Consider the following 57,671-nt stretch of genomic DNA (forward strand, 5'->3'; position numbering starts at 1 on the left):
CGCATCCTTAGTGGTCACTTCTTTCGCCAGGTCCATGCCTTTCAGGCCCGGGAACGCTTTGGCTTTTTCCAGTGCTACAGCGGCATCCAGCGCATCGCCCGCGATGATACAGCCATTCTGTGCCCCTTTTTCGCGAAGCAGACGGGTCAGTTTACGCGTATCGATATCGGCAATAGCGACAATGTTGTGGCGAGTCAGGTAATCAGACAGGCCTTCTTCATTACGGTAGTTGCTGGCAATCAGCGGTAAATCACGGATAACCAGGCCCGATGCATGTACCTGAGAAGATTCTGCGTCAGCGGAGTTGGTGCCGACATTGCCGATATGGGGATAAGTAAGAGTGACGATCTGGCGGGAATAGGAAGGATCAGTGAGGATTTCTTGATAACCGGTCATTGACGTGTTGAAAACAACTTCTCCCACTGCCGACCCGGTTGCCCCGATGGCCCGACCGTGGAATTGGGTTCCGTCTTCCAGAACCAATAGCGCTGACTTAATCAAAACATCCTCCAGGGAATAAACAGTCACAATATATGCATATTAATTCAGGAATGACCCCAAAATCAATGCAAAAACTGCCTGACTGCTCAGTTTTTGGCAAATTGGGCGCATTCTAATGATCGCCCTCTCTATTGTCTACCCTGCGAGGATGTTTTTCTGCGTTTTTTAACTAACTGAGCGTAAATCCGGAAGATTTACCCTGAAAGCATGACACATCCTGGTCATAAAATCGGTTGCCTGAGCGCTTGTGCATAATTTCAGGGGGTGATGAGTAAAAAAGTGGACCAAATGGTCAAAAACAGCGCTTACGGAGGGTGAAAAACAGAGATGAGATCAACTTATAAGTGGAACATATAAAAAAATAACTTAAATAGCTATTTATACAAAATAAAAAGGGCAATAAAATTATTGCCCATCCAATCAAAAAGTTATGATTGAAATAACCACATCACGATGGTACACAACACTTATAAATCATCAAGATTCAGGACGCTGCGCATATCATGAAGCCCTGTTTTATGCGCTTTCAACCATATTGCTGCACGAACTGCGCCATTAGCGAAGGTCATACGGCTTGAAGCCTTGTGGGTTATCTCTACCCGCTCGCCAACATCTGCAAACATCGCTGTATGCTCACCGACGATATCTCCGGCACGTACAGTGGCAAAACCGATGGTCTGTGCTTCACGCTCACCGGTGTAACCTTCACGGCTATAGACCGCATGCTCATTCAGGTTCCAGTTCATCGCATCAGCAATCGCTTCCCCCATCGCCAGCGCGGTACCCGATGGTGCATCAACTTTATGACGGTGATGCGCTTCGATGATCTCGATATCCGCGTAGTCACCCATCACTTTGGCGGCTTTCTCCAGCAGTTTCAGCACCAGGTTAACGCCCACACTAAAGTTGGCGGCAAACACGATGCCGATATCAGCAGAAGCGGCTTTGATGGCAGCTTTACCGTCCTCATCGAATCCGGTGGTACCAATAACCATCGCTTTTTTATGCTGACGACAAAATTCCAGATAATGTAGCGTGCCTTCCGGACGGGTGAAGTCGATCAACACATCGAAATCATTCACCACCGCATCAAGGTTATCCGTCACTTTAATGCCCAGTGCACCACAACCGGCCAGCTCTCCTGCATCTGCACCCGTCAGCGACGAACCTGAACGCACCAGCGCTGCGCCCAAACGCGCACCTTCAGACTGAACCGTTGCCTGAATTAGCTGACGCCCCATACGCCCTGCGGCTCCCGCAATGGCGATACGGACTTCTGTATTACTCATATTTATTCATTCCTGACAGATTTCTATTCATTCAAGCCGCATACAGATTAACCAGCGGTTAACGTCTGCGCCACAATTAAAACCAGATAATAAGAATTTTACGCCAGCGCGTGAGGATTATCAGTAAAACAGATTTTGTAAGGATTGGGGAAGGGAAAATGGGATGGCCGTTGAGTGGATAAACTACGAAAACTGGCAGGCATCCTTGCTCAAGCAGAACTGGCTATATAACCTACAAAAGCTGATTGTTAATCAAACCAAGGATGAACCATGCTGTATATCGATGCCAATGGCTATATCGATGCGATCAGGATTACCAAAAAGATTTTTCACTCCCTTCATCACGGTGACATGGGCCATGTTAACGGCATTGTCGTTCATCAGACCGGGGCCGCAACGTTACAAAGTACCTTTAACAGCTACCAGCACGCCAATGCCAACGGGGCCCATTTTATCATTGATAAAGATGGCACCATTTATCAGACGGCCTCGCTGTTCAAAATGACTTACCATGTTGGCAGGATGAAATCGCGCTGCCTGATCACGCAAAAATGTGAACCCGCTGAACTCAAAAAGCCACTCAACTGGAAAACGCCTGGCGCACCAAAGAAATATCAGACAGGGAGAGGCAAAAGCCCTGGCCCGACCGCTTTCCGGCAAACACGGATGCAATTGGTATTGAAATGGTAGGACTGGCGGTAGAAGACCCAATAAATAAAAAGTCTAAAGACCTTATCTATAATCCTGTTACTGAACAGCAGAATGAATCACTTAAATGGCTGATCAGTCAGTTAAAAGAGTCGTTGGGCATCAGCACAAATGAAATTTATCGGCATCCGGAGATTGCAAGGAAAACGCCAACAGAGGCGAGTACCGCCAAATGGTAAGAATAAAAGGTATAATTAAAAAATTAATATTAATCAATATATTACTAATCCCCACTTACAGTCAGGCTCGATCGGTAACCTCGCTTAACATCACAAGCATCGGGAAAACGTTAAAACAAGTCACCAATGTCTATGAGATTAATGCCTGCAAAAAATTCGTGCCCACGCAGCAGCAGGCGATCAACTTTTTTAATCACGCGTATCCTGTTGAAGCTTATGTCGTCATGGATGCACGATATTCATCATGCTACGCCGAGGGGGATTTAAATTTTAGTGATGGATCTTTCGGTACATGGCGGTTGTATTCAAGTGGCACGGCCACCTTCGTTTTTGACCGTGGTGACGTTGTAAACCTCTTTTATGAACACAACACATGGTACGATCCGAATGAGGGTGGATATGATGATAAGTAATTGAAATAACTGAAATTGCACAGCTTAAGGGAATAAGGCGACCGGAAAAAAGGTCGCCCAAGACAGGAGAAAATGCGCCCTAATCGACCTGACGAACTTCCACGCGCAGCTCTTTCGGTACTTCAAACACAATGTTCTCTTCGCGACCAATCAGCTCGATGGCATCGACGCCACCCAGTGAGTTCAGCCGTTCGATCACCTGTTGCACCAGGATATCCGGTGCCGAAGCACCTGCGGTGACGCCAACACATCCCACACCTCTGACCCACTCTTCCTGAATATCATCAGCGGAGTCGATCAGACGTGCCAGCTTGCCGGCACGCTGTGCAAGCTCTGCCAGACGGTTTGAGTTCGAAGAGTTTTTCGAACCGACCACCAGCACTACATCAGCGTCACGGGCCAGCGTACGCACCGCTTCCTGCCGGTTAGTGGTGGCGTAACAGATGTCGTCTTTACGCGGACCAACAATTTTGGGGAAACGGGCACGCAGCGCATCGATCACTTCATAGGTGTCATCGACGGACAGCGTGGTTTGCGTCATAAAGCACAGATTGTCTTCATCTTTAACCTGAAGTTTCCACACATCTGCTGGCGCTTCCACCAGATACATCCCCCCTTTCGGGTTGTTGTACTGGCCCATTGTCCCTTCCACTTCCGGGTGGCCCGCATGACCAATCAGGATCGCTTCCGTTCCTTTTCGACTGGCACGCGCCACTTCCATATGCACCTTGGTGACCAGCGGACAGGTGGCATCAAACAGCATGGTCAGCTCGCGCGCTTTGGCTTCAGCACGAACAGCCTGCGACACGCCATGTGCAGAGAAGATCAGGATAGAACCATCCGGCACTTCAGCAATCTCTTCAATAAAGATCGCCCCGCGCTCGCGCAGGCTGTTGACCACATAACGGTTATGCACCACTTCATGCCGCACGTAGATAGGTGCGCCATACATCTCCAGCGCACGCTCCACAATGCTGATAGCGCGATCAACGCCTGCGCAGAAACCGCGCGGGTTAGCCAACAGGATCTGCATTGCTCGTCTCCCGTACCGGATCAATCTCCAGCACTTCTACGTCAAAGTGAATAGTCTGCCCGGCCAGTGGGTGATTGAAATCAACGGTGATCGAATCACCAGAGATTTCACGGATCACACCAGGCATCTCGTTACCATCCATGCCGCTGAACAGCATGATGGCACCAATTTCAGGTTCTCCTGCCTGCACAAAGTCACGGCGCGAAAAATACTGGATCAGGTCCGGGCTGATACCGCCGAACGCATCGTCTGCGTCCAGCGAAAAAGCACACGCTTCACCCGTTTTTAGTCCGAGAAGATGACTTTCCAGCCCTTCTGACAGGCTACCATCGCCGAGGCAAAACAACGCCGGTTTACCGTGACTGCGCGTGGATTCCGCTGTGGAACCATCCGCCAGTTTTAAGGTGAAATGCACCAGCACTTCGCTGTCACGCTGTACAGAATCGGTCATGCCTTACCCTTTATTCTTAGCCTGTTTGCCGTTCGGGCTCAGGAACCCTTCCAGCACGATCAGCGCGGCACCAATACAGATACCGCAGTCGGCAATATTAAACGTGGCAAAGTGCCAGTCACCGACATAGAAATCGATGAAGTCCACCACAAAGCCATGATATGACCGGTCAAACAGGTTGCCCACTGCGCCACCCACAATCAGCGCATAGGCGATGTTATTCAGTTTATTGCTCGCGCTGGTGCGGTACATCATCACCAGCAGCACCACGACAATGGCAATGGCAATACCGGCAAAGAACCAGCGCTGCCAGCCACCTTTATCGGCGAGGAAGCTGAACGCCGCGCCGTAGTTGTGAGCATAAAAGAAGTTAAAGTACGGCATCACTGGCATCGATTCGTGCAGCATCAGATTATTCATAATCCACTGCTTGCTGCCGAAATCAATGACAATCACCACCAGCACCAGCCACAGCCAGCGCAATCCGGTTGAGAGAACAGGTCTGCTCATCATGCAAACTTACGCTGTTCGCCGCTGCCCGCGACGTTAGAGACACAACGACCGCAGACATCAGCGTGTTCGGCGTTCTGGCCGATATCGCTAGTGTAATGCCAGCAGCGTGGGCATTTCTCACCTTCTGCTTTCTGCAGAGCAATTTTCAGACCTTTCACCACATCACTCTGCTGCGCATCGTCGGTTGCCTGTGCATAGTCAGCGACCTTAGCCCCTGAGGTCAGCAGCACAAAGCGCAGTTCCTCACCCAGGCTGGTCAGCTTGGTTGCCAGGTCAGCATCAGCGTACAGCGTTACGCTGGCTTCCAGAGAACCACCGATACGCTTATCAGCACGCGCCTGCTCGATCACCTTATTGACTTCACCGCGTACTTTCAGCAGTTCAGCCCAGTAGCTGTCATTCATTGGCTGGTTGTCTTCCAGGCTGAACAACCCGTCGAACCACTCCTCGGTAAACACGTACTGGCTGCGTTTGCCCGGCAGATAGCCCCAGATTTCATCGGCGGTAAAGGACATGATTGGTGCCATCCAACGCACCAGCGCTTCCACGATGTACCACAGCGCGGTCTGGCAGCTACGACGCGCCAGGCCATCTGACTTCGCGGTGTACTGACGATCTTTGATGATATCCAGATAGAATGAACCCATCTCAACCGAGCAGAACTGCATCAGACGCTGTACCACTTCATGGAAATCGTAGGCTTCGTAAGAAGCGACGATATCATTCTGTGCGGCCAGTGCGCGGCCCACAGCCCAACGGTCAACGATGACCATCTCTTCCGGTTTCACCAGATCGGTTTCCGGGTTGAAACCGGCGAGGTTCGCCAGCAGGAAACGCGCGGTGTTACGGATGCGACGATAGCTGTCGGCAGAACGCTTAAGGATTTCGTCAGAGACAGCAATTTCACCGGAGTAATCGGTCGATGCCACCCACAGACGCAGGATATCGGCACCCAACTTGTTCATCACGTCCTGTGGGCTGACGGTGTTGCCCAAGGATTTGGACATCTTGCGGCCCTGACCATCGACGGTGAAGCCGTGCGTCAGTACCTGGCGGTATGGCGCTTTGCCTTTCATCGCAGTGGAGATCATCAGCGAGGACATAAACCAGCCACGGTGCTGATCCGAACCTTCCAGATATAAATCAGGTTCGTTACCGCCAAACTCAGGGCGCGCATCAACCACCGAGTAACTGGTCGATCCTGAATCGAACCATACGTCCAGGGTATCCGGCACTTTAACGTAGTTGTCAGCATCAGCACCCATCAGATCGTGGGCATCGAGATCCCACCATGCCTGGATACCGTCCTGCTCAACCCGCTTCGCTACCTTCTCCATCAGTTCCAGAGAATCCGGGTGCAGCTGCTCAGTGTCTTTGTGGACGAACAGCGCCATCGGCACGCCCCAGGTACGCTGACGGGAGATACACCAGTCAGGGCGGTTAGCCACCATCGACTCAATACGCGCCTGGCCCCAGTCCGGGATCCACTGCACGCCTTTGATCTCTTTTAGCGACTGCGCACGCAGGCCTTTCTGATCCATGCTGATAAACCACTGCGGAGTTGCACGGAAGATGATCGGCGTTTTGTGACGCCAGCAGTGTGGGTAGCTGTGATGCAGTTTCTCAACATGCAGCAGAGCGCCCTTCTCGCGCAGCAACTCAACGATCATATCGTTGGCTTTAAATACGTTAACGCCGTCCAGCGTCGGGTATGTGCCTGGCAGGAAGCTGCCGTCCGGGCCGACCGGGTTAGCGACTTCAATACCGTACTTCTGGCCAATCACATAGTCGTCCGGGCCGTGGCCAGGCGCAGTGTGAACGGCACCGGTACCGGCTTCCAGCGTCACGTGCTCACCCAGCACCACCGGAGAGGTGTGGCTGAGGAAAGGATGCTGGAAGCCCATCAGTTCGAGGTCAGCGCCTTTCGCTTCACCCAGCACGGTCCATGCAGCCACGCCAACACGCTTCATCACACTCTCGACCATGTCTTTAGCGAGGATCAGGGCACGGCCCTCAATCTGCACTAGCTGGTAGTCAAATTCAGGATGCAGAGAGATGGCGCGGTTAGCCGGCATCGTCCACGGCGTGGTAGTCCAGATCACCAGGGCAATCGGGCCATCAACGTGGCCTGCGCCAAATTTCGCCTGCACCGCGTCTTTATCGACGGCATTGAACATCACATCGATAGACGGGGAGGTTTTGTCGTAATACTCCACTTCCGCTTCAGCCAGCGCAGAGCGGCAGTCCAGGCACCAGTGCACCGGCTTTGCGCCCTTGTGCAGGTGACCGTTGCCGATGATCTTACCCAGGGCACGGATGATGTTGGCTTCGGTTTGGAAGTTCATCGTCAGATACGGACGATCCCAGTCACCCAGCACTCCGAGGCGGATAAAGTCGGCTTTCTGCCCTTCCACCTGCTCGGCGGCATATTTACGGCAGGCAGCACGGAATTCGGATGCGCTGACTTTCTCGCCCGGCTTACCGATCATCTGCTCAACTTTATGCTCGATAGGCAGACCGTGACAGTCCCAGCCTGGAACGTACGGCGAATCATAGCCCGCCATGCCTTTCGACTTAACGATAATGTCTTTCAGAATCTTGTTAACGGAGTGACCAATATGAATGCTGCCGTTCGCGTAGGGAGGGCCATCATGCAGAATAAAGGTTTTTTTCCCTTTCTTGGCTTCGCGAATGATGCCGTACAGCTTGTCATCATACCAACGTTGCAGCATGCCCGGTTCGCGTTTGGCCAGATCGCCACGCATCGGGAACCCCGTTTCCGGCAAATTCAGGGTAGATTTATAGTCACTCATCAGATTCTCGGTTCCGTATGTCGGTTCTATGTAAACTTAAACCGATGTCTTCAGCCCAAAAAAAGTTCGGGCAGTCACCACATCGTTTGCAATTTGTTCTTTCAGTGCGTCGAGCGAGGCAAAGCGCTGCTCGTTACGTATTTTATCACGCAGTACCACTTCAATATGGCGCCCGTAAAGGTCAATAGAGACATCCAGCAGATGTACTTCCAGCTGCTGACGCAGCCCTGCAACGGTAGGTCGGGTGCCGATATTTGCCACACCGGCTAACGGATGTGAACCCAGCCCCAAAACCTCCACGGCATACACCCCTTTGACCGGGGAGACGGTGCGCCGCAGCGGCAGGTTAGCCGTAGGGAAACCAATGGTGCGGCCCAGCGCATCGCCATGCACTACACGGCCAGAAATGCTGAAAGGACGCCCCAGCAGGGCATTGGCCATCGACAGGTTATCTTCTGCCAGCGCCTGGCGAATCGCCGTGCTGCTGATGCGTTTTCCGTCATCGCAGAATGTCTGGGTACTGATGACATCAAAGCCATATTCGACACCCGCATTCTGTAATAACAGGAAATCGCCCTGGCGACCAGCGCCAAAGCGGAAATCATCCCCAACAGCCAGGAACTCAACGCCCAGCTTATCGACCAGAAGATCGGCGACAAAACTCTGTGCCGTCCTGGCCGCAAAACGGCGATCAAAACGCACGCACAGCACGGCATCGACGCCGGCCTGTTCGAGGTAACGCACTTTCTCCCGCAAGCGTGTCAGCCGCGCAGGGGCTTTTTCCGCCGCAAACAGTTCCAGCGGCTGAGGTTCAAACAGCATGACCATCACTGGCAAATTGCGCTGACGCCCTTCTTTGCACAGTTGCGCCAGCAGCGCCTGATGACCGCGATGTACGCCATCGAAATTCCCGATAGTCAGTACGCAGCCGCGATGCTGCTCTCTAAGGTTATGTATGCCGCGGATAAACTTCATGGCTGGCTCAAATTTGTGGAAATCGGCGGATTATACCTTGTACAGCCGTGAAGGTTAACCCACGAATTCGGGCTTTCATGCTTTCTTCTCCCCATTTCGCTCTGTAGGGTGCTGATCCAGCGTGGTATGATATTTTTCTTGTGAATAAGCTGTATTCGCCTGGATGAAGCTGGTAGAATCTTGCGCCATCGAAACGTAATCAAGTGCCACTGTTTGACCGGCGCTTATTTGCACAAATCCATTGACAACCGAAGGCGAAAAGGGCATATTCCTCGGCCTTTGAATTGTCCTCATAGAACTATTTGGGAGTTGGACCTTGGCTAATATCAAATCAGCTAAGAAACGCGCCGTAACATCTGAGAACCGTCGCAAGCACAACGCTAGCCGTCGCTCAATGTTGCGTACTTTCATCAAGAAAGTTTACGCGGCTATCGCTACTGGCGATAAAGCAGCTGCGCAGAATGCATTTAATGACATGCAACCAATTGTGGACCGTCAGGCAGCTAAAGGCCTGATCCACAAAAACAAAGCTGCACGTCATAAAGCAAATCTGGCTGCACAGATCAGCAAACTGGCTTAATGTCAGCGTGTTAATCGAGCTTTGATAAAGAAACCGCTCCGGCGGTTTTTTTATGTCTTTTTTTTGAGAGTACACCCCGCAAGCAGGTGCGACCTGAAAAAGGCCGCCCCTACCGTTCCATCAATCACTACGTCATTAATGCGATGATTGTGCAGGCAATTTAACCCGCAGAAGACTATATCCCACCACAGCAGACAGTACAGATCCGGTGAGAATCCCCAGCTTGGCCAGCGTGACCATCTCCTCATGCGCGGCGTCAAATGCCAGTGAAGCGATAAAGATAGACATGGTAAAGCCGATGCCACACAGCACACCCACAGCGGCAATATCCACCATCTTGGTGTTTTCCGGCAACACGGCAATCTTCAGCTTCACCGACAGCCAGCAAATCAGCGTGATCCCCAACGGTTTACCCACCAGCAGACCCAGAATAATCCCCAGCGGTACCATCGAGAACAATCCTTCAACTGAGACACCCGTCAGGGAAACACCGGCATTGGCAAAGGCAAACAGCGGCAGGATAAGCCAGCTCACCCAGGGGTGCAGACCATGCGCCAGTTCAATCGACGGCGAGTGTCCATCCTGTTTTTTCAGCGGAATAAACAGACCGACAATCACCCCCGCCAACGTGGCATGCACGCCCGACTTCAGCACTGCCACCCACAGCACCATTCCGACCAGCAGATAGACTGAGGTTTTACGCACACCACACAGGTTCAACAGGGCCAGAGCAACGATAGACGCTGCAGCAACCCCCAGTGAGACTAATGACAGATCGCTGGTGTAGAAGAAAGCGATAATGACAATGGCACCCAAATCATCGATGACGGCCAATGCCATCAGGAACATTTTCAACGCCGGTGGCACGCGGCTACCCAGTAGCGCCAGAATACCCAGCGCAAAAGCAATATCGGTGGCAGCAGGTATCGCCCAGCCGTGGATCGCCAGCGCGTCATTATGATTCAGAGCCGCATAGATCAGTCCCGGGGCCAACATACCGCCTAAGGCGGCAATCAACGGGAACATCGCGCGCTCCCGGCCCTTCAGCGACCCCATCATCAGTTCGCGTTTCACTTCCAGGCCAATCATCAGGAAAAACAGTGCCATTAATGCATCATTGATCCATAACAGCAGATCTTTATTGATATCCAGGGCACCGAAACGGAACTGCACCGGCATTGCCAGAACGGCCTGATAAGCCTGCTGAGTACTGGCATTATTGGCGAGGAACATAGCGACGGCAGCGGCGATAATCAGCACCACACCGCCCGTGGCATCGTTTTTTAAGAGTTTTTTGAAAAAGAGGTTCATGACAGACTCCGCTGTTAATCTCAGTAAATAAGTTTCAGATGACCGATAGCATACGTGTTTAAACCGCTGGAAAAAAACTGTTTATGCCCTCACGACACCTCGATATTGACGAGTTATTGAGATGAAATGAAAAATAAGGAGCAGGAAAATGCGAATATCAGGCAGGCTAAGGACGTAAAAAAAGCCGCACGAAGCGGCTTTCTTGGCACATTGATAACAACTTACAGTGCGCAGTAAACGCGTGCTTCACGTGGGGTATAAATACCGAAAGTCACTACAGCCAGCAGGCCGTTGACGAAAGTCTGCTGAACTTCAACGCGATCGACTTTATCCTCACCACCACAAATTGCCGCAGCATCCAGTGTTTTTTTCTGGCCGATACCCGACACGAAGAAGTGGTGAGTGGTCACCTGCTTAGGCGCAGCAACCTGATTATGTTTCAGTTGGAAAGTTTGTTGAGCACAACCAGAAAGCAGAACAGCGAAGGCGGCAATTGCCAGAATCTTTTTCATGAACCCAATTCCATTAGATAAATTGAAGCGACATCTAATAACAATCAGATACTCAATGCAATATTAAGAAACAACATTGATACTTTCAAAGAGATTCCACCAAAAATTTTCCTGAAAGAGAGATAAAAGAGCTAAAAAGTGGAAAAATACAGGGGATTTATTGATGTTTCGGCTCCCTGAATGACCAGGGAGCCGTTGCGATTAACGGGTCAGATCGTCAAAGAACTTCTTCACGCCATCGAAGAAGCTTTTAGAACGCGGGCTGTTCTTCTCACCGGATGGGCCGCCGAAGCTCTCTTCCAGTTCGCGTAACAGCGATTTCTGCTTCTCACTCAGGCTGACTGGCGTTTCCACCACCACGCGGCATAACAGGTCACCCTGCGCACCACCACGTACTGATTTCACACCCTTACCGCGCATACGGAACAGTTTGCCCGTCTGCGTTTCCGCAGGGACTTTCAACTTCACGCGGCCGTCCAGCGTCGGTACTTCAATCTCTCCACCCAGCGCAGCCATCACAAAGTTGATCGGGACTTCGCAGTACAGATTGTTCTCTTCACGCTCAAAGATATTGTGCTTACGCACCTGAACCTGAACATACAAATCGCCTGATGGCGCGCCGTGCTCACCGGCCTCCCCTTCGCCGGTCAGACGAATGCGGTCACCGGTATCCACACCCGCCGGAATTTTCACCGACAGGGTTTTCGAACGCTCAACCCGGCCATGACCGCGGCAGGCGTTACACGGATCTTTAATCACCGAGCCACGACCATGACAGGTCGGACAAGCTTGCTGTACGGTGAAGAAGCCCTGACGCATCTGTACCTGGCCAGCACCGTGACAGGTTGAACAGGTTTGCGGTTTGGTACCGACTTTCGCGCCACTACCGTGGCAAACATCACACTCTTCCAGCGTTGGAATGCGGATCTCTTTGGTCACGCCGCGTACCGCTTCTTCCAGCGACAGCTCCATGTTGTAGCGTAAATCTGCGCCGCGTGCAGCACGCTGTTGACGGCGGCCTCCGCCAAAGATATCGCCGAATACGTCGCCAAAGATATCACTGAAGTCAGCACCGCCACCGCCGCCGAAGCCGCCATGACCGCCACCGCCCATACCGCCCTGTTCAAAGGCTGCATGGCCGTACTGATCGTAAGCCGCACGTTTCTGCGCATCGGTCAGAATTTCGTAGGCTTCTTTGACCTCTTTAAATTGTTCTTCGGCACCCTCACCCTGGTTACGATCGGGGTGAAACTTCATTGCCAGGCGTTTATAAGCCTTTTTGATTTCACGCTCTTCCGCTGATTTGGAAACGCCTAAAACCTCGTAATAGTCTCTCTTCGCCATTGTTATTGATCCTGCCCTTAACATGCATGCACGGGCGTAGGATTTCTCCGACGCCCGTGCTGGTAATCAATGGCGCATGACGCGCCACCTTGCCCGCTCAAGGGCGATTATTTTTTGTTGTCTTTCACTTCTTCAAATTCAGCGTCGACAACATCATCGTCTTTCTTCGCACCATCGGTCGCATCTGCTGCGCCGCCAGCGGCCTGCTGCTGTTGAGCAAACTCCATCAGCTTGCTGGACACTTCCATCAGAGCCTGGATCTTGGCTTCGATATCCGCTTTATCTTCGCCTTTCAGCGCCGCGTTCAGTTCGGTCAATGCGGCTTCGATAGGCGCTTTGTCATCCGCTGGCAGTTTGTCGCCCGCTTCGTCCAGCTGCTTACGTGTGCTGTGTGACAGCTGATCGCCCTGGTTGCGTACCTGAACCAGTTCTTCGAACTTACGGTCAGATTCAGCATTTGCTTCCGCATCACGCACCATTTTTTCGATCTCTTCGTCGTTCAGACCGGAAGAGGCCTTGATGGTGATTTTCTGCTCTTTACCGCTGTTCTTGTCTTTCGCTGACACATGCAGGATACCATCGGCATCGATGTCGAAAGTCACTTCGATCTGAGGCATACCACGTGGTGCGCTCTGGATACCGTCCAGGTTGAACTGACCCAGAGATTTGTTATCCGCTGCACGTTTACGCTCACCCTGCACAACATGGATGGTCACGGCAGACTGGTTGTCTTCAGCTGTTGAGAACACCTGGCTGTGCTTGGTTGGGATAGTGGTGTTCTTAGTGATCAGCGACGTCATCACACCGCCCATGGTTTCGATACCCAGCGACAGCGGGGTAACGTCCAGCAGCAGAACGTCTTTTACTTCACCCGCCAATACGCCACCCTGAACCGCTGCACCAACAGCAACAGCTTCGTCCGGGTTCACGTCTTTACGTGGCTCTTTACCGAAGAACTCGGTCACTTTCGCCTGAACCATTGGCATACGTGTCTGGCCACCAACGAGGATCACATCGTTGATCTCAGAGACGGACAGACCTGCATCTTGCAGAGCAACTTTCAACGGCTCGATAGAACGAGCAACCAGATCTTCTACCAGTGATTCCAGCTTCGCACGGGTCACTTTGATGTTCAGGTGTTTAGGACCTGTCGCATCAGCAGTGATGTACGGCAGGTTTACGTCAGTTTGCTGGGCAGAAGACAGCTCGATCTTCGCTTTTTCTGCCGCTTCTTTCAGACGCTGCATCGCCAGTGGATCGTTGTGCAGATCGATGCCCTGATCTTTCTTAAACTCAGCCACCAGGTAGTTGATCATACGGCTGTCGAAGTCTTCACCACCCAGGTGGGTATCACCGTTGGTTGCCAGAACTTCGAAGGTTTTTTCGCCATCAACTTCATCGATTTCGATGATAGAGATATCGAAAGTACCACCACCCAGGTCATATACCGCGATAGTGCGGTTACCCTGACCTTTATCCAGACCGTAGGCCAGAGCCGCTGCGGTTGGTTCGTTGATGATACGTTTTACTTCCAGACCAGCGATACGACCGGCATCTTTAGTTGCCTGACGCTGTGCATCGTTGAAGTATGCCGGTACAGTGATAACCGCTTCAGTCACTGGTTCACCCAGATAGTCTTCAGCCGTTTTCTTCATTTTTTTCAGCACTTCTGCTGAGATCTGTGGCGGAGCCACGCGCTGGCCTTTCACGTCCAGCCATGCATCACCGTTTTCAGAACCCACGATTTTGAATGGCATGATTTTCAGGTCACGCTGCACTTCTTCATCCTGGAAGCGACGGCCAATCAGGCGCTTAATCGCAAACAGAGTATTCTGCGGGTTAGTCACGGCCTGACGTTTAGCAGGCTGACCTACCAGCGTTTCACCATCCTGGGTGTAAGCAATAATCGAAGGTGTTGTACGATCGCCTTCTGCATTCTCCAGTACACGCGCTTTGCCGCCATCCATGATAGCTACACAAGAGTTCGTTGTGCCCAGGTCAATACCAATAATCTTACCCATTTAAACATCTCCCACTTAAATTCAATTCAAATCAGCTTATGAACCATTAATGCGGGCATTTTTTACAGTTTCAACTGCTCGCCCTACGCTTTTTTTCCAGGTCCGTAGCTTCGGATGCCAACTAAGATGGGGCCGGGCAACGCGGCATCAAGGGGGAGAGAGAAAAAAATTTTCACTTTGCCCTAAAAAGACAACGGGCCAGCCTGAGCTGACCCGTAAAACGCTATGATTGCGCGTTATTGTGCGCTGATCTGCTTTAATAGCGCCTGTTGCCCGGCTTCACCTCGCAGCCAGCAGCCGACCAGAACGCCTATCCCCGCCAGTGCCAGCACATAGTAAGCGGGTGCCATTGGCGACAGCTTCAGCATCAGCGTCAGCGCAATCGGTGTCAGGCCGCCGAAAATGGCGTAGGCGATATTATAAGAGAAGGAGATACCGGTAAAACGCACCTTTGCCGGGAACGCGCTCACCATCACGAACGGCACCACGCCCACCACACCGACACACAATCCGGCGACCGCATAGGCAATAAAGAGATATTCCGGCGACTGCGCAGCCACATGGAAAAACGCCCAACTGGAGGCGGCCATTAACAGGCTTCCCACTATCAGGGTAGTGGCAGCACCGATACGGTCCACCAAGACCCCGGCAATAATACAGCCAAAAATCAGCATCACCGTTGCCAGGCTGTTCGCCTGAAGCGTCAACGCGGCGGGCAGTCCATGTAACTTTTGCAGTAATGCGGGAGCCATCAGCAAGACCACGACAATACAAGCCGACAACAGCCAGGTCAGCAGCATCGACACCACCACGCCGTGGGTATGACGGAACAACACCGTGATCAACGGCAGCTCGGCTGAGAGCGCTTTACGCTGCTTCATCTGGAGAAAGACCGGCGTTTCATGCAGCCAGCGGCGCAGGTACATTGCCAGCAGGCCAAAGCCGCCGCCCAGCAGGAAGGGAATACGCCAGCCGGTTTCAGCAACAGCCTGCGCACTCATGGTGGTGGTAATCAATGTTGCTACCAGCGACCCCAGCAGAATACCGAAGGTCAGGCCGGCAGTCAGCGTTCCGCAGGCAAAACCAATTCTTTTCTCCGGCACGTGTTCCGCGACAAACACCCAGGCACCCGGCACTTCACCGCCAATTGCAGCCCCCTGCAACACACGCAGCAGTAGCAGGAGTATCGGCGCAGCAATACCGATGGAGGCATAGGTGGGCAGCAGCCCCATCGCCAGCGTGGGCAATGCCATCATCAAGATGCTCAGGCTGAACATTTTCTTACGCCCCTGGCTATCCCCGAAGTGCGCCATAATCAGGCCACCCAGCGGACGGGCAAGATAACCAGCAGCAAAAATCGCATAGGTCTGCAACTGGCGCAGCCAGTCAGGGAGACCTAAAGGGAAAAACAGGTCGCCGATCACGCTGGCGAAAAAAACGAAGATAATAAAGTCGTAAAACTCCAGTGCGCCACCCAGCGCAGCCAGAGTTAACGTCTTGTAGTCGTGCCGGTTGAGGTGACGCGCATGATCATGGGACATAATTATTCACGAAAATCCAGAGTCAGAAGAAAGCCGTATAGTTAACGTTTGTAAAGCTGAGATGACTATACCGTCAATTTTCTGCCACAGCAGTGGACGCTGGATCTTATGCCTGAAAAAACGATTTTTTAGTTGTTTGTTTCGCGCCGTGCGCTTTTAGGACGAAATGCTGCTACGACCTTCGGATCAGTCTCCATGTAGGGCCCCTCCAGCAGCTGAATACAGTACGGGACACTGGCAAAGATGCCATGTACCTGCGTATTACCCTCGCTGTCTTTCAGACCTTCCAGCGTCTCCTGAATCGACTTAGGTTGTCCCGGCAGGTTGATCACCAGCGACTGTTTACGGATTACTGCCGTCTGGCGTGAAAGGATCGCGGTGGGTACAAAGTTAAGGCTAATCTGTCGCATCTGTTCACCAAACCCCGGCATTTCCCGGTCAGCAATCGCCAGCGTCGCATCCGGTGTGACATCGCGCCGGGCCGGGCCGGTTCCCCCGGTGGTAAGCACCAAATGGCAGAACAACTCATCGACCAGTTCACAGATCGCCTGCTCAATCATCGGCTGCTCATCAGGCACCAGACGTTTTTCAATTTCAAATGGCGTAGTTAACGCCTCAGACAGCCACGCCTCAAGGGCCGGTAATCCCTGATCCTGATAGATGCCATTTGCGGCGCGATCCGAAACGGAAATCAAACCTATGCGTAATGTATTCATCATGTTCTCGCCATTCATACCCGGCAACATCAGTACGGCCGGTGGGGGTAAGCGTGTTTTCACAAGAATACACTGAATTCAGGAATATTGGCAAAGAGGCAAACAGACATTTTGCTAATGATGACAACGGAAATAGAATGAAAAATAAAACAGAACAATCACACACTATAGATTAAAAATCACAGGCTCATCATATTTAAGAAAAAACAGGACTCATTTTATTTCGCTTTTTTTGTGAATTTATAACTAGTAAAAACCACTAGAATTTGCGAAATTTCATCAGGCACAAGGAAGTAATTATCGTTAAACACCTGCTATAAACGCCCCCTGCATTAACTATCGCCAACCGACAGCCACGAGAAAAATCGAGGATGGACGGCCTGTGCAATTAAAAAACCCGATTATTTATCAATAGAAAACTTACAGAGGAAAAAATGAAAAAGGTCATTATTGGCACTGTACTACCCACGTTAATATTCAGTTCAATGTGCTATTCCGAAACCAGCGTTTCAGGCGGAACCATTAATTTTACAGGTGCAGTGACAGATGCAACCTGTACTATCAATGGTAATAATTCTGCCGACCTTTCCGTCGTGCTCAATCCGATAAGTACCGAACAGGCAGGAACGTCAGAAGGGTTAATTGATGTTGGTAAGAAAGCATTTTCACTGGACTTCTCCAACTGTTCATCAGCAAATATAGTGAATACGGGCAATGGGGAAACACCAACGACGCCCAATCTTCAACTGCAGTTCTCATCACCTAACACCATATCTAATGATGGGAAATACCTGATCAACCAGGAAAATGACCCTCAGGGTAATCCTCGAAATGTGGGTGTCGCTATTGTTTTACAAAATACGGAAACTCAGCCTATCCCACTTAATCAGATACTGGATACCAAACTGGGAGGCACATCATCATCACCAGAAACGCTGAACTTCTATGCTAAATATTACAAAGTAGGAACTCAGCCTGCGGAGGCCGGCACGGTCAGAACGATGGTAACGTATAGCGTCACTTATCTTTAATTTTCAATAAGTCCTATTATTGAGCGATTGTTTCATGAGAATGATTTTACTGTTAACTGCATTATTACCTTTTTTTTGTCACGCGAATGTCATTATCAGTGCGACGCGTGAGATCTACCCTTCCGACAGGAAAGAGATCTCAGTTCAATTGCTCAATAACGGTTCTGACCCCTCACTGGTACAGGCATGGATTGATAATGGCGATCCTGACTCAACCCCTGAGACAGCAAAAGTACCGTTTCTGTTAATGCCACCGGTGGTAAAGGTGTCCGCGCATAGCGGGCAACAGCTAAAGGTGCGCTATATGGGTGGGAATTTGCCAGTCGATCGCGAGTCGATTTTTTATCTTAATATACTGGATATTCCCCCCGTCCCTGAGAACCTTAAGGGGAAAAGCGTAATGCAACTGGCAATACGGTCCCGTATTAAGCTTTTTTTTCGGCCCACCGGACTGAAAGTAAAGCCTAAAAACATAATAGATAAACTGACATTTACTCATGAGAAGGATAGCATCACGCTTCATAATGCCAGCCCCTATTACTTAACATTATCAGGCGTACGAGTTAACCAGGGAGGAAATATATTAAAAAAAGGTCTGATGATGGAACCCTTTTCTCAGAAATCACTGAAAGCAAACGCACCTATTTCCAGCGAAAACTCCGTCTCCATCGTCTATATCAATGATTATGGCGCCAGCATTGAATCGCGGAAAAAAATTCAGTAAAAATGCCTAAATTTAAAATAAACCGGGTCACATTACACTTGATGTTAATGTGCTCCCTCCTGTTAAAGCAACACATCTCTTATGCACTCACGTTTAACACTGATTTTTTGGCAGGGAAATCCAGCCATGCTGATTTGTCACGATTTTATACAAACAGTGATTTACCGTCAGGCAACTATGACATTGACATTTACGTCAATGGCGACTGGAAGGGGAAGTATGATGCAAAAGTAGTTAGCAGCCTAACAGACATCCGTATAAACGTTAAGGAATTCACTCGAATGGGATTAAGAAAAGTTATTGATAACCCGAAAAATGTAAAGAATGAATTCCTTAACGTTTATGCTCTTTCAACGGGAATAAAAAGCAGTTTTGATGCCAGTCAGATGAGACTGGATTTGAGTGTTCCACAGCAGGAGATGGACACAAAATGGCAGGGGTATATCGATCCTAAATTCTGGAGTGAAGGCATCCCAGGCCTGACACTCTCCTATCAGGCAAACTACTATCATTCGGCCTCTAACAATCATCAGAATGAAGATAATGGTTATATTTCATTAAATACCGGACTGAATCTGCTCAACTGGCAGCTGCGTGATAACAGCTCCTATAACTATTCACGAACGGGTAAGTCTGACTGGCAAAATAACACCCGCTATTTGCAACGAAATATCAGCACCATCAACTCCCAGTTACGTATCGGCGACAGCTATACCCCTTCTGACCTCTTTGACTCTTATCGCTTTCGTGGCGTGAGCATGGGGACAGATATCCGGATGTTTCCTGACGCGATGCAGGGATTCGCCCCCATCGTTCACGGCGTGGCGCAGACCAACGCCCTGGTTAAAATCATTCAGAATGGCGTGACGATTTATCAGCAAAACGTCTCCCCGGGACCCTTTGCGATTAATGATATTTTACCAACCGGCTCCGGGGGCGATCTTAACGTTGAAGTTGACGAGGCCGATGGGCGCATTCAACGCTTTACCGTACCTTATTCCTCCGTTCCCGGCATGCTAAAACCCGGCGTTAACGTCTATAACCTGGCGATGGGCCAGGTGCGGATACCTCAGATCAGCGTTCACCCCGACTTTATACAGGGGACCTGGCGCAGGGGGATGACAAATCTCTTTACTGCCTATGCAGGAGGGATCTGGAGCAGCCACTACGGTTCAGTACTGGTAGGGACCGGGCTGAACCTGCCTGTAGGGGCACTGTCCTTTGATGTTACTCAGGCACGTCAGGCTTCATACAGACACGTGGATAGCAGTAGCGGGCAGAGTTATCGGCTTGCTTATAGCAAATTTTTCACCGATACCGGAACCAACTTTGCGCTGGCAGCTTACCGTTACTCAACCAGCGGCTTTTTGACTATGGAAGATTCGGCGCAGAGGGAAAGTAACGGCGGGAAAAACACGATTGCCAATAGCGGTACCATTAATCAGAAAAACAGCTTTAACTTCAATGTGAATCAGAACCTCGGTGGCTCGGCAGGATCGCTGTTCCTATCTGGTACATTAAGGAACTATTGGGGAGAGGCAAACAGCAACAAGGAGTATCAAGTAGGCTATTCGAATACCCTCTCTAACGTCACCTTCAACGTTTCTGCCAGCCGTACCCGAAATAATGATAACCGTGAAGAGATGCGTTACTACCTTGGTTTCTCCGTCCCCTTCAGCGTATTCGACTCCCCTATCTATCTGTCGACTAACTCATCCTTCACACAGAATCACTATAGCAACAGTGATATCGGGTTGAGTGGAACCGCAGGCAAGGCCAACCAGTGGAACTATAACGTTGACGTGGCTAACAGTCGGGGCGGCAATACCACAACCAATGCCAATGTCGGCTATCGTGCCTCGGCCACTACCATGAATGCCTCATGGAGCCAGTCGTCGAACTTTAGCCAGGAAGGGCTGGGGATGACGGGAAGTCTGGTGGCATACCAGGGCGGCGTGCTGTTTGCCAATCAAGTTGGTAGCACCTTTGCCATTATTGATGCTCCTGGTGTGGCCAATGCAGCGGTTAATAGCGATGCGACCATCATCACTAACCGTCAGGGGAAAGCACTGGTTCCCTACATGTCACCTTATCGTAAGAATGCGATGACGCTGGATACCACCAATCTCGGTGATAACGTGCAGCTGCTGGGCAACCGTAAAGATGTTGTGCCTTACGCCGGGTCCATCAGCTATGTGAAATTTGAAACAGATCAGCGCAAAAGCTTCATTTTCCATGCGGTAGATCGTAACAGCGCCCCCCTACCCTTTGGGGCTCTGGTCACTGATAGCAAAAATAATGAAATTGGTTATGTCGGGCAGGGCAGCGTGGTGTTTGTCCACAGTGAAAAACTACCCGACAGGGTAATCGTTCATTTTTCCGGGGAAGACAACAGTACATGCAGCATTACCCAGCCGAAAACCAATCTGGGCAGTGATGTGAATCACTGTCACTAATCAGGGAAGAGAATAATGAAAATGCTACCGCACATCCGATGTATCAAGAGAGCGGGCAAGGTGGTTACCCTGAGTTTGATACTGTTCTTACCCTCCTGGGCAGGAGCTAACTGTATACAGAATGCCCCCGTGGATGCTCCCTTTTTGTATTACGATGCTACCAGCGCGTTAAACCTCTCGGGCAGGGCATCGTTTTCATCCACAACGGCTTATCCGGGTACTTTTAGCTGTAGCATGCCGGCATGGGGGATTATTGGTGGCAAGAACACGGTTGATAACTCAACGCCCTACTCCCAGAACACGCTCTACTTAAAATTTCCCGGCGATGCTTATGTCAGCGTCAATGTCACGCAGCCCACACCGCAAGAGTTTCATCCCAAAGTGGGTACCAACAACGGTTCAGCTATTGATTCCACCTTTACCGTTAACCTGAAGCTGTTGGCCAATATTCCCACCAAAAACGTGATGGTCATTAATGGTGACATCGCCACTATCAATCCGATTGTACTTGCTCAGGACAGTACCGGACTGACTTTCCTGCAGAATATTGCCCGGATGCTCAGCGACTTCGCCTATTTTATTTTCCACTGGAGTTGGCCAAAACATAATTACGATATTTACTACAAAGCCCTGCAGATAAGGTTCGTGAAGCGCGTGACCACCTGCAGCTTCGATGATGATAATAAAACCGTGGTGCTAAACAATATCGATATCGCCTCACTCGCCAGCGGGGCAATGAATGGGAAAAAGGCGTTTACCCTTAATTTCAGCTGTGACGGCATGAAAAATGGTATCGCCGGGCGTAATCTTCGGGCATTTATGAGCAGCAATAACCTTCTTGCATCCGATAGTACCACGCTGACCTCCCCCGTCACCGGCGGTGCAAAAGGGGTGGGTATCCGGGTGGCAAAAGCCAGCGATAATATCCCGCTCACCTTTAGTTCGTCGGAAACCACGCAGGGAAATGCCACCACGCTGTTCTCATACAGCGCCAGCCAGGCATTACCTTCGCAACTATCGCTACCGATGAATGCGTGGTACTACGTCTACAACAAGCAGATGCTCTCCAGCGGTTCCGTCAGAACCACGGCCGTGGTGAATTTTGTCTATGACTAATGGATAAAAGGCGATTGCTTTTCGTACACTAAATAGATAAATATCCTTGTGTTGTTTATGGATAAACACGCGAGGATGCATGTTCTGTTTATATCAGACGCAGGATGCCGGAAGGCGGCTTTCTCCACGGGATTTTCAGTTCGTTCAGACGCCCCGTGTAGCATTCGACAATGCCCGGATTTATTATGAAATGGATTATCGGCGCTATGCGAGGCAAGACGTATCAGGCGATCTCCCGCAACGAAAATCCGCCAATAACGATCGCTTTAACCCATCCAATAAGTACTCAGGCAATAGTCGCTACTATACCCAAAATAATTCGAGTTGCAGGAAGGCGGCAAGGGAAGGAATCCCGATGAGCTTACTCGAGTAAGTGATTCGGGTGACTGAGTGCAGCCAACGCACCTGCAACTTGAAGTATGACGGGTATATCCCATTTATGATGCCACTGAGCAGAGCCTCAATAGGGGTCGTATTATCGGCATTGATACTTCAGAACGCTGGGATGCTTTTTACCATCCATTCTATTTCGATGCAGAGAGCAATCTGGTTTATGGCGGTTCCAGGGATCTCCGCGACTCACCGTTCGAGCAGGCAGTCAGGAGAGCCTATGAACAGTGTCTGAAATGTCATCACGGCAAAAAAACCGCTCCCACCCTGAAAAAGCATTATATCGGTGACTCCGGCCAGCAATCCCCACCGGGGAAAATGCTCAACAGCAAAGCAGCCGGGCGACTGCTGGCCGCCGGTGGTGTGTATAATGGAAATGTCGCAGGATTCAGGAAAACCGCAGAGCAGCTGGGGGGCGATGCGGTTAAGGGATATGACCAGATACTGAACGAAAAAACGTCAGGTTCAATGATTGCAGCTGCGGCGGTCCTTTTCGCTAAAACGGCCCGTAACCCACTAACACGAGGGGAATTAAGCAGCTCTTTAGTTGAGAATAACTCCCTGAGTGGTGACAAAGCCCGCAAGGCTGGCATCCTTATTCCGGGTAAGAAAATTCCAAATATTGAAACCGTTATTGTCTCTGATAGTGTCGCTTTTAGTGCCAAACAGTTAGATAAGAAGTTTAAACATGCCTCTGATTTCGGCGTGGTAACTACGAAGAAAAACGGTGATACCATCATTGAATATCAAACAGCTATCAAGTTACACTTAGATAATACAAAAACTTATGAACACGGAACATACTTGTTAGTTCCAGGATCGAAAGTGTTCTTTAATCCGAAAACTAATAACGTAGTCGTGGTTGATAAAACAGGTAATTTTGTAAGCGGGTGGAAAATTGCTCCCCAAACAAAACAGTATGAAAACTTCATGAATAACGGGACGTTAAGATGAGCCAATTACTTAAGAACTACATTGATAGTTTTATCTCTATGGATATAACTGCTGATGTCTTTGCAGACTCTTATATGACTAAGTGGAAGATAGAACGTGATAGTAATTTACTTGTGCAAGATGATGATAACTTAAGCGAATTATTATCCAGCGTATTTTGCATCACTGATATGTATAACCCAGATAATGATCGTGAAGAGTACGAATTTAATGAAGATCAACTTCGACATGAAATAAATAAAATAATAACTAACTATATCAATAATTAGGGGAGCAGCTATTTAGCTAACAATATTACGAATCCCTTTAACCCGTTTCTGTAATGCTGTTGGGGCCTGGTGGTGCTGCCGCAGGAACATAGAATGGATAAAAGGCGATTGCTTTTCGTACACAAAATAGATGAACATTCCTGCATTGTTTATGGATAAACAAGCGAGGATGTATGTTCTGTTTATATCAGACGCAGGATGCCGGAAGGCGACTTTCTCCACGGGATTTTCAGTTCGTTCAGACGCCCCGTGTAGCATTCGACAATGCCCGGATTTATTATGAAATGGATTATCGGCGCTATGAGAGACAAGACGTATCAGGCGATCTCCCGCAGCGGAAATCCGCCAATAACGATCGCTTTAACCCTTCCGACAAATACTCAGGCATAAGTGGCTACGATCCTATTTATAATGCCACAGAGTGCGACCTCAATAGGGGTCGTATTATCGGCATTGATACTTCAGAACGCTGGGATGCTTTTTACCATCCATTCTATTTCGATGCAGAGAGCAATCTGGTTTATGGCGGTTCCAGGGATATCCGCGACTCACCGTTCGAGCAGGCAGTCAGGAGAGCCTATGAACAGTGTCTGAAACGTCATCACGGCACAAAACCCGCCCCCACCCTGAAAAAGCATTATATCGGTGACTCCGGCCAGCAATCCCCACCGGGGAAAATGCTCAACAGCAAAGCAGCCGGGCGACTGCTGGCCGCCGGTGGTGTGTATAATGGAAATGTCGCAGGATTCAGGAAAACGGCAGAGCAGCTGGGGGGCGATGCGGTTAAGGGATATGACCAGATACTGAACGAAAAAACGTCAGGTTCAATGATTGCAGCTGCGTCTGTTCTATTAGCTAAAAAGGCACGTACCTCCCAAACACTCGAAAAACTGAATAGTTACTCAGGTAAATTAAGAGGGGAAGTCAGTGTACTGGAAAACATAAACAAAATAGAAATAAAATATACAAAAAGAAGCCCAGATGAAACAATGTTATTAAGAAAAGAATTCAATCAAACAATAAGGAAAAAATTCCTCAGCGAAATATCAAGCAGACCTGAATTATTAAAAAAATTTTCTGGTGCTGAACTTGAAGCAATAAAAAACGGCACTGTTCCCAAAGGATGGCAAGTCCATCATAAGTATCCTTTAGATGATAGTGGTTCCAATAACTTTGAAAACTTAATTTTGATTAAAAATGAACCTTATCATAAGGTATTAACAAACTTACAAACATCTACCACAAGAGGGATAAAACCAGGAGAAAGTAAGATCGTTTCCTGGGTTATACCTTCGGGTATAATATATCCAAACCATTGAGAACACTATCATGAATAAAAAGACGACTGCATTAGTAAAAAACTTACAACTCCTGATGGCCAAGTTTAATTTTCCAGCTTCATCTCCGATTGATCCCATTTTCCTTAACGATTTAATCAATCATACCTCTCACGATCATCTATCAAAAGAAATGAAGAAGTTGATTGATGAAGCGGCTGAACTCCTGAAATCCCATCCTGACTTTGTATATTTCCTGAAGATAATGGATGGTTTTGAATTTAGTGGAATGATTTTATATGGTTTCAATAATATTGAACCTTCATCACAGAATTTTTTTATAATAAATGATTTTTATCGACACAATGATGACTTCATCAACCCCGATCTTGCGGAAAGACTAGTACTGGGCGAGGACGGCACCTCCGTCTTCACCTACGACACCTCAAAAAATCAATTTCAAATCCGCGACAGAATCGGGACAGAAAACATTTATAGCAGCCATGATAATTTTTATAATTTTCTAAATGAAATTATAGAAACGGTGAAGTAGAGAGATAATAATCTGAAATGGATTACATGAATATAGAATTTTATAAACTAGAAGAAATTATTAAAACCACCCTTGTGGAGTTAAAAAAATAGGTATAGATAGCCCCCCTTTGGAAGCGAATTTTCACTGGAACATTCCATCAGATTCTATTTACAGCCCATATAACAAACCAACACAGCTATATATTTTCCAGTTGGAAGATGACTATAAGAAACTATTGAAAGCTAAAAGAAAGGAAAAATTTACCGATTATAACCTAAAAAAACATCTTCTCTTTTCAGATATATTTCTGAAAAACACCCCGATTAATAACTCATTCGAAACTTAATCTCTCCCCCCATTTGGGAAGGAATTATGACTATAATACTGAAACCAACCTTGATGTTATATACAAACCAGATGGCACATTCATTTCAGGATGGAAGCTATCCACTCAGCAACGTATTGACCTTAAAGGAAATAGCAATGTTTTTTAATCAATATGAATCGAAGATGATTGCGCTGATTGATTCTTTTCTCTCCAGGAATATTTCAGCATCAGATTTCGAAGTGAGTTATCTAAAAGAATGGCGATGCTACAGAGATGCTGACAACGTTAAAAAATCAGATGAAAACACGCAACGCTATTTTGATTCTGTTTTTTCTGCAGTAGATGCGTACTGCTCTGATCCCGAACTTATTGACGCTGGTGATTTAACTGAAAAAGAATTGCTTGAAGAGGTCGCCAGACTAAAACTTCAATCAGGAAATTTGATTACATAATAAGGGATCAATATTGGTTAAAAATTGTTATCGCCATCAATATTAAGGTTGATGTGTTAAGCATTCATATAGAGATCAAAAACAAAAACAGTGGCCGGTTTCCCGGCCACGCGATCAATTACAGCAGATCGGCAATCATCTTATCGAGTTTGCCCTGGTCGATGGCAAAGTTACGGATGCCTTCAGCCAGTTTCTGTACTGCCATTGGGTCCTGGTTGTGCTGCCACAGGAACTCAGATTCGGTCATTTTAGCCGGACGGGCTTTAACTTCACCGCTGTAGGCCAGCTTACGCTCAACGCTGCCTTCAGTCTCAGCCAGCTCTTTCAGCAGGCCTGGAGAGATGGTCAGACGATCGCAACCCGCCAGCTCAATGATCTCGCCAACGTTACGGAAGCTCGCCCCCATCACCACAGTCTCATAACCGTGCTGTTTGTAGTATTCGTAAATCTCGGTCACCGACACCACGCCTGGATCTTCGTTAGGCGCATATTCTTTCTTATCGGTGTTGGCTTTGTACCAGTCGAGGATACGGCCTACAAACGGAGAAATCAGGAACACACCCGCTTCTGCACAAGAACGCGCCTGAGCGAAGGAGAACAGCAGCGTCAGGTTACAGTTGATGCCTTCTTTTTCCAGCTGTTCTGCAGCACGGATCCCCTGCCAGGTGGAGGCCAGTTTGATCAGGATGCGATCGTTGCTGATACCCGCATCGTTATACAGTTTGATCAGGCTACGTGCTTTCGCGATGCTGCCTTCGGTGTCGTAAGACAGGCGGGCATCCACTTCGGTAGAGATACGGCCAGGGACCAGTTTCAGAATTTCCAGGCCGATGTTCACAGCCAACTTATCGGCAGCGTAAGACACCTGCTCTTCTTTGTTGCTGGTCTGCTCACGCGCCCATACCACCGCTTCGTCGATCAGCTTACGGTATTCAGGAATCTGTGCAGCGCTAAGGATCAGAGAAGGGTTGGTGGTTGCATCTTGCGGTTTGTAGAGTTTCATCGCTGCGATGTCGCCAGTATCAGCAACAACGGTAGTGACTTGACGCAGGGAGGATAATTTGTCCGTCATAGTTGTCATTCTCATCAAAGTTGATTTGTCAGGGTGTTGAAAATGTCTGCCCCGGATGATAGCACGCGTACCTCACCATGCAAGGGGCGTAAATCATCACGCCACAACCGGATAAAACTGCCGTCATAAAGCCCTTTTTTCTCTGGGGATTGTCCGGTCGTCATCAGTCACCAATGGCAGCGATTCGTCACCCGACCTCACTTTTTTGCTACAGTAGGCGCAGATTCTTTTTCCGATAATGAAATACAAGGACGCGAGCATGTTAATGGTAATTTCTCCGGCGAAGACGCTGGACTTTGAAAGCCCGCTGGCGACAACACGTTATACCCAGCCCATGCTGTTGGACGAGTCGCAGAAGCTGATCGCCGTGGCGCGTCAACTCTCTCCGGCTGATATCAGCTCGCTGATGCATATCAGTGACAAACTGGCCGTACTGAACGCTGAACGCTTTAATGACTGGCAGCCTGACTTCACCCCGGACAATGCCCGCCAGGCGATCCTTGCCTTCAAAGGTGACGTGTATACCGGATTACAGGCAGAAACCTTTAGCGAAGCCGCATTTGATTTTGCCCAGCAGCATCTGCGTATGCTCTCCGGCCTGTATGGCCTGTTGCGCCCGCTGGACCTGATGCAGGCTTATCGTCTGGAAATGGGGATTAAACTGGCCAACCCGGCAGGCAAAGACCTCTACAGCTTCTGGGGCGATAAGCTGACTCATGCGCTGAATGCCGCGCTGGCAGAGCAAGGGGATTCGGTGCTGATTAACCTCGCATCCGATGAATACTTCAAAGCCGTGAAGCCGAAGCTGCTGAACGCTGAGATCGTCAAACCCGTGTTCCTCGATGAGAAGAACGGCAAGTTTAAAGTGATCAGCTTCTATGCCAAAAAGGCACGAGGACTGATGAGCCGTTACATCATTGAAAATGAGCTGACCCAGCCTGAACAGCTGAAGAAGTTTGATGTGGACGGATATGCCTTTGACGCGGATGCGAGCAAAGGGAATGAGCTGGTGTTTAAACGTCACGAGTAGGGTCAGGCACGCCTGACCCAGGGCGAGGCATGCCTCGCCCCTGCGTATCGAATTATTTCTTCAGCAAGAACTCACGCAGATCCGCAAACTCACCTTTCATGTTGTGCGACAACAGCGGCAGATCCGCGCGCTCGGCCAGCGCTTCCGGTAAAGGCAGCTTCTGATCAAGGATCGCTTCCACGCTCTCTTTAAATTTCGCTGGATGCGCCGTCCCCAGGAACAGACCAAACTCACCGTCCTGAAGCTGATCGCGCAGCAGGCGATAAGCAATCGCCGCATGAGGCTCAGACAGATAGCCAAGGTCGGCCAGCTCGCGCATAGTGGCTTTGGTGGTTTCGTCATCAACGGCACCGTAACCCAGATCCTGTAAGCGCCAGATTTTGCGACGGAAGATCTCTTCCACTCGCGGCCAGTTATTGGGCTGGCTGACATCCATCGCATTCGACAAGGTGGCAACGGTCACGTTCGGCGCCCATTCACCATTGACGAGGAAGCGTGGCACGGTGTCATTGGCATTAGTGGCAGCAATAAAACGTTTCACTGGCAGGCCAAGTGACTTCGCCAGCAGACCAGCTGTCAGGTCGCCAAAGTTACCGCTTGGCACAGAGATCACCAGCTGATTACGTTTTTCCTGAGGCAGTTGCGCCACGGCTTCAAAGTAGTAACAAATCTGCGCCAGCAGACGGCTGATGTTGATGGAGTTTGCGGAGTTGAGGCCAATGGCCTTCTTCAGCTCTTCATCGTCAAATGCCTGCTTAACCAGTGACTGACAGGCATCGAAATCGCCGTCAATCGCGATGGTCTGAATATTGCCGCCCAGGGTGCAGAACAGCTTTTCCTGTAACGGGCTGATTTTGCCTTGAGGATAGAGGATCACCACACGCACGTTTTCCATACCGTAGAAGGCATGAGCCACAGCAGCGCCGGTATCACCCGAGGTTGCCGTCAGAATGGTGATTTTCTCATCCGCACCGCTGACATAAGAGAGCATCTGCGCCATAAAACGACCGCCGAAGTCTTTGAACGCCAGTGTCGGGCCGTGGAACAGCTCCAACGCGGCAATATCGTCAGTGACGTCTACGACCGGTGCCGGGAAGGTGAATGCCGTTTTCAGGCGCTCATGCAGCTGATGAGCGTCGATCTCATCGCCGATAAAAGCCGACAGGATTTTGCTGCTGCGGGTCACGAAATCCATTTCCAACATCGCATCGATGTCAGTCAGTTCGAATTCAGGTAATTCCAGTGGAAAGAACAGGCCTTGCTGTTTACCCAGCCCCTGCTTCACCGCCTGGGCGAAGCTGACCTGCTCATTGTGATCCTTAAGATTATAGAGTTTCATGCGTTATCCCAGTTTGCGTGCGCCTGCCGTGTCTAAACGGCAAATATGGACGAAGCCTTCATCATTTTGCAGATAGTGCTGGCGGAGCCAGTCTGCCATACGTTGTGCGGTATCCAGCTGATTGCACACTGCAAACAGCGTTGGGCCAGAGCCAGAAATACCGCAGGCCAGTGCGCCGATATCCGCAGCGGCCTGACGGGCTTCACTGAAGCCCGGTAACAATTTGGTGCGGTACGGTTCCGCAATCACATCCTGCATCAGTTTGGCGGCCAGCAAGGGCTGCTGCGTGTGGCAGGCGTGAATAAAGCCGCCGAGATAGCGACCGTGCCGGATAATGTCCTCTTTACGATACTGCGCAGGCAGGATCGCACGGGCTTCGGCGGTGGACACTTTAATTCCCGGGTAAGCCATCACCCATAACCAGTCATCAAAGCCTGGCACTTCCTGGCTGATAATGCCGTTCTCTTCCAGCATCAACTGCATGCCGCCCAGGAAGCAAGGGGCCACATTGTCATAATGTACGCTGCCGGAAATACGCCCTTCCAGCTCGCCCATCAACGCCAGCAGCTGCGTATCATTTAGCGGTTTACCGCAGTGTTCGTTCATCGCCATCAAACCAGCCACCACCGAGCAAGCGCTGGAACCGAGGCCGGAGCCAATCGGCATATTTTTTTCCAGTGTCATCTTAACCGGCACGCGCTTGCCAATCGCTTCGCAGAAACGGTCCCAGCACTGATAAACGATATTATCCTGTGGGTTTGCCGGCAACTTGCTAACAAAACTGCCTTCATTGTGCAGACTAAATTCGTCGGCGGCTTCCACGGTCACACAGTCGCCCAGCAGGGTGCCATCAACCGGCGACACCGCAGCCCCCAGGACGTCAAAGCCAACGCTGACGTTGCCAATTGAGGCAGGGGCATGAATTTTAACCATGATTAAACTCCCAACTTCCACGACAGAGTACGTAACAGATCGGCAAACACGCCCGCCGCGGTCACATCATTACCGGCACCGTAACCGCGCAACACCAGCGGAATCGGCTGGTAATAGCGGCTGTAGAACGCCAGCGCATTCTCACCATTTTTCACTTTATACAGCGGATCGTTACCGTCAACGGCATCGATTTTCACTTTACACGCCCCGCCCTCTTCAATCGCTCCCACGAAGCGTAATACTTTACCCGCCTCACGGGCGCTGGCAACACGCGCGGCAAACTCCGCATCCAGTTCCGGCAGGCGTGCCATAAACGTTTCCACATCCGCAATCGCCGTCAGCTCTGGTGGCAATACGGCTTCGATCTCAATATCGCTCAGCTCCAGCTGATAGCCCGCTTCACGCGCCAGGATCAGCAGCTTACGTGCCACGTCCAGCCCGGAAAGGTCTTCACGCGGATCCGGCTCGGTAAAGCCCATCTCACGCGCCATGTGGGTGGCATCGGACAGTGACACCCCCTCATCCAGTTTGCCGAAGATAAACGACAGTGAACCGGACAGAATACCGGAGAAGCTAATCAGCTCATCGCCGGCGTTAAGCAGATTTTGCAAGTTCTCGATCACCGGTAAACCGGCCCCAACGTTGGTATCGTAGAGGAACTTACGACGCGATTTCGCCGCGGCGGCACGCATTTGCTGGTAATAGTTGTACGACGAGGTATTGGCCTTTTTGTTCGGCGTCACAACGTGGAAACCGTCAGCCAGGAAATCGGCATATTGATCGGCGACCTGCTGGCTTGACGTACAGTCAACGATCACCGGGTTCAGCAGATGATACTCTTTCACCAGACGATTCAGACGACCCAGATCAAACGGCTCTTTCGCAGCTTTTAGCTGATCCTGCCAGTTGCCCAGCGGAATGCCGTGAACGTTGGTCAGTAATGCGCGCGAGTTGGCAATGCCGCATACCCGCAGATCAATATGTTTGTTTTTCAGCCAGGTTTGCTGACGATGCAACTGCTCGATCAATGCCGCCCCCACGCCACCAACACCGATGACAAAAACTTCGATCACCTGGTCAGTGGCAAACAGCATCTGATGTACCACGCGCACGCCGGTGGTCGCTTCATCGTTATCCACCACCACAGAGATCGAACGTTCGGACGACCCCTGGGCAATCGCCACAATATTGATGTTAGCGCGCGCCAGTGCAGAGAAGAATTTCGCAGAGATACCACGCAATGTGCGCATGCCGTCACCCACGACGGAGATCACAGCCAGATGCTCCATCACGTCCAGCGGCTCCAGCAGGCCGTCTTTCAATTCCAGATGGAATTCATCTTCCAGCACGCGGCGCGCACGGGCCAGATCGTTCTGTGACACACAGAAGCTGATGCTGTATTCCGAAGAGGACTGGGTGATCAGCACGACAGAGATACCGCTGCGTGACATGGCAGCAAACACGCGGGCGGCCATGCCCACCATGCCTTTCATTCCCGGGCCAGAGACGTTAAACATCGCCATATTATTCAGGTTGGTGATGCCTTTCACCGGGTTGTCCTCATCGCTGCCATCGCCACCAATCAGGGTGCCGGGTGCTTGTGGGTTGGCGGTATTTTTAATCAGGCAAGGGATTTGGAACTGGGCAATCGGGGCAATGGTACGCGGATGAAGCACTTTGGCGCCGAAGTAAGAAAGCTCCATCGCTTCCTGATAGGACATCGACTTCAGCAGTCGCGCGTCCGGCACCTGGCGCGGGTCGCAGGTATATACGCCATCGACGTCAGTCCAGATTTCACAACAATCAGCGCGCAGGCAGGCAGCCAGCACGGCCGCTGAGTAGTCGGAACCATTACGGCCCAACACCACCAGCTCACCCCTTTCGTTGCCGGCGGTGAAGCCTGCCATCAGCACCATGTTGTCTGCGGGAATCTGGCTGGCGGCAATGCGGCGGGTAGACTCAGGAATATCGACAGTGGATTCAAGATAATGACCTACGGCCAGTAGCTGTTCCACCGGGTTGATCACGCTGACGCCATAGCCGCGCGCCTGGAGCAGCCCTTCCATAATGGCGATAGAGAGCTTTTCACCGCGGCAAATGATGGCGGCATTGACGCTATCCGGGCACTGCCCCAGTAGTGCAATACCGTGCAATACCTGCTTCAGTTGAGCGAACTCCTGATCAACGACGCCTTTAAGCTTGTCAAAAGCAAAGCCAGGCTGTGCTTCAACCAACCCCTGCAACAGCTCGGCGAAGATTCGCTCAGCGTCACTGATGTTAGGCAATGCATCCTGCCCGCTGATGGTTTTTTCAATCATCGCCACCAGGTGATTGGTAATCTTCGCTGGCGCGGACAATACGGTAGCAACCTGTCCCTGCTTTGCATTACTTTCCAGAATGTCAGCCACACGCAGAAAACGTTCCGCATTGGCTACCGAGGTTCCACCGAATTTCAGCACTCGCATGTTCAAGCTCTCCTGAATTTTTGCCGAAAAAAAAGCCCGCACTGTTGAGGTGCGGGCTTTTTTTTGATTTTTCCTGTATGCGTCAGCCCGCACCGTTACCTGTGGTAATGGTGGTGGTAATAATGATTGTGGTAATCAGGCTGTTTTTACGCATTGAGATTTATCTTTTATCTGTCTGTTAAATCTGTCGGCTTTCAGAATTAAAGCAAAGTGCCAGCCAAGTCAATTTTTTTATCGAATGGCCTCTTTTTCCCGGCGATGTCGTCAGACCCTTTTCGTCTTCCTTGCCGATCTGTTCTGTTACGCTATGAAAAAATGGCAGTAAATCACACCAGTTTTCATGCTTCATCCAGCGTTTTTCTCTACAGCTTTTTTTCTATGTCATGCAGCAGTCGATGCAACATGGCGGTATCTCGCTGCTGAAGCAAACCGATACGTTGCTGCAACCAGTCTGCCAGCTTTTCATCCCCGGCGACGTCCAGCCGCTGCAACAAAAATTGCGCACGCAGGCGGAGCGCCGCAAGTTGTTCAACGTCCGCAGCAGGTTCCGTCTGCGCGCTCACCTGGCGCAATGCCGAGAGTTGATAGCAATAGACCATCACCGCCTGCCCCAGGTTCAGCGACGGATAATCACCCGCCATCGGAATCCCCGTCAACAAATCGGCCTGCGCCAGTTCTTCATTCGTTAAGCCGCTGTCTTCGCGCCCAAAGATCATCGCCACACTGCCTGTCCACCGTTGCTTCTCTTCCAGTACCTGCTGCACCTCCTGCGGCGTGGCATAGTAACGGAATTTCGCGCGAGAACGTGCCGTAGTGGCAATACTAAAATCAATATCGGCTAATGCTGCCTCAAGTGATGCCCAGTGGCTGGCATTATCCAGAATGTCACCCGCCCCGTGTGCAACGCGTCTCGCTGCCGGATCAAGGTGCGCCTGGCTGTCAACAATACGCAGTTCGCTAAATCCCATGGTTTTCATGGCACGGGCCGCCGCACCGACATTTTCAGCACGCGCAGGAGAGACAAGGATAAAAGGAAAACGCATAACCACCTTCATATAGAGAGAAATTCACAATGTTGATGATGCCTTCCCCACAGTGGAAAAAACATCCGGCAATATTTAACATATTATCAACACCCTGGTGGGTTGATTTAAATCGCCGTAATCGAATGATAAACCTATTTTTTCTTGATAACCCACCGAAAAACAGGCTTCATTACAATAACACTCATATTATCAACTAATTAACATTTATTAATGTGTGCCGTAACCCGACTGTTAACCCTCTGCATTAAATAGCGCTTTTTAGGGGGTATTTGTGAGCTAACCTGCCAATCTGGGAAGAGTTTTTCACAAAAGTGTTAACGTGCTACAATTGGTTTGATATAAGTCAACTAAGCGTTGTTTTATTGCGTGATGGTTGTTGCCTGTGCTGTTATGTTGCTGTTAATACAGTTAGGATATACGCCGTTTTGGCACTGCCGGGGCATGCAGGATACATCCTAATGGCTGCGCAAAACCCAAAAATCATTAAGGGTTGGCCGCGTTGTTGACGGTACATGGATTGTGTATCAAGAACATCATTCTGTACTGCTGTTGTTTTGCTACTGGCTCTGAACACCAGGTGTAGCCAGCGCCAACAGCCGTATGTCCTGTTTTCGATTTTGTTGGCAATTTTAGGTAGCGAACACATGCAGACCCCGCACATACTTATCGTTGAAGACGAATTAGTTACTCGTAATACGCTCAAAAGTATTTTTGAAGCCGAAGGCTACATGGTTTATGAAGCTACAGACGGCGCTGAAATGCACCAGATACTGACGGAAAATGACGTCAATCTGGTCATTATGGACATCAATCTACCAGGCAAAAATGGCCTGTTACTGGCACGTGAACTGCGCGAGCAGGCAAACGTGGCACTGATGTTCCTCACCGGCCGTGATAACGAGGTCGATAAGATCCTCGGTCTTGAAATCGGCGCCGATGACTACATAACCAAACCGTTTAATCCGCGTGAGCTGACCATTCGCGCACGCAATCTGCTGTCCCGCACCATGAATCTGGCCGCGGTCAGCGAAGAGCGTAAGCTGGTTGAATCCTACCGCTTTAACGGCTGGGAACTGGACATCAACAGTCGTTCACTGGTCAGCCCGCAGGGCGAACAGTATAAGCTGCCGCGCAGCGAATTCCGCGCCATGCTGCACTTCTGTGAGAATCCAGGCAAGATTCAGACCCGTGCTGATTTGCTGAAAAAAATGACCGGACGTGAACTGAAGCCACACGATCGCACCGTCGACGTGACCATTCGCCGCATCCGTAAGCATTTTGAATCCACACCGGATACACCAGAAATCATCGCCACGATCCACGGCGAAGGTTACCGCTTCTGCGGCGATCTGCAGGATTAAGTTTTGAGGGCGAGGTATGCCTCGCCCCAACTTATTATCCCTTGCCCCAGGGGATTATCGGCACCGCACTCAGCGCATTTTTCGGCGAACCATCGACGACCTTATCGGAATAGCTCAAATAAATTAACGCATTACGATTTTTGTCGTAGAAACGTACCACCTGGAGTTTCTTGAACACCAGCGATGTCCGTTTACGAAACACCACTTCCCCTTCGGCTTTACCCTGCTTAATTTTCTCACTGAGTTCTACCGGCCCCACCTGCTGACACGAAATAGCGGCATCCGAGGTATCTTCTGCCAAACCTAAGCCCCCTTTGATTCCTCCCGTTTTCGCCCGGCTCAAATAACAGGTGACATTTTTCACGTCCGGATCGTCAAATGCTTCCACCACGATCTTATGATCGGGACCGAACATCTTAAAGACAGTATCTACAGAACCGACCTGTTCTGCCTGAAGCGTGCCGGAGCAGAGCGCTATTGAAGTGACTATTAACACTTTTTTAATTGTCATGACGTGACCATTTCAAAGAAAATAGATGACATTGTAAGGTACATGAGCAACAGTTCATGCCTTTACGATTTATCACGCGATGTTGTTTAAATCAGCGCGGATACGGGTACATTTTTCAGTTACAACCTAACAATTAGCAATTAATGCTACTATTCGTCGACTTTGCTTACCTTGCACCAATTATGAGTAACATGAGGACGATTTATGGACCAAGCCGGTATCATTCGAGATTTGCTTGTCTGGCTGGAGAGCCACCTGGACCAACCTTTATCACTGGATAATGTCGCGGCGAAGGCAGGTTATTCAAAATGGCATTTGCAAAGAATGTTCAAAGACGTCACAAGTCATGCGATTGGCGCTTATATTCGCGCCCGCCGTCTGTCGAAAGCTGCCGTAGCATTACGTTTGACGAGTCGCCCGATTCTCGATATTGCTTTGCAGTATCGTTTTGACTCTCAACAAACTTTCACCAGAGCCTTTAAGAAACAATTTGCCCAGACGCCAGCCTGGTATCGCCGGTCATCAGACTGGAATGCCTATGGGCTGCGCCCACCGATTCGCCTCGACGACGTCAGATTACCCGAACCGACCTGGGTAAGTCTGCCGGAAATCGTGCTGATTGGGCAAACCCAATCTTATACCTGCACACTGGAGCAGATTTCACGCTTCCGTGATGAGATGCGTATGCATTTCTGGCGCCAGTTCCTGACGGAGACGGATACCGTTCCGCCAGTGCTGTATGGTCTGCACCAGTCGCGCCCCAGCATGGAAAAAGACGATGAGCAGGAGATTCTTTACACCACAGCGGTCACCGCTGAGTCCATTTCCAGCCAGTTGCATTCAACGCAGACGGTCGTGCTGGAAGGAGGCGATTATGTGCAGTTCACCTATGAAGGGCCGCGTAACGGACTTCAGAACTTTGTCTTACAGATTTACGGCACCTGTATGCCAACACTGAATCTGACACGTCGTCACGGTCAAGACATTGAGCGCTTCTATACCCACGGCGGTAAGAAACGTCCAGAGCCACCTGTCGACATCCATTGTGAATATCTGATCCCGATACGACGCCAGTCGTAATCACCGATGATCCAGCAAGGGCCGAGAATATCGGCCCTTTTTCAGGGTTAGCGCTGCAGTTCGTCGAGGGAAGTATCCTCCAGATGCGCAATATCGCCCGCAGTCTCCACCACCCAGCCAGAAGCCAGCCAGGCGCTGTGTTGGTGATCCACGCGGGAAATTGAGCAATTACGTAAGCGAAGGCGACGTTCCGCATTCGCCGGTAAGCCGAGGATCGTACTGAGCAGTACCCCCAGTGCCATACCGTGGCTGACAATCAGTGGACGACTACCCTTAGGCAATGCCAGACAGGCATCCAGCGCCTGGTGCATGCGCTGCGCCATTTCACCCATCGACTCCCCCTGTGGGATACGGCCGTTCTCCGTGCCATCCACCAGTGCCTTACGCCAGCCCTCTTCTTCAGCATTCAGTGAATCCAGCAGGCGCTCTTCCAGCACCCCCATATTCAGTTCACGCAAACGAGAGTCCAGCACGACCGAACAGCCACAGGCATCGGCAATGATCTCGGCGGTACGGCGGGTACGGCCCAGATCGCTGGCAATGACATGGGTAATGCCCAGCTTTTTGACGCGATCTCCTACCTGATGAGCCTGCTGCTCTCCTTTCTCAGTCAGCGCGCTGTCTGACTGCCCCTGAATGCGACGTGCCGCATTCCATAGCGTTTCTCCGTGGCGAACAAGATAGACCTGTAACATGCGATTTTCCGTTATACTGCGACAAATTTGCGTAGAGGGTTCAAACAATTATGTACCATGTTGTCGCTGCTACCATCAATCCAGCCAAAATTAAGGCAATTTCTCAAGCGTTCAGCGATATCTTCGGGGAAGGATCCTGCCATATTGAGGGTGTCGAGGTCGACAGCGGCGTTGCTGCACAACCGATCACAAACACAGAAACGCGAACTGGCGCACGTCAGCGCGTGATGAATGCTCGCCAGGTCAGACCGGAAGCCAATTTTTGGGTGGCCATTGAAGCCGGTATTGAAGATAACACTGCCTTCGCATGGATGGTGGTGGAGAATCACAAACTACGCGGCGAATCGCGTTCTGCCAGCTTCACTCTGCCTGCCATCGTGATGAAAGGTATCCATGCCGGACGTGAACTGGGCGAAGAGATGGCCCGCCTGACCGGCGTTAACGATATCAAACATAAAGGCGGTGCAATTGGTGCTTTTACTGCCGGTCGACTGACGCGTACCAGCGTTTATCACCAGGCGCTCATCCTCGCACTGTGCCCGTTTCATAACGACATCTATCAACGCAAAGACGACGAAGAGAGCTCAGACCTTATCTGATCCACTGAGAAGCTGTGTCTCCAGCCATGTTTTCAGGGCAGGAGGCGCACTTTTCAGGCTGTTTGACCCCCGCGTAATCGTCGCAATCCCGGCTCCCAACTCGTTTTTCAGCTCCCGCTGGCTCATTGTCCCGCGCATCAACTCTTCAACAATACGCAGTCGGGTACCCAACGCCTCACGCTCGTCCGGCGTCAGCATCAATTGTAATAGCGGAAGGTGCAGTTCGCCCTGATAGGCACGTTGCAGCAGCGTGACAAAACGCAGCCAGTCTTCGCTCGCCGGGTCAGTCGTGATGGGAACAGGAGTTGAGTTGGTCATGATATTCCGCCATACTATTTAACTAGTACAGTAGCATATCATCATCGCCGTCATACGAGAAGCCACAGCGGTGTTGGCTGTCTCTTCACGTATTCCGGCGATGACACGCAATCAATAACGCTGCTGCCACTCGCTGTCGGAAAACAGTTTATCCGACTGGTTAAGGAAGTAGCGGTAGTAGGCATCATAAGCCAGTACGTTCTTCACATAGCCGCGGGTTTCCGAGAAGGGAATGGTTTCGATAAACGCCACCGCATCCAGTTTCCCTGCGCTGTTACCCTGCCAGGTGCGCACGCGCGACGGCCCGGCATTATACGCAGCCGAGGCAAAAATGCGGTTCTGACCGAACTGTTGGTATACCGACTCCAGATACTGCGTACCAATCTGGATATTGGTTTCTGCATCCAGCAGCTGGCTGCTGTTGCTGTAGCCCGGAATGCTGAATTTGGTCACAGTATGCTGTGCCGTGGCCGGCATCACCTGCATCAGACCGGATGCGCCAACCGGGGAGCGTGCTTTCGGGTTCCACGCACTCTCCTGCCGGGCAATCGCCATCGCATAGCTGATCGGGATGCTCTTACCGCTGATATTGCGTTCAAACTGCGGCTGCCACGCCAGTGGGAAGCGCTCCTGCAAACTGTTCCACAGTTTACCGGTAATCGTTGCCTGCACGCTGAGATCCCACCAGTTTTGCTGACGTGCGAAGCTGGCCAGCATCTGCTGCTGCGAAGTGGTGCGGCTGGACACCAGATAGCTCCATTCGCTGCGCGCCAGATTATCCATTCCCCAGTACATCAGTTCGCGAACACGGGCAATTTCAGGGCCGCGGGTCAGGCTGCCGTCCACCGCCGGGGCTTTGTCGACCTGCAACGGATACTCCACCCCCAGTTTCTGGGCGGCGACCATTGGATAGAAGCCACGCTCACGCATCAACTTACGCAGGATGCCTTCCGCCTCTTCTTTGCGCCCCTGCTCCATCAGCAGGTCAGCCTGCCAGTACTGCCACTCATCTTTTGCCTTGTCTTCGACCGGCAAACGCGCAATCCAGGTATTCATACCCCGGCGATCGTTGTTCCCCAGCGCCATCCGCACCCGGCGCTCAATCAGCGAGGTTGAATCACTGCGCATCACCACATCGTCGCGCCAGCGTGCCTGCTCACTGCTCGTATCATTACCCATCAGGCGCCAGGCGACCGCATCTTTCAGTTCCTGCGTTTGCTGATCGTCCATTTTTTGCAGCTGTACCAGCGTGGGTATCAGCTGGCGTGCGCGTTCCACATCCGTGCGCGCCAGGCTGGCAAAGGCAATTGCCGTTGCCTGGCGGGTAAAGTCGGTTGCCCCGACATTACGTGCAAAGTTTTCTACCGTGCCGGGATTGTTCTGTAAATCCATCACCGCATTGGCAATGGTCTGGTAATCCTGCGGGAGTTGCTTCGCCAGGAAGTTCACCAGATTGGTGTTACCCGCTTTCATCGCCAGACGTATACGTTCCAGCGTGGTAATCGGATTCTGCTGTCCGGCCATTTGCCAGACGCTGAACAGTTTATCGCAGGTGCCCGGCAGGGAACTCCCGGTCAGCCAGATAGATTTCGCCCCTTCCCATGCCACCTGCTCCTGGCCGGTAGCCCATTTGGCGTAATACCAGTTACAGCGAGCCGCAACCGGCTTCGGCGCGTCAGGGCTGAAAACCAGCAGCCCACGCCAGTCTTCACGCCGGGCCAGCTCATTCACAAAACGCGAAGAGAGCGAGCGCACCGGCGGCAGCGTAGGATAACGCTGGATAAAGTCTTTCACTGCCAGCCCGGTTTCCTGATCCAGGCTCTGCGCAAGCTGGCGATACTCCAGATAGGGATAGAGTGGGTAGTCACGCAGCGTGGGCATCAACTGCCCCACGATATCCATCTGTTTATTATCCCACGCCTGCTTGATTTGCAGATAACGGGTACGCTGTTCATCCAATGAGTCTGCACGGGCACTGCCGGTTACCGCTGTTAAACAGGCTGCCACCACCCACCACTGCCACTTGTCCACCATGACTTTCCCCACGTTATTGCCTCGTCTTATCCTGAACTGCGAAATATTCCCCCTTCATGCTAACCAGGAGCAGCCCTTCATGCCATGTACTCAACAAATATTTACGGAATACCCACACCGCAACCACCGTAATTAAGGAGATGGGGCCAGTTTGAGGTAAGCCGGACGTCACGCACCAGGGATGGCGCGAGTCGAGGCCGGCATGGATGCGTCTTTTGCCGGTCCGACGTGCTCAAACTGGCCTCAGACCTGTCTTCCGTGCCCCACAATTGTACAAACCCTGCTCGCTGATTGTGCACCCTCTGTGCACCCAGGCAACTAAAACCTTTAAAATCAAAACACTAAAATCTGGCACGCGGTTTGCTCTATTGAATTCCATCTTGTATACCAGATGGAATTCAACTTATGGCTTTTACCACAGGGTTTACGTTACAGGACTGGCAGCACCAGTATCAGCAGCATCCACAGGACGTACTGTCCACGCTGGACGCCCTGCTGGCGGATCTCTCCACCGACGATAATGCGTGGCTGTATCTCGCCACGCCCGCCCAGCTGCGTGCTCAGGTGGAACCGTTACTGGCCGCCTGGCAGCAGGATCCGGCATCGCTGCCGCTGTTTGGCGTTCCCTTTGCGGTAAAAGACAATATTGACATCGCGGGCTGGCCCACCAGCGCGGCCTGCCCGGCCTTTACCTACACGGCTGAAAGCGATGCCGTCGCTGTCGCCAACCTGAAGGGCAAAGGGGCGATTGTTATTGGCAAAACCAACCTTGACCAGTACGCCACCGGGCTGGTCGGCACCCGCTCGCCGTTCGGCGCGGTCTGCAACACCTTTAATCCTGAGTATGTCAGCGGCGGCTCCAGCTCCGGTTCTGCCTCCGTCACCGCTCGCGGCCTGGTCTGCTTTGCCCTCGGCACGGATACCGCCGGTTCCGGTCGCGTGCCGGCAGGATTTAACAATATCGTCGGCCTGAAGCCGACCAAAGGCTGGCTCTCTGCCACTGGCGTTGTCCCTGCCTGTCGCCTGAACGACACCATTTCCGTGTTTGCGCTGACGGTGGAAGATGCCTTCCTCGTCGCACACTGTGCCGCAGGCTACGACAGCCTGGATGCTTACTCTCGCGCAAATCCGGGCCTCGCCCCGGCAGCGATGCCCACCTCACCACGATTTGCCATCCCTGCCAGCCCGGCGTTCTTTGGCGATACACAAGCACAGGCGGCCTGGGAAGCGGCCTGTACCGACCTGATTGCGGGAGGCGCCAGCTTAAAACCCATCGACTTTACCCCGTTCTCACAGCTGGCTGAGCAGCTCTATTACGGTCCGTGGGTCGCGGAGCGTACCGTTGCCGTGGGTGACATGCTGAGCCGCCCGGAAGAGATGGACCCGGTGGTGTATGGCATCGTCGCCAGTGGCAACCACTACAGCGCCGTGGACGCTTACAAAGCGGAATATCTGCGCGCCGAACTGACGCGCCAGATCCAGCAGACCCTCAGCCAGTTTGATGCACTGGTCGTCCCCACCTCTCCGACCATTCATACGCTGGAAGAGATGAAACAGGAACCGGTGCGGTACAACTCGCAGTTCGGCACTTACACTAACTTCACTAACCTCGCCGACCTCGCCGCCCTGGCCCTTCCGGCCCCGTTCCGCGCCGATGGCCTGCCTGCCGGGATAACCCTGATCGCCCCGGCCTGGTATGACCGTGCGCTGGCGACCTTTGGCACCCGCTGGCAACAGCAGCAAGCCCTGAGTCTTGGTGCCACCGGCAAACCTCAGCCTGCCCCCGCCTCCCTGCCCGCCTCACCGCTGCACGTGCGTGTGGCGGTGGTCGGTGCGCACCTGACCGGCATGCCGCTCAACCACCAGCTCACGCGCCGCGATGCCGTACTGGTAGAAGAGACGCAGACCGCCGCCAGCTATCGCCTGTACGCGCTGGCTAACACCGTCCCCGCCAAGCCGGGGCTGGTTAGAGATGCGACGGGCGCCGCCATCATCGTCGAACTGTGGGATATCCCACTGGCACGTTTTGGCGAGTTCGTGGCGGAGATCCCCGCCCCGCTGGGGATTGGCACCCTGGAACTGGCCGACGGTCGCAGCGTGAAAGGATTTATCTGTGAACCTGCCGCCCTGGCGCAGGCTACCGACATCACCGAATTTGGCGGCTGGCGCCGCTGGCTGACCCGCGAGGTATCTTCACATGTTTAATACCGTACTCATCGCTAACCGGGGCGAAATCGCCTGTCGCGCCATCCGCACCCTGAAACGACTGGGGATCACCAGCGTGGCGGTTTACTCCGAAGCCGACAAAAACGCGCAGCATGTCAAAGATGCTGATATCGCTCTCGCCCTCGGCGGCGATAAAGCCAGCGACAGCTACCTGGTCATCGATAAGATCCTTAACGCCGCCCGCGAAAGCGGTGCGCAAGCCATCTGGCCAGGCTACGGCTTCCTGTCAGAAAGCCTGCCCTTTGCCGCCGCCTGCGAAGCGGCCGGGATCGTTTTTATCGGCCCAACAGCGCACCAAATCGGTGAATTTGGCCTCAAGCACCGCGCCCGTGAACTGGCCGCTGCCGCAGGCGTGCCGATGACACCGGGCACACCCTTACTGGATTCACTGGAAGAGGCATTAAGCGCCGCAGGCCGAATCGGCTACCCGGTGATGCTGAAAAGCACCGCCGGGGGGGGCGGGATCGGCCTGACGCGCTGTGCAGACGAAACAACGCTGATCGCCGCCTGGGAGAGCGTACGCCGCCTTGGCGAGCAGTTCTTCAGCGATGCCGGGGTATTCCTGGAGCGCTGTATCGACCAGGCCCGCCATGTAGAAGTGCAAATCTTCGGTGATGGGCAAGGCAAGGTCGTGGCCCTCGGCGAGCGCGATTGTTCACTGCAACGCCGCAATCAGAAAGTGGTGGAAGAGACGCCGGCCCCGAACCTCCCTGCCGCCACCCGCACCGCCCTGCTCGACTCGGCGGTGAAACTCGGTGAGCTGGTCAACTATCGCAGCGCGGGCACCGTGGAATATATCTACGACGCCGCACGCGATGAGTTCTTCTTCCTCGAAGTAAATACCCGTTTACAGGTCGAGCATCCGGTCACCGAGTGCGTCACCGGGCTGGATCTGGTGGAATGTATGCTGCTGGTCGCCGCCGGAGAGCAGCCGGACTGGGCGCGTATGGCACAGGCACCGCAGGGCGCCTCCATCGAAGTGCGTATTTACGCCGAAGATCCGCTGAAAAACTTCCAGCCCAGCCCAGGCGTACTGACCGAAGTCTGCTTCCCGGAAGGGGTGCGCGTCGACAGCTGGATCAGCACGGGCACCGAGGTCTCTGCATTTTACGATCCGATGATCGCCAAGCTCATCGTGCAGGGCAAAAACCGTGCGGATGCGCTGGAAAAAATGCAGACGGCGCTAAATGAAACCCGCCTGCACGGCATCGCCACCAACCTCGATTACCTGCGTCAGATTGTCGCCACTGAGGCATTCCGCAGCGGCCAGGTGTGGACGCGACTGCTCGACAGCTTCACCCCGCTTTCTCCGGTGGTGGAGGTTCTCCAGCCCGGCACCTGGAGCAGCATTCAGGATTATCCGGGCCGCCTCGGCTACTGGGATATTGGCGTACCGCCGTCCGGTCCGATGGATGACTATGCCTTCCGCCTCGCTAACCGCATTGTCGGCAACGCGGAAGAAGCCGCCGGGCTGGAATTTACCCTGCAAGGGCCCACCCTGCGTTTTCACAGCGATGCCCTGATCGCGCTGACCGGGGCCGCCTGCCCGGCAACGCTGGATGGCGAAGCGGTAGCGTACTGGCAACCGCTGGCAGTGAAAGCCGGACAGACGTTGACCCTCGGTCGCGCGCAACAGGGCTGCCGCACCTATCTGGCGGTACGCAACGGTTTTGACGTACCGGAATATCTCGGCAGCCGTTCCACCTTCGCTCTGGGGCAGTTTGGCGGTCACGCCGGGCGCACCCTACGCGTGGCCGATATGCTGGCGATATCGCAGCCCGCACTCGCCGCCTGTACCACTCCTGCTCCGGTCTGCGAACCCGCTGCCTTACCTGTCGCCGCGCAGCCCGTATACGCTGACGAATGGCGCATCGGCGTGCTATACGGCCCGCACGGTGCCCCGGATTTCTTTACCCAACAGTCTATTGATGAATTTTTTGCCAGCGAGTGGCAGGTGCATTACAACTCTAACCGCCTCGGCGTCCGCCTCGTAGGGCCAAAGCCCGGCTGGACCCGCGCCAACGGCGGTGAAGCGGGACTGCACCCGTCCAATGTCCATGATTGCGAATACGCCATTGGTGCCGTTAACTTCACCGGCGATTTCCCGGTAATCCTCACCCGCGATGGACCCAGCCTCGGCGGGTTCGTCTGTCCGGTGACCATCGCCAAAGCCGAACTGTGGAAAGTGGGCCAGGTGAAGCCGGGCGACCGCATTCGTTTTCATCCGATCAGCTTCGAGGAAGCCCACGCGCTGGAACAGGCGCAGACACACAGTGTGACGCGTCTCAACGCGCTGCATGCCCCGACATTTGCCGTGCCTTCACTGGCCGAAACCGATCACGGTTCCGCAACCGTACTCGCCGCCATCAAAGCCACCAGCACCACACCGACCGCTATTTATCGTCAAGCCGGGGATAACTACATCCTGCTGGAGTACGGCGACAACGTGCTGGATCTGGCGCTGCGTCTGCGCGTCCACCTGCTGATGACCGCCCTGCATGAGAGCGGTCAGCCTGGCGTGGAGGAGCTGTCACCGGGTGTGCGCTCCCTGCAAATCCGCTACGACAGCCAGATCCTCAGCCAGAAACAGCTGATGACCCTGCTGCTACAGCTGGAGAAAAATCTTGGCGACGTCACGCAGATGCGCGTGCCATCACGCATTGTCCACCTGCCGATGGCCTTTGAAGACAGCGCGACCCTCGGTGCCGTAGAACGCTATTCCGAAACCGTGCGTGCCAGCGCCCCCTGGTTGCCTAATAACGTCGATTTTATTCAGCGCATTAACGGGCTGAGCAGCCGCGAAGCCGTCAGCCAGACGCTGTTTGATGCCAGCTACCTGATCCTCGGTCTGGGCGATGTCTATCTCGGCGCGCCCTGCGCGGTGCCGATCGACCCACGCCACCGCCTGCTCAGTTCTAAGTACAATCCGGCACGCACCTTTACGGCGGAAGGCACCGTCGGCATTGGCGGCATGTACATGTGCATTTATGGCATGGACTCCCCCGGCGGTTACCAACTGGTGGGGCGTACGCTGCCCATCTGGAACAAGTTCCTGAAAAACGACCAGTTCGCGGCAAACGAACCCTGGCTGCTGCACTTCTTTGACCAGGTGCGTTTCTACCCGGTAAGCGAAGCCGAGCTGGACGTGCTGCGTGATGACTTCCGTGAAGGCCGCGCCACCGTTCGCATTGAGCAGTCAGTGTTTGATTTTGCCGAACATACGCAGTTCCTCAGCGATCACGCAGCCTCTATCGCTGACTTCCGCCAGAAGCAGGCCAGCGCCTTTGATGCCGAAGTGGCGCTGTGGGCGCAGGAAGACGAAGGTGCACCGCTGACCAGCGAAGAGACGCTGCGGCCCCCCGAAGAGGATGACGGTGCGTTGCAGGTCAGCGCCGATATGAACGGCAATATCTGGAAAGTGCTGGTGCAGCCCGGTGACGAGGTGGAAGCCGGTCAGCCGCTGATTATCGTCGAGGCGATGAAAATGGAGCTGGCGATCAACGCCCCACAGGCAGGACGCGTCAAACGTATCAGTTGCCAGCCAGGCCGCCCGGTCAGCCCTGGCGATGCCCTGCTGTGGCTGGAATGAACATGGACAGCAAACGCAGCAAAGATCGGCCGGAAGCCCTGGCCGATCGCGTCTACCACCAGCTAAAAAATGACATCTTTGATTTTCGTCTGATGCCGGGCGACCGCTTCAGCGAAAGCGAAGTCGCGGAACGTATGGACGTCAGCCGCACCCCGGTGCGTCAGGCCCTGTTTCGTCTTGAGCGTGAGGGCTATGTCGAAGTGTGGTTTCGCAGCGGCTGGCAGGTGCGTCAGTTTGACTTCGAATATTTCGAAGAGCTGTATGACCTGCGCACCGTGTTGGAGTGCGAGGCAGTCAAACGCCTGTGTCGCCTGCCCGCAGATGATTGTGCGGCACTGCTGACGCGCCTGACCTGCTTCTGGATCGATGAGCCGCGTCTGGAAGATGGCATAGCCGTTTCGTTACACGATGAAGCCTTCCATATCGCCCTGGTCGCCGCGGCAGGCAACAGCGAAATCGCCCGCATCCACAGCGAATTAACCGAGAAAATCCGCATTATCCGCCGTCTCGACTTCACCCGCGAAGACCGGATCAGCGCGACCTATAACGAACACGCCCGCATTCTGCGTGCGGTATTGCATCAGCACAGTGAGGAGGCCCAGCGCATTCTGACCGACCATATTGCCGTCAGTCGCGCCGAAGTCAGGAAAATCACCATTCATATGCTCCAGCAGGCAAGGTTACACACCGTTTCATCCAACTAATCTTTCAATACATTTAGGGGTTTACTGATGAAGAGACGTTCACTGCTCAAGGCCTTCGCGCTTTCTGCCACCGTAGTCAGCATGGGATTGTCCTGGAGCGCTCAGGCCGCCGATACCATCAAAGTGGGCATCATGCATTCGCTGTCCGGTACGATGGCGATTTCTGAAACACCACTGAAAGACGTGGCACTGATGACCATTGAAGAGATCAATGCCAAAGGCGGCGTGCTGGGTAAAAAGCTGGAACCAGTGGTGGTTGACCCGGCCTCCAACTGGCCGCTGTTTGCGGAAAAAGCCCGTCAGCTGCTGACTCAGGATAAAGCCGCCGTGGTATTTGGCTGCTGGACCTCGGTTTCGCGTAAATCCGTGCTGCCGGTTTTCGAGGAGCTGAACGGACTGCTGTTCTACCCGGTGCAGTATGAAGGCGAGGAGATGTCTCCAAACGTCTTCTACACCGGGGCAGCACCAAATCAGCAGGCGATTCCGGCGGTGGAATACCTCATGAGTGAAGACGGCGGCAGCGCCAAACGCTTCTTCCTGCTGGGCACCGACTATGTCTATCCGCGTACCACCAATAAGATCCTGCGCGCCTTCCTGCACTCAAAAGGGGTGAAAGACAGCGACATCGAAGAGGTCTACACGCCGTTTGGCTACAGCGATTACCAGACCATTGTTTCTAATATCAAAAAATTCTCTGCCGGGGGCAAAACGGCCGTGGTCTCAACCATCAACGGCGATTCCAACGTTCCTTTCTATAAAGAGCTGGCGAACCAGGGGCTGAAAGCCACCGACGTCCCGGTAGTGGCCTTCTCGGTCGGTGAAGAAGAGTTGCGCGGCATCGACACCAAACCGCTGGTGGGTAACCTGGCGGCGTGGAACTATTTCGAATCAGTGGATAACCCGACCAACGCTAAGTTCGTGGCAGCTTATCGCGCCTATGCCAAAGCCCACAAATTGCCGAACGCCGATACCGTGGTGACCAACGACCCGATGGAAGCCACCTATGTCGGCATCCATATGTGGGCGCAGGCGGTAGAGAAAGCCGGTACCACCGATGTGGATAAAGTGCGTGCAGCGATGGCCGGACAGACCTTTGCCGCGCCGGATGGTTTTACCCTGACGATGGACCAAACCAACCACCATCTGCACAAGCCGGTGATGATTGGCGAAATCGAAGATAACGGTCAGTTCAACGTCGTCTGGCAGACCGACAAACCGGTGCGCGCCCAGCCATGGAGCCCATATATCGCCGGCAACGACAAGAAGCCCGATCATCCGGTGAAAACCAGCAATTAATCCCGTGTAACCCCAGGGCCAGGCATGCCTGGCCCCTACACCGAACAATGTTGTACGGGTCGGCATGCCTGGCCCCTACGCCTAACAATGCTGTACGGGTCGGCATGCCTGGCCCCTACGCCGAACAATGTTGTACGGGTCGGGCAGCCTGGCCCCTACGCCTAACAATGTTGTACGGGTCGGGCATGCCTGGCCCCTACGCCTAACAATGTTGTACGGGTCGGGCAGCCTGGCCCCTACGCCTAACAATGTTGTACGGGTCGGGCATGCCTGGCCCCTACGCCGAACAATGCTGTACGGGTCGGCACGTCTGGCCCCTACGCCTAACAATGTTGTAGGGGTCGGGCATGCCCGACCCGTTATTTCTCCGGAGCCATAATGATGCGATTCCTGGTGTTACTGCTGTTCAGCCTGCCGCTTCTGGCCCAGGCAGGCCCGGCCGCCGACTTTGCCGCCGCCAGCCGCAGCGATCAACTGACACTCTTACAGCAGTGGGCCGCCGCACCGAATGCCAACCGCCTGCCTTTATTGCAGGCGCTGCACAGCGAAAACGTGGTGCTGGATGAACACAAACAGCCCTTTACCCGAACCAAAGACCAACTGGTCCCGCTGGAAGGCAACGCGGCGCCCGTGGGGGCAACCAAAAAATTATTTATGAACAACCGACTGCGCGTGATGATTACCTCTGCGCTCGCCGCACACCAGTTGGTCAGCCCGATTACCCCCATTCGCCTGCACGCCGCGCGCGCCTTGCAGAATGAAGCCAATATCGACCAGCTACCGCTGCTGAAACAGCGTCTGGCCGCCGAGGAAGATGCTACCGTTCATGCGGTGCTGGCCCAGGCCGTTGCCGGATTACAGCTGGCGGATCCTAACCCGCTGGTGCGTCTGGACGCGGTAAAACGGCTGGGAGAAACCAGCGATCCGCAAACGCAGGCCAGCCTGGAACACCTGCTGCAACCCCAGAATGAAGCCGATGCCCGCGTGCGTGCGGCGGCCGCCGATAGCCTGAAACAGATTCGTTATCGCCTGCTGCCCGGCGATATTTTAGGTCAGGCTTTTACCGGCCTGTCGCTGGGCTCGGTGCTGCTGCTGGCCGCTCTTGGACTGGCGATCACCTACGGCCTGCTGGGGGTCATCAATATGGCCCACGGTGAAATGCTGATGATCGGCGCGTATGCCACCTGGATTGTGCAGAACCTGTTCCAGCGCTTCGCCCCGGAGTGGCTAGCCTTTTATCCGCTGCTGGCCCTGCCGGCCGCTTTCTTTATCACCGCCGCCATCGGCATGGCGCTGGAACGCACCATCATTCGTCATCTGTACGGCCGCCCGCTGGAAACCCTGCTCGCCACCTGGGGTATCAGCCTGATGCTGATCCAGCTGGTGCGCATCCTGTTCGGCGCACAAAACCTGGAAGTGGCCAATCCGCCGTGGCTGTCAGGCGGCTTACAGGTGTTGCCTAACCTCGTGCTGCCGTACAACCGCCTGGCGGTGATCCTGTTTGTGATCGGCGTGCTGGTGCTGACCTGGCTGCTGCTGAATAAAACCCGCCTCGGCATGAATGTCCGCGCGGTCACACAAAACCGTGCGATGGCTGACTGCTGCGGTGTTCCTACCGGACGTGTCGACATGCTGGCCTTTGGTCTTGGATCCGGCATTGCCGGGCTGGGCGGCGTGGCGCTGTCGCAGCTGGGCAACGTCGGCCCGGAGCTGGGACAGGGCTATATCATCGACTCCTTCCTGGTGGTGGTGACCGGTGGCGTTGGGCAGTTGGCCGGCACGGTGGTGGCCGCACTCGGCCTCGGCATCCTGAACAAAGTGCTGGAGCCGCAGATCGGCGCGGTGCTCGGTAAGATCCTGATCCTGGTGTTGATCGTGCTGTTTATTCAGAAACGACCGCAGGGACTGTTCGCCTTTAAAGGGAGGGTGATTGACTGATGACGCAACCCATAACGCTGACCCTGGCACGAAAAGCCCCGCGCCTGACGACCGCGCTGGGTGCGGTGGTACTGCTGCTCTTGCTGCTATTGCCGTTCCTCGCGCTGCTGCCCGCCGACCACCCGCTATTTATGTCGACTTACACCCTGACGCTGGTGGGGAAAATCCTCTGCTACGCCATTGTGGCGGTGGCGCTGGACCTGGTGTGGGGCTACGCCGGGCTGCTATCCCTCGGCCATGGACTGTTCTTCGCTCTCGGTGGCTATGCCATGGGCATGTATCTGATGCGCCAGGCCTCCGGTGAGGGGATGCCTGCATTTATGTCGTTCCTGTCCTGGACCGAGATGCCATGGTTCTGGGCAGGCACGCAGCATTTCGCCTGGGCACTGTGCCTGATTGTGCTGGTGCCAGGCCTGCTGGCGCTGGTCTTTGGCTGGTTCGCCTTCCGTTCAAAAATCAAAGGCGTCTACTTCTCGATTATGACCCAGGCGCTGACCTATGCCGGGATGTTACTGTTCTTTCGCAATGAAACCGGCTTTGGCGGTAACAACGGCTTTACCGGATTCACCACCCTGCTCGGCTTTCCGGTGACGGCAACCGGCACGCGCATCGGGTTGTTTATGGCCACGGTGCTACTGCTGGCGGCCAGTCTGGCAATAGGTCTGTTGCTGGCGCGTAGCAAATTTGGCCGGGTGCTGACGGCGGTGCGCGATGCGGAAAACCGCCTGATGTTCTGCGGCTATGATCCCCGGGGCTTTAAGCTGTTTGTCTGGACGCTGTCTGCCGTGCTGTGCGGATTGGCCGGGGCGCTGTATGTGCCGCAGGTGGGCATTATCAACCCTGGTGAAATGTCGCCCACTAACTCGATTGAGGCCGCCATCTGGGTAGCGCTCGGCGGGCGCGGCACGCTGATTGGGCCGCTGCTTGGTGCCGGGATCGTCAACGGCGCCAAGAGTTGGTTCACCGTTGCATTCCCTGAATACTGGCTATTTTTCTTAGGCCTGATGTTTATCCTCGTCACGCTGTTCCTGCCGCGCGGCGTGATTGGCCTGCTGCGCAGGAGGAAACATGACTGAGCACCTGTTTACCCAGCCCCACCGCGCCGACCGTCACCGTGAACAGACGGATCCGGTGTTACAGCTGGAGAATATCAATGTGTCGTTTGACGGTTTCAAAGCGCTGACTGACCTCTCCTTACAGATTGGCGTTGGCGAACTGCGCTGCGTGATCGGCCCTAACGGCGCGGGAAAAACCACGCTGATGGATGTGATTACCGGCAAAACCCGCCCGGATAGTGGCCGAGTGATCTACGACCAGAGCATCGACCTGACCACCCTTTCCCCGGTGGAAATCGCCCGCATCGGCATTGGGCGTAAATTCCAGAAACCGACGGTGTTTGAAGCGCTGACGGTATTTGAAAATCTGGAAATTGCCTTAAAAACCGATAAATCGGTCTGGGCCAGTCTGCGCGCCAGACTGAACAGTGAACAACAGGATCGCATTACCGAGGTGTTGAAACTGCTGCGCCTTGGCAGTGAACGCCAGCGCCCGGCGGGCCTGCTTTCCCACGGGCAGAAACAGTTTCTGGAAATTGGCATGTTACTGGTGCAGGACCCGCATCTGCTGCTGCTGGATGAACCCGCCGCTGGCATGACCGACGCAGAAACCGACTATACCGCCGAACTGTTCCGCACCCTTGCCGGCAAGCATTCGCTAATGGTGGTGGAACACGATATGGGCTTTGTTGAAACCATTGCTGACCATGTGACGGTGCTGCATCAGGGCCAGGTGCTGGCGGAAGGTTCGCTGCGCGACGTGCAGGCAAACGATCAGGTCATTGAAGTCTATCTGGGGCGATAATATGTTACAGGTCTCTGAACTACATCAATATTATGGCGGCAGCCATATCCTTCGCGGGTTGTCATTCGAAACAAAACCCGGCGAGATAACCTGCCTGCTGGGGCGTAACGGTGTGGGGAAAACTACGCTGCTGAAATGCCTGATGGGGCTGATCCCGGCGAAATCCGGCAACATCAACTGGCAGGGGCAAACGATCAACCAGCGCAAACCGCACCAGCGGGTGCAGGCCGGGATCGCCTATGTGCCCCAGGGTCGGGAGATCTTCCCGCGTCTGACGGTGGAAGAGAATTTGCTGATGGGACTGGCACGCTTTTCAGGCAGCCAGGCCACGCAGGTGCCGGAGGAGATCTGGCAACTCTTTCCGGTTCTGTGGCAGATGAAACAGCGGCGCGGCGGCGATCTGTCCGGTGGTCAGCAGCAACAGCTGGCGATCGGCCGGGCGCTGGCCTGTAAACCGCAACTGCTGATCCTCGATGAACCCACCGAAGGGATCCAGCCTTCGGTGATCAAAGAGATCGGGGCGGTGATCCGCCAGCTGGCCGCACGCGGGGATATGGCGATCCTGCTGGTCGAACAGTTTTACGATTTCGCCGCCGGGCTGGCCGACAATTATCTGGTGATGTCACGGGGGGAGATCGTCCAGCGTGGGCGCGGCGAAGCGATGGAAGCCGAAGGCGTCCGGGGGCTGGTAACGATTTAACATTCTCTCAGCGCAGTGACCTCCAGACGCTGTTCACCTTTCCTGTTATTTTGTAAACTCTGACAAAAAGCCATTCGATTAGCGAGTGGCTTCTCTCAGGTTTTCAATACTCAGCAACGGGATATTTACGTATGGATGCAACGACTCAAGAAGCCGTCGAAACCTTTCTGGGTGATAATAAACTCTCTGAACTCTGTGAAGTAGTAAAGATTGGCGATGACCTGCTGGATGTGATCAATCTCAGCGAAAATCAGCACTCCGATCTGCTGGCCTGGATGTTCGACCCGCGTGAAGGTCATGGCCAGGGAGACCAGATCATCCGTGACCTGCTGCTGGCCGCTAGCAACACGATCACCGCAGGCTATCCGCTTGATGGCCGCAGCACCACTTCGCGTTTCTTTACTGAATGGACACCATCGAGGATCCGCACGGCAAGCTTTGGCAGTGTGTTCACCGCGCGTGAATTAGGGATGAACGCCTCGGAGCGTGTGGATCTTTTCGTGATCGATCCCACCCATAAATTCGTGCTGCTGATCGAGAATAAAGCCGGGACCGCCCATAGCGAGAAGCAACTCGACGGCTATCGGAAAAGCTGGCAGGAAAGCGTGGCTAAAAAGGCCCATTTGAAAGATTACAGCTGCGTGTTGATTGCGCTTGATCGCGCATTTGAGACTGATGTCGAGGATCATCCCTCAAATGGCTACTGGTTACATATGGGATATGACTGGTTAAAGCCCTCAGCGGATCGGGCCGTGTTACAGCTGGAGCGCGGCAACCTCGCAGCCCGGCTGGTCGTCAGTTATTGCACCCGGCAAAGCAACTGGGAAAGCCCGATGGAGAAGCGTGCCATTGCACTCGCCGCCGGGTTACATGAAACGCACGCGAATGCCCTCAAGTCTTTACTGGGAAACTCGACCGGACGGCTGGAAAGAAACTGGTTTAACACTCACACAGCCCCCGAAACGCTGTTTCTGCTGCAAAACAAAGCCGTATTCTCCCTGTTGCGTCAGACTCAGGGCATGGCCTCACTAAAAGAGACGCTCGCGACAAAAATTCCCCTGCTGCACCGTGACAATATTTACACCACGCGGACCCGGATTGACGTGCGCCCCCCTGGATGGGAGAAATATACTGGCGAGGAACTCTACTGGCCGGTATTTTTCAAAATCCGTTACTCGGATCATACTCAGACGAAATACGATCTGGCGCTAGTGCTTGACGTCAACAGTGCGAATTCCGAAGCCGAAGGCGAGGAGTTACGCGAGTCTCTGCAAAAATTCGACCGTCGTTTCGACACCCATCTGAGCCGGATACGCCGCCGGGTCGTCCTGGCGGAAAAAACAGACAGGGCGGAATTGGTGCAAACACTGGAAGCATCCGTTCGTCGCCTACTTAGCGTAGCTAAGTAGCGCCACGTCCCTGCCACCATCCCGAGCTTGTTTGCAGCACTATCCTATTGAAGGTAAACTGCAAAACAGGTAAAACGCAGCAGGCAATCGTTTTCGTTCACCCTCATTTCTCTCCGCGATAATGGAAAAAAGACTCATGGAAATCCGGCGCGACGAGCGTATCAATAAGCTGGCCCAGGCGCTGAAACGCACCGATAAAATCCATCTGAAAGAAGCGGCTCATCTGCTTGGCGTGTCTGAGATGACCATTCGTCGCGATCTGAGTAGCGGTCCGGGCGTTGTGGTTCTGCTGGGGGGATATATCGTCAGCGATCCGATGCGTCATCAGAACCATTATTTTGTTTCCGATCAGCAGGAGCAGAATGTCGATCGCAAACGTCTGTTGGGGCAGCGTGCCGCCGCGTTGATCCAGCCGGAAGAGACGGTGTATTTCGATTGCGGCACCACGGTGCCGTGGATCATCGATGCCATCGACGAAGACCTGCCGTTTACCGCGGTTTGCTGCGCCATGAACACTTTTCTGGCCCTGAAAGAAAAAACCGCCTGCCGGGTGATCTTGTGCGGTGGCGAATTCCATCCAGACAACGCCATTTTCACACCGCTGGGCACGCAGTCAGTGATGGACAGCCTGTGTCCCGATAAAGCCTTTATTTCCGCCGCTGGCATCGATATCCGGCAGGGTGCCAGTTGCTACAACCTGAGTGAATTGCCGATGAAACATCTGGCATTACAGCGTGCGCGTTCGCGCCTGCTGGTGGCAGACAGCAGCAAATTTGGCAAAGTGCTGCCTGCTCGCATTGCCGATCTCAGTGCGTTCGACGGCCTGATCAGCGATGCCGCTCCCGGTGAAGATATCGGCATTGAGGTTATCGCCTCGTAAGTATCGGGCGCCGGATATCGTAGGGGTCGGGCATGCCCGACCCGCAACCCTCCTCACCAGCGATTCAAAATCGCCTCACCATCGCGCAGACGCCGCAGGTTTTCACACACCCCCGCCACATTGCCCTCCAGTGAAATATCGGTCACGCCGCCAATGTGCGGCGTGGCGATCACATTGTGGTGGAACAGCACATCCTGCGGGTCGGGCGGTTCCTGCCAGAAGACATCCAGCCCGGCACCGGCCAACGGCCCATTCTCCAGCGCCGCCAGCAGCGCCGGTTTCTCAATCAGACCGCCGCGCCCAAGGTTAATCAGGAAGCTGCCCTGCTTCATCTTCGCCAGCGCAGGCTCATCAATAATATGATGCGTTTCCGGGTTGTCCGGTAAACTCAGCACCACAAAATCCGCCTCGCGCAGCAGGTGCGGTAAACGCTCCATGCCGCCAACCCAGTCCAGGCGATGCTGACGGGCAAAATCATCAGACGCCTGACGTTTCACGCCAATCATGCGCATATCAAACGCGGCGAGCCGCTGCGCCAGCGCTTTACCGATGCCGCCCAGCCCCACCAATCCGACGGTCTTGCCTTTCAGCCCCATGCCGACCGGCAGGCCCAGCTGACGGGTAGCCAGCATCTGCGGCACTTCGCTGGCCTTACGTGCCAGGCCGATCATCATCCAGATCCCCAGTTCCGCAACGGAATCTGCATTGCCGGATCGGTCCGATGGCACATTGGCCACGGTAATACCGCGCTGGCGAGCCGTCTCAATATCCACCCCTTCCAGCCCGGCTCCCGCCTGCTGGATCAGCTTCAGGCGATCGGCTGTCTGTAAGAGACGTTGATTGACCTTCGCCATGCCGGGGATCAGCGCATCAAAACCCGCCAGGCTCTCTGCCGCATGCCCGGCAGAAGCAACAAATTCGACATCGGGGAGTCTCTGACGGAACTGCTGGATCATCCCACCCCAGGCATTTTCTTCCGCCGCGATCAGAACTTTCATCGATATCTCCATCATTTATAAGGCAAAAAATGAGCTTAGACGGCTACGGTCATAAATCAAACAGAAATCAGGCAGATCCGTTGATATCGGGATAATCCTCTGCGTTCCGGCTGTGAATAAGGGGGGAAACCAGCTAAACTCCGCTATCTGAGTGGGCACCCTTATGCCCCTGCTAATTAAGAGGCTCAAACTAACGTGGCTCAATTCGTCTATAGCATGCATCGCGTCGGCAAAGTCGTTCCGCCGAAGCGTCATATTTTGAAAAACATCTCCCTCAGCTTCTTCCCTGGCGCCAAGATCGGCGTACTGGGTCTGAACGGGGCAGGTAAATCTACGCTGCTGCGCATCATGGCGGGCATCGATAAAGACATCGAAGGGGAAGCGCGTCCGCAGCCGGGCCTGAAAATTGGCTATCTGGAGCAGGAACCGAAGCTTAACCTGGAACACACCGTTCGTGAGTCGGTAGAAGAAGCCGTTTCCGAAGTGGTCAACGCGCTGAAAGGTCTGGACGAGGTGTACGCTAAGTACGCAGAGCCGGATGCAGACTTCGACAAACTTGCCGCGCAACAGGGCAAGTTTGAAGAAATCATCCAGGCGCACGACGGCCACAATCTGAACACCCAGCTCGAACGTGCCGCTGATGCGCTGCGTCTGCCGGACTGGGATGCGAAGATTGGCACTCTGTCCGGGGGTGAACGCCGCCGCGTTGCGCTGTGTCGTCTGCTGCTGGAAAAGCCAGACATGCTGCTGCTCGACGAACCAACGAACCACCTGGATGCGGAATCCGTAGCCTGGCTGGAACGCTTCCTGCACGACTTCGAAGGGACCGTTGTGGCGATTACGCACGACCGTTACTTCCTCGATAACGTGGCCGGTTGGATTCTGGAGCTGGACCGTGGTGAAGGGATTCCATGGGAAGGTAACTACTCTTCATGGCTGGAGCAAAAAGATGCGCGTCTGGCGCAGGAAGCCTCCTCCGAAGCGGCTCGTCGTAAATCGATTGAGAAAGAGCTGGAGTGGGTGCGTAAAGGCGCTAAAGGCCAGCAATCTAAAGGCAAGGCGCGTCTGAACCGCTTTGAAGAGCTGAACAACGCCGAATACCAGAAGCGTAACGAGACCAACGAACTGTTTATTCCACCTGGCGCACGCCTGGGCG

Annotated in this window: 52 protein-coding genes, 1 pseudogene and 1 other annotated feature (2 of these 54 running past the window's edge); of the genes and pseudogenes, 29 read left to right on the forward strand and 24 right to left on the reverse strand. The window is 53.0% G+C overall.

What is annotated here, in order from left to right:
• A protein-coding gene (carA, locus tag LJN55_RS19610; RefSeq protein ID WP_133842344.1) for a glutamine-hydrolyzing carbamoyl-phosphate synthase small subunit crosses the window boundary here: on the reverse strand, positions 1-501 show its 5' portion. 636 nt of this gene lie to the left of the window's left edge; only the first 501 of its 1,137 coding nucleotides appear in the window; the start codon lies at positions 499-501; its stop codon lies beyond the left edge, outside the window.
• 467 nt (positions 502-968) lie between these two features.
• Entirely contained in the window at positions 969-1,790 is an 822-nt protein-coding gene (gene dapB, locus LJN55_RS19615) for a 4-hydroxy-tetrahydrodipicolinate reductase (protein ID WP_227535091.1), read from the reverse strand.
• Positions 1,791-2,060: 270 nt separating this feature from the next.
• Between dapB and LJN55_RS23940 the strand changes: the two genes are divergently transcribed.
• The 3 genes from LJN55_RS23940 to LJN55_RS19625 are packed head-to-tail and all read left to right on the forward strand — an operon-like array spanning position 2,061 to position 3,090.
• Complete coding sequence (locus tag LJN55_RS23940; protein WP_265105972.1) at positions 2,061-2,480, forward strand: peptidoglycan recognition protein family protein; 420 nt, start codon at positions 2,061-2,063, stop codon at positions 2,478-2,480.
• Positions 2,402-2,677 (forward strand): peptidoglycan recognition protein family protein, encoded by a 276-nt coding sequence (locus LJN55_RS23945; RefSeq protein ID WP_265106042.1) that lies wholly within the window; start codon positions 2,402-2,404, stop codon positions 2,675-2,677. Before LJN55_RS23940 ends, LJN55_RS23945 begins: the two co-directional genes overlap by 79 nt.
• The gene (locus tag LJN55_RS19625) at positions 2,671-3,090 is read left to right on the forward strand and encodes a hypothetical protein (RefSeq protein WP_200641681.1); all 420 of its coding nucleotides are present in this window, start codon (positions 2,671-2,673) and stop codon (positions 3,088-3,090) included. The genes LJN55_RS23945 and LJN55_RS19625 overlap by 7 nt, the downstream gene beginning before the upstream one ends.
• A gap of 79 nt (positions 3,091-3,169) precedes the next feature.
• On the opposite strand, the gene ispH is transcribed toward LJN55_RS19625, so the two are convergent.
• Genes ispH through ribF form a run of 5 tightly spaced genes read right to left on the reverse strand, consistent with a single transcriptional unit; the run spans position 3,170 to position 8,875 of the window.
• Positions 3,170-4,123 carry a 4-hydroxy-3-methylbut-2-enyl diphosphate reductase gene (gene ispH / locus LJN55_RS19630; protein WP_227535093.1) on the reverse strand — a complete coding sequence of 318 codons (954 nt, stop codon included), beginning with the start codon at positions 4,121-4,123 and terminating at the stop codon, positions 3,170-3,172.
• Positions 4,104-4,574 carry an FKBP-type peptidyl-prolyl cis-trans isomerase gene (gene fkpB, locus LJN55_RS19635; protein ID WP_159336875.1) on the reverse strand — a complete coding sequence of 157 codons (471 nt, stop codon included), beginning with the start codon at positions 4,572-4,574 and terminating at the stop codon, positions 4,104-4,106. Before fkpB ends, ispH begins: the two co-directional genes overlap by 20 nt.
• A gap of 3 nt (positions 4,575-4,577) precedes the next feature.
• A complete protein-coding gene (gene lspA / locus LJN55_RS19640) occupies positions 4,578-5,084 on the reverse strand; it encodes a signal peptidase II (RefSeq protein ID WP_171149331.1) in 507 nt (168 codons plus the stop codon).
• Complete coding sequence (gene ileS, locus LJN55_RS19645) at positions 5,084-7,900, reverse strand: isoleucine--tRNA ligase (protein WP_171149237.1); 2,817 nt, start codon at positions 7,898-7,900, stop codon at positions 5,084-5,086. The genes lspA and ileS overlap by 1 nt, the downstream gene beginning before the upstream one ends.
• A gap of 36 nt (positions 7,901-7,936) precedes the next feature.
• Complete coding sequence (gene ribF, locus LJN55_RS19650; RefSeq protein ID WP_133842351.1) at positions 7,937-8,875, reverse strand: bifunctional riboflavin kinase/FAD synthetase; 939 nt, start codon at positions 8,873-8,875, stop codon at positions 7,937-7,939.
• 316 nt (positions 8,876-9,191) lie between these two features.
• On the opposite strand from ribF, the gene rpsT reads away from it, so the two are divergent.
• Positions 9,192-9,455, forward strand: coding sequence for a 30S ribosomal protein S20 (gene rpsT, locus LJN55_RS19655; RefSeq protein ID WP_133842352.1), 264 nt, complete (start codon positions 9,192-9,194; stop codon positions 9,453-9,455).
• Between the two features lie 135 nt (positions 9,456-9,590).
• On the opposite strand, the gene nhaA is transcribed toward rpsT, so the two are convergent.
• The 6 genes from nhaA to mog all read right to left on the reverse strand — a co-directional run bounded on the left by nhaA (position 9,591) and on the right by mog (position 16,900).
• The gene (nhaA, locus tag LJN55_RS19660; protein ID WP_159336873.1) at positions 9,591-10,766 is read right to left on the reverse strand and encodes a Na+/H+ antiporter NhaA; all 1,176 of its coding nucleotides are present in this window, start codon (positions 10,764-10,766) and stop codon (positions 9,591-9,593) included.
• A 221-nt stretch (positions 10,767-10,987) separates the two neighbouring features.
• Positions 10,988-11,278 carry a Bor family protein gene (locus LJN55_RS19665; protein ID WP_133842354.1) on the reverse strand — a complete coding sequence of 97 codons (291 nt, stop codon included), beginning with the start codon at positions 11,276-11,278 and terminating at the stop codon, positions 10,988-10,990.
• 201 nt (positions 11,279-11,479) lie between these two features.
• Complete coding sequence (dnaJ, locus tag LJN55_RS19670; RefSeq protein WP_133842355.1) at positions 11,480-12,622, reverse strand: molecular chaperone DnaJ; 1,143 nt, start codon at positions 12,620-12,622, stop codon at positions 11,480-11,482.
• A 107-nt stretch (positions 12,623-12,729) separates the two neighbouring features.
• Complete coding sequence (gene dnaK, locus LJN55_RS19675; RefSeq protein WP_133842356.1) at positions 12,730-14,643, reverse strand: molecular chaperone DnaK; 1,914 nt, start codon at positions 14,641-14,643, stop codon at positions 12,730-12,732.
• A 236-nt stretch (positions 14,644-14,879) separates the two neighbouring features.
• Entirely contained in the window at positions 14,880-16,184 is a 1,305-nt protein-coding gene (locus tag LJN55_RS19680) for an MFS transporter (protein ID WP_227535094.1), read from the reverse strand.
• Positions 16,185-16,312: 128 nt separating this feature from the next.
• On the reverse strand, positions 16,313-16,900 hold the full coding sequence (gene mog, locus LJN55_RS19685; protein ID WP_133842723.1) for a molybdopterin adenylyltransferase: 588 nt from the start codon (positions 16,898-16,900) through the stop codon (positions 16,313-16,315).
• 434 nt (positions 16,901-17,334) lie between these two features.
• Between mog and LJN55_RS19690 the strand changes: the two genes are divergently transcribed.
• From LJN55_RS19690 to LJN55_RS19740, 10 genes and pseudogenes are all read left to right on the forward strand, one after another.
• A complete protein-coding gene (locus tag LJN55_RS19690; protein WP_227535095.1) occupies positions 17,335-17,931 on the forward strand; it encodes a fimbrial protein in 597 nt (198 codons plus the stop codon).
• A gap of 34 nt (positions 17,932-17,965) precedes the next feature.
• Positions 17,966-18,655 (forward strand): fimbrial biogenesis chaperone, encoded by a 690-nt coding sequence (locus LJN55_RS19695; RefSeq protein WP_227535096.1) that lies wholly within the window; start codon positions 17,966-17,968, stop codon positions 18,653-18,655.
• A gap of 47 nt (positions 18,656-18,702) precedes the next feature.
• A complete protein-coding gene (locus LJN55_RS19700) occupies positions 18,703-21,111 on the forward strand; it encodes a fimbria/pilus outer membrane usher protein (protein ID WP_227535097.1) in 2,409 nt (802 codons plus the stop codon).
• A 129-nt stretch (positions 21,112-21,240) separates the two neighbouring features.
• Complete coding sequence (locus LJN55_RS19705; RefSeq protein WP_227535098.1) at positions 21,241-22,227, forward strand: fimbrial protein; 987 nt, start codon at positions 21,241-21,243, stop codon at positions 22,225-22,227.
• A 705-nt stretch (positions 22,228-22,932) separates the two neighbouring features.
• Positions 22,933-23,163, forward strand: a pseudogene (locus tag LJN55_RS19710) (HNH endonuclease signature motif containing protein); the annotation flags it as partial.
• Between the two features lie 159 nt (positions 23,164-23,322).
• Entirely contained in the window at positions 23,323-23,571 is a 249-nt protein-coding gene (locus tag LJN55_RS19715) for a colicin D domain-containing protein (RefSeq protein WP_265106043.1), read from the forward strand.
• On the forward strand, positions 23,568-23,840 hold the full coding sequence (locus tag LJN55_RS19720) for a colicin immunity domain-containing protein (RefSeq protein WP_227535099.1): 273 nt from the start codon (positions 23,568-23,570) through the stop codon (positions 23,838-23,840). Before LJN55_RS19715 ends, LJN55_RS19720 begins: the two co-directional genes overlap by 4 nt.
• A gap of 284 nt (positions 23,841-24,124) precedes the next feature.
• The gene (locus tag LJN55_RS19725) at positions 24,125-25,159 is read left to right on the forward strand and encodes an HNH endonuclease (RefSeq protein ID WP_227535101.1); all 1,035 of its coding nucleotides are present in this window, start codon (positions 24,125-24,127) and stop codon (positions 25,157-25,159) included.
• Positions 25,160-25,169: 10 nt separating this feature from the next.
• On the forward strand, positions 25,170-25,670 hold the full coding sequence (locus LJN55_RS19730) for a YrhA family protein (protein WP_227535103.1): 501 nt from the start codon (positions 25,170-25,172) through the stop codon (positions 25,668-25,670).
• 354 nt (positions 25,671-26,024) lie between these two features.
• On the forward strand, positions 26,025-26,432 hold the full coding sequence (locus LJN55_RS19740) for a colicin immunity domain-containing protein (RefSeq protein ID WP_265105973.1): 408 nt from the start codon (positions 26,025-26,027) through the stop codon (positions 26,430-26,432).
• Positions 26,433-26,550: 118 nt separating this feature from the next.
• Here the strand turns inward: LJN55_RS19740 and tal are convergent, their stop codons facing one another.
• A complete protein-coding gene (gene tal, locus LJN55_RS19745) occupies positions 26,551-27,504 on the reverse strand; it encodes a transaldolase (RefSeq protein ID WP_133842368.1) in 954 nt (317 codons plus the stop codon).
• A gap of 259 nt (positions 27,505-27,763) precedes the next feature.
• On the opposite strand from tal, the gene yaaA reads away from it, so the two are divergent.
• Positions 27,764-28,534, forward strand: a complete 771-nt coding sequence (gene yaaA / locus LJN55_RS19750) for a peroxide stress protein YaaA (protein ID WP_133842369.1) — start codon at positions 27,764-27,766, stop codon at positions 28,532-28,534.
• Positions 28,535-28,586: 52 nt separating this feature from the next.
• On the opposite strand, the gene thrC is transcribed toward yaaA, so the two are convergent.
• From thrC to LJN55_RS19775, 5 genes are all read right to left on the reverse strand, one after another.
• The gene (thrC, locus tag LJN55_RS19755) at positions 28,587-29,873 is read right to left on the reverse strand and encodes a threonine synthase (RefSeq protein ID WP_133842370.1); all 1,287 of its coding nucleotides are present in this window, start codon (positions 29,871-29,873) and stop codon (positions 28,587-28,589) included.
• 3 nt (positions 29,874-29,876) lie between these two features.
• Positions 29,877-30,806, reverse strand: a complete 930-nt coding sequence (thrB, locus tag LJN55_RS19760; RefSeq protein WP_133842371.1) for a homoserine kinase — start codon at positions 30,804-30,806, stop codon at positions 29,877-29,879.
• A gap of 2 nt (positions 30,807-30,808) precedes the next feature.
• Entirely contained in the window at positions 30,809-33,271 is a 2,463-nt protein-coding gene (thrA, locus tag LJN55_RS19765; protein WP_227535105.1) for a bifunctional aspartate kinase/homoserine dehydrogenase I, read from the reverse strand.
• A 25-nt stretch (positions 33,272-33,296) separates the two neighbouring features.
• Positions 33,297-33,418, reverse strand: a sequence feature (Thr leader region).
• Positions 33,354-33,425, reverse strand: a complete 72-nt coding sequence (gene thrL / locus LJN55_RS19770; protein WP_105594825.1) for a thr operon leader peptide — start codon at positions 33,423-33,425, stop codon at positions 33,354-33,356. (Overlaps the previous feature by 65 nt.)
• A 208-nt stretch (positions 33,426-33,633) precedes the next feature.
• Positions 33,634-34,314, reverse strand: coding sequence for a tRNA/rRNA methyltransferase (locus LJN55_RS19775; RefSeq protein WP_133842729.1), 681 nt, complete (start codon positions 34,312-34,314; stop codon positions 33,634-33,636).
• Positions 34,315-34,961: 647 nt separating this feature from the next.
• Between LJN55_RS19775 and arcA the strand changes: the two genes are divergently transcribed.
• A complete protein-coding gene (gene arcA / locus LJN55_RS19780) occupies positions 34,962-35,678 on the forward strand; it encodes a two-component system response regulator ArcA (RefSeq protein WP_133842373.1) in 717 nt (238 codons plus the stop codon).
• Positions 35,679-35,712: 34 nt separating this feature from the next.
• Here arcA and creA read toward each other — a convergent pair whose 3' ends face one another.
• Positions 35,713-36,189 carry a protein CreA gene (gene creA / locus LJN55_RS19785; RefSeq protein WP_133842374.1) on the reverse strand — a complete coding sequence of 159 codons (477 nt, stop codon included), beginning with the start codon at positions 36,187-36,189 and terminating at the stop codon, positions 35,713-35,715.
• Positions 36,190-36,393: 204 nt separating this feature from the next.
• On the opposite strand from creA, the gene robA reads away from it, so the two are divergent.
• Positions 36,394-37,269: an MDR efflux pump AcrAB transcriptional activator RobA gene (gene robA, locus LJN55_RS19790; protein WP_227535106.1), complete on the forward strand. Its 876-nt coding sequence runs from the start codon at positions 36,394-36,396 to the stop codon at positions 37,267-37,269.
• A gap of 47 nt (positions 37,270-37,316) precedes the next feature.
• Here robA and gpmB read toward each other — a convergent pair whose 3' ends face one another.
• Complete coding sequence (gene gpmB / locus LJN55_RS19795) at positions 37,317-37,964, reverse strand: 2,3-diphosphoglycerate-dependent phosphoglycerate mutase GpmB (protein WP_227535107.1); 648 nt, start codon at positions 37,962-37,964, stop codon at positions 37,317-37,319.
• Between the two features lie 50 nt (positions 37,965-38,014).
• On the opposite strand from gpmB, the gene yjjX reads away from it, so the two are divergent.
• The gene (yjjX, locus tag LJN55_RS19800) at positions 38,015-38,563 is read left to right on the forward strand and encodes an inosine/xanthosine triphosphatase (protein ID WP_133842377.1); all 549 of its coding nucleotides are present in this window, start codon (positions 38,015-38,017) and stop codon (positions 38,561-38,563) included.
• On the opposite strand, the gene trpR is transcribed toward yjjX, so the two are convergent.
• Both trpR and sltY read right to left on the reverse strand, forming a co-directional pair.
• Positions 38,549-38,881, reverse strand: coding sequence for a trp operon repressor (trpR, locus tag LJN55_RS19805; protein WP_227535108.1), 333 nt, complete (start codon positions 38,879-38,881; stop codon positions 38,549-38,551). The two genes, yjjX and trpR, sit on opposite strands and share 15 nt — an antisense overlap.
• A gap of 111 nt (positions 38,882-38,992) precedes the next feature.
• Complete coding sequence (gene sltY, locus LJN55_RS19810; RefSeq protein ID WP_227535109.1) at positions 38,993-40,915, reverse strand: murein transglycosylase; 1,923 nt, start codon at positions 40,913-40,915, stop codon at positions 38,993-38,995.
• A gap of 405 nt (positions 40,916-41,320) precedes the next feature.
• On the opposite strand from sltY, the gene atzF reads away from it, so the two are divergent.
• The 10 genes from atzF to deoR all read left to right on the forward strand — a co-directional run bounded on the left by atzF (position 41,321) and on the right by deoR (position 55,517).
• Entirely contained in the window at positions 41,321-43,120 is a 1,800-nt protein-coding gene (gene atzF / locus LJN55_RS19815; RefSeq protein ID WP_227535110.1) for an allophanate hydrolase, read from the forward strand.
• Positions 43,113-46,730 carry an urea carboxylase gene (gene uca, locus LJN55_RS19820; RefSeq protein ID WP_227535111.1) on the forward strand — a complete coding sequence of 1,206 codons (3,618 nt, stop codon included), beginning with the start codon at positions 43,113-43,115 and terminating at the stop codon, positions 46,728-46,730. Before atzF ends, uca begins: the two co-directional genes overlap by 8 nt.
• Before the next feature lie 2 nt (positions 46,731-46,732).
• A complete protein-coding gene (locus LJN55_RS19825) occupies positions 46,733-47,434 on the forward strand; it encodes a GntR family transcriptional regulator (protein WP_159336862.1) in 702 nt (233 codons plus the stop codon).
• Between the two features lie 27 nt (positions 47,435-47,461).
• Positions 47,462-48,730 carry an urea ABC transporter substrate-binding protein gene (gene urtA / locus LJN55_RS19830; RefSeq protein WP_133842383.1) on the forward strand — a complete coding sequence of 423 codons (1,269 nt, stop codon included), beginning with the start codon at positions 47,462-47,464 and terminating at the stop codon, positions 48,728-48,730.
• A gap of 378 nt (positions 48,731-49,108) precedes the next feature.
• Positions 49,109-50,668, forward strand: a complete 1,560-nt coding sequence (urtB, locus tag LJN55_RS19835; protein ID WP_374760143.1) for an urea ABC transporter permease subunit UrtB — start codon at positions 49,109-49,111, stop codon at positions 50,666-50,668.
• Positions 50,668-51,744 carry an urea ABC transporter permease subunit UrtC gene (gene urtC, locus LJN55_RS19840; RefSeq protein WP_227535113.1) on the forward strand — a complete coding sequence of 359 codons (1,077 nt, stop codon included), beginning with the start codon at positions 50,668-50,670 and terminating at the stop codon, positions 51,742-51,744. Before urtB ends, urtC begins: the two co-directional genes overlap by 1 nt.
• Entirely contained in the window at positions 51,737-52,528 is a 792-nt protein-coding gene (urtD, locus tag LJN55_RS19845; protein WP_133842385.1) for an urea ABC transporter ATP-binding protein UrtD, read from the forward strand. The genes urtC and urtD overlap by 8 nt, the downstream gene beginning before the upstream one ends.
• 1 nt (position 52,529) lies before the next feature.
• Complete coding sequence (gene urtE / locus LJN55_RS19850) at positions 52,530-53,228, forward strand: urea ABC transporter ATP-binding subunit UrtE (protein ID WP_171149240.1); 699 nt, start codon at positions 52,530-52,532, stop codon at positions 53,226-53,228.
• A 131-nt stretch (positions 53,229-53,359) separates the two neighbouring features.
• A complete protein-coding gene (locus LJN55_RS19855; protein WP_227535114.1) occupies positions 53,360-54,637 on the forward strand; it encodes a PDDEXK-like family protein in 1,278 nt (425 codons plus the stop codon).
• Between the two features lie 136 nt (positions 54,638-54,773).
• Positions 54,774-55,517, forward strand: coding sequence for a DNA-binding transcriptional repressor DeoR (gene deoR, locus LJN55_RS19860; RefSeq protein WP_167863343.1), 744 nt, complete (start codon positions 54,774-54,776; stop codon positions 55,515-55,517).
• A gap of 53 nt (positions 55,518-55,570) precedes the next feature.
• Here deoR and LJN55_RS19865 read toward each other — a convergent pair whose 3' ends face one another.
• Positions 55,571-56,515, reverse strand: a complete 945-nt coding sequence (locus tag LJN55_RS19865; protein WP_133842389.1) for a 2-hydroxyacid dehydrogenase — start codon at positions 56,513-56,515, stop codon at positions 55,571-55,573.
• 195 nt (positions 56,516-56,710) lie between these two features.
• Here LJN55_RS19865 and ettA point away from each other — a divergent pair, with 195 nt between their 5' ends.
• Positions 56,711-57,671 carry the 5' portion of an energy-dependent translational throttle protein EttA gene (gene ettA / locus LJN55_RS19870; protein WP_133842390.1) on the forward strand. Its footprint extends 707 nt past the window's final position, so 961 of the gene's 1,668 nt are visible here — the first part of the coding sequence; it begins with the start codon at positions 56,711-56,713; its stop codon lies beyond the right edge, outside the window.

This window comes from Erwinia rhapontici, from assembly GCF_020683125.1.
In the GTDB taxonomy this organism is placed as follows: Bacteria; Pseudomonadota; Gammaproteobacteria; order Enterobacterales; family Enterobacteriaceae; genus Erwinia; species Erwinia rhapontici.

What these genes read in the sequence shown, in the direction of transcription:
- dapB (WP_227535091.1), bottom strand. Translation starts at nt 1,790, where the DNA reads ATGAGTAATACAGAAGTCCGTATCGCCATTGCGGGAGCCGCAGGGCGT.
- LJN55_RS23940 (WP_265105972.1), top strand. Translation starts at nt 2,061, where the DNA reads ATGCTGTATATCGATGCCAATGGCTATATCGATGCGATCAGGATTACC.
- LJN55_RS19625 (WP_200641681.1), top strand. Translation starts at nt 2,671, where the DNA reads ATGGTAAGAATAAAAGGTATAATTAAAAAATTAATATTAATCAATATA.
- ispH (WP_227535093.1), bottom strand. Translation starts at nt 4,123, where the DNA reads ATGCAGATCCTGTTGGCTAACCCGCGCGGTTTCTGCGCAGGCGTTGAT.
- fkpB (WP_159336875.1), bottom strand. Translation starts at nt 4,574, where the DNA reads ATGACCGATTCTGTACAGCGTGACAGCGAAGTGCTGGTGCATTTCACC.
- lspA (WP_171149331.1), bottom strand. Translation starts at nt 5,084, where the DNA reads ATGAGCAGACCTGTTCTCTCAACCGGATTGCGCTGGCTGTGGCTGGTG.
- ileS (WP_171149237.1), bottom strand. Translation starts at nt 7,900, where the DNA reads ATGAGTGACTATAAATCTACCCTGAATTTGCCGGAAACGGGGTTCCCG.
- ribF (WP_133842351.1), bottom strand. Translation starts at nt 8,875, where the DNA reads ATGAAGTTTATCCGCGGCATACATAACCTTAGAGAGCAGCATCGCGGC.
- nhaA (WP_159336873.1), bottom strand. Translation starts at nt 10,766, where the DNA reads ATGAACCTCTTTTTCAAAAAACTCTTAAAAAACGATGCCACGGGCGGT.
- LJN55_RS19665 (WP_133842354.1), bottom strand. Translation starts at nt 11,278, where the DNA reads ATGAAAAAGATTCTGGCAATTGCCGCCTTCGCTGTTCTGCTTTCTGGT.
- dnaJ (WP_133842355.1), bottom strand. Translation starts at nt 12,622, where the DNA reads ATGGCGAAGAGAGACTATTACGAGGTTTTAGGCGTTTCCAAATCAGCG.
- dnaK (WP_133842356.1), bottom strand. Translation starts at nt 14,643, where the DNA reads ATGGGTAAGATTATTGGTATTGACCTGGGCACAACGAACTCTTGTGTA.
- LJN55_RS19680 (WP_227535094.1), bottom strand. Translation starts at nt 16,184, where the DNA reads ATGTCCCATGATCATGCGCGTCACCTCAACCGGCACGACTACAAGACG.
- mog (WP_133842723.1), bottom strand. Translation starts at nt 16,900, where the DNA reads ATGAATACATTACGCATAGGTTTGATTTCCGTTTCGGATCGCGCCGCA.
- LJN55_RS19690 (WP_227535095.1), top strand. Translation starts at nt 17,335, where the DNA reads ATGAAAAAGGTCATTATTGGCACTGTACTACCCACGTTAATATTCAGT.
- LJN55_RS19695 (WP_227535096.1), top strand. Translation starts at nt 17,966, where the DNA reads ATGAGAATGATTTTACTGTTAACTGCATTATTACCTTTTTTTTGTCAC.
- LJN55_RS19700 (WP_227535097.1), top strand. Translation starts at nt 18,703, where the DNA reads ATGTGCTCCCTCCTGTTAAAGCAACACATCTCTTATGCACTCACGTTT.
- LJN55_RS19720 (WP_227535099.1), top strand. Translation starts at nt 23,568, where the DNA reads ATGAGCCAATTACTTAAGAACTACATTGATAGTTTTATCTCTATGGAT.
- LJN55_RS19725 (WP_227535101.1), top strand. Translation starts at nt 24,125, where the DNA reads ATGGATTATCGGCGCTATGAGAGACAAGACGTATCAGGCGATCTCCCG.
- LJN55_RS19730 (WP_227535103.1), top strand. Translation starts at nt 25,170, where the DNA reads ATGAATAAAAAGACGACTGCATTAGTAAAAAACTTACAACTCCTGATG.
- LJN55_RS19740 (WP_265105973.1), top strand. Translation starts at nt 26,025, where the DNA reads ATGACTATAATACTGAAACCAACCTTGATGTTATATACAAACCAGATG.
- tal (WP_133842368.1), bottom strand. Translation starts at nt 27,504, where the DNA reads ATGACGGACAAATTATCCTCCCTGCGTCAAGTCACTACCGTTGTTGCT.
- yaaA (WP_133842369.1), top strand. Translation starts at nt 27,764, where the DNA reads ATGTTAATGGTAATTTCTCCGGCGAAGACGCTGGACTTTGAAAGCCCG.
- thrC (WP_133842370.1), bottom strand. Translation starts at nt 29,873, where the DNA reads ATGAAACTCTATAATCTTAAGGATCACAATGAGCAGGTCAGCTTCGCC.
- thrB (WP_133842371.1), bottom strand. Translation starts at nt 30,806, where the DNA reads ATGGTTAAAATTCATGCCCCTGCCTCAATTGGCAACGTCAGCGTTGGC.
- thrA (WP_227535105.1), bottom strand. Translation starts at nt 33,271, where the DNA reads ATGCGAGTGCTGAAATTCGGTGGAACCTCGGTAGCCAATGCGGAACGT.
- LJN55_RS19775 (WP_133842729.1), bottom strand. Translation starts at nt 34,314, where the DNA reads ATGCGTTTTCCTTTTATCCTTGTCTCTCCTGCGCGTGCTGAAAATGTC.
- arcA (WP_133842373.1), top strand. Translation starts at nt 34,962, where the DNA reads ATGCAGACCCCGCACATACTTATCGTTGAAGACGAATTAGTTACTCGT.
- creA (WP_133842374.1), bottom strand. Translation starts at nt 36,189, where the DNA reads ATGACAATTAAAAAAGTGTTAATAGTCACTTCAATAGCGCTCTGCTCC.
- robA (WP_227535106.1), top strand. Translation starts at nt 36,394, where the DNA reads ATGGACCAAGCCGGTATCATTCGAGATTTGCTTGTCTGGCTGGAGAGC.
- gpmB (WP_227535107.1), bottom strand. Translation starts at nt 37,964, where the DNA reads ATGTTACAGGTCTATCTTGTTCGCCACGGAGAAACGCTATGGAATGCG.
- yjjX (WP_133842377.1), top strand. Translation starts at nt 38,015, where the DNA reads ATGTACCATGTTGTCGCTGCTACCATCAATCCAGCCAAAATTAAGGCA.
- trpR (WP_227535108.1), bottom strand. Translation starts at nt 38,881, where the DNA reads ATGACCAACTCAACTCCTGTTCCCATCACGACTGACCCGGCGAGCGAA.
- sltY (WP_227535109.1), bottom strand. Translation starts at nt 40,915, where the DNA reads ATGGTGGACAAGTGGCAGTGGTGGGTGGTGGCAGCCTGTTTAACAGCG.
- atzF (WP_227535110.1), top strand. Translation starts at nt 41,321, where the DNA reads ATGGCTTTTACCACAGGGTTTACGTTACAGGACTGGCAGCACCAGTAT.
- uca (WP_227535111.1), top strand. Translation starts at nt 43,113, where the DNA reads ATGTTTAATACCGTACTCATCGCTAACCGGGGCGAAATCGCCTGTCGC.
- LJN55_RS19825 (WP_159336862.1), top strand. Translation starts at nt 46,733, where the DNA reads ATGGACAGCAAACGCAGCAAAGATCGGCCGGAAGCCCTGGCCGATCGC.
- urtA (WP_133842383.1), top strand. Translation starts at nt 47,462, where the DNA reads ATGAAGAGACGTTCACTGCTCAAGGCCTTCGCGCTTTCTGCCACCGTA.
- urtB (WP_374760143.1), top strand. Translation starts at nt 49,109, where the DNA reads ATGATGCGATTCCTGGTGTTACTGCTGTTCAGCCTGCCGCTTCTGGCC.
- urtC (WP_227535113.1), top strand. Translation starts at nt 50,668, where the DNA reads ATGACGCAACCCATAACGCTGACCCTGGCACGAAAAGCCCCGCGCCTG.
- urtD (WP_133842385.1), top strand. Translation starts at nt 51,737, where the DNA reads ATGACTGAGCACCTGTTTACCCAGCCCCACCGCGCCGACCGTCACCGT.
- urtE (WP_171149240.1), top strand. Translation starts at nt 52,530, where the DNA reads ATGTTACAGGTCTCTGAACTACATCAATATTATGGCGGCAGCCATATC.
- LJN55_RS19855 (WP_227535114.1), top strand. Translation starts at nt 53,360, where the DNA reads ATGGATGCAACGACTCAAGAAGCCGTCGAAACCTTTCTGGGTGATAAT.
- deoR (WP_167863343.1), top strand. Translation starts at nt 54,774, where the DNA reads ATGGAAATCCGGCGCGACGAGCGTATCAATAAGCTGGCCCAGGCGCTG.
- LJN55_RS19865 (WP_133842389.1), bottom strand. Translation starts at nt 56,515, where the DNA reads ATGAAAGTTCTGATCGCGGCGGAAGAAAATGCCTGGGGTGGGATGATC.